Source organism: Enterobacter cloacae complex sp. I3, assembly GCF_014896175.1.
Lineage (GTDB): Bacteria > Pseudomonadota > Gammaproteobacteria > Enterobacterales > Enterobacteriaceae > Enterobacter > Enterobacter bugandensis.
In genome coordinates this window covers 1-57,671 of record NZ_JADBQZ010000022.1, presented here as the reverse complement: position 1 = coordinate 57,671, position 57,671 = coordinate 1, and the positions used below count along the sequence as shown (strand labels likewise).

General features: G+C 55.6%; 52 protein-coding genes and 2 tRNA genes (1 of these 54 running past the window's edge). 27 read left to right on the top strand and 27 right to left on the bottom strand.

The annotated features are described in order from the left end of the window. From IM271_RS17455 to IM271_RS17420, 8 genes are all read right to left on the bottom strand, one after another. Window positions 1–802, bottom strand: the 5' portion of a protein-coding gene (locus tag IM271_RS17455) for a gamma-glutamyltransferase family protein (RefSeq protein WP_193052948.1). 800 nt of this gene lie to the left of the window's left edge; the window shows 802 of its 1,602 coding nt (coding positions 1–802); the start codon lies at window positions 800–802; the stop codon falls past the left edge of the window. 9 nt (window positions 803–811) lie between these two features. Next, window positions 812–1,687, bottom strand: a complete 876-nt coding sequence (locus tag IM271_RS17450; RefSeq protein ID WP_028012069.1) for an ABC transporter permease — start codon at window positions 1,685–1,687, stop codon at window positions 812–814. Between the two features lie 2 nt (window positions 1,688–1,689). Beyond that, complete coding sequence (locus IM271_RS17445) at window positions 1,690–2,631, bottom strand: ABC transporter permease (protein WP_028012068.1); 942 nt, start codon at window positions 2,629–2,631, stop codon at window positions 1,690–1,692. An 18-nt stretch (window positions 2,632–2,649) separates the two neighbouring features. After that, complete coding sequence (locus tag IM271_RS17440; RefSeq protein ID WP_075206585.1) at window positions 2,650–4,164, bottom strand: ABC transporter substrate-binding protein; 1,515 nt, start codon at window positions 4,162–4,164, stop codon at window positions 2,650–2,652. A 2-nt stretch (window positions 4,165–4,166) separates the two neighbouring features. Continuing rightward, window positions 4,167–5,249: an ABC transporter ATP-binding protein gene (locus IM271_RS17435; protein WP_045259782.1), complete on the bottom strand. Its 1,083-nt coding sequence runs from the start codon at window positions 5,247–5,249 to the stop codon at window positions 4,167–4,169. Beyond that, window positions 5,246–6,259, bottom strand: coding sequence for an ABC transporter ATP-binding protein (locus IM271_RS17430; protein ID WP_193052943.1), 1,014 nt, complete (start codon window positions 6,257–6,259; stop codon window positions 5,246–5,248). Before IM271_RS17430 ends, IM271_RS17435 begins: the two co-directional genes overlap by 4 nt. Further along, complete coding sequence (locus IM271_RS17425) at window positions 6,256–6,975, bottom strand: FadR/GntR family transcriptional regulator (protein WP_028012064.1); 720 nt, start codon at window positions 6,973–6,975, stop codon at window positions 6,256–6,258. Before IM271_RS17425 ends, IM271_RS17430 begins: the two co-directional genes overlap by 4 nt. 365 nt (window positions 6,976–7,340) lie before the next feature. Then, window positions 7,341–9,170, bottom strand: a complete 1,830-nt coding sequence (locus tag IM271_RS17420) for a glycosyl hydrolase family 18 protein (protein ID WP_048960608.1) — start codon at window positions 9,168–9,170, stop codon at window positions 7,341–7,343. A 316-nt stretch (window positions 9,171–9,486) separates the two neighbouring features. Here IM271_RS17420 and gspG point away from each other — a divergent pair, with 316 nt between their 5' ends. From gspG to IM271_RS17360, 12 genes are all read left to right on the top strand, one after another. Next, window positions 9,487–9,906 (top strand): type II secretion system major pseudopilin GspG, encoded by a 420-nt coding sequence (gspG, locus tag IM271_RS17415; RefSeq protein ID WP_045630682.1) that lies wholly within the window; start codon window positions 9,487–9,489, stop codon window positions 9,904–9,906. Window positions 9,907–9,908: 2 nt separating this feature from the next. Beyond that, window positions 9,909–10,373: a lytic transglycosylase domain-containing protein gene (locus IM271_RS17410; protein ID WP_032644836.1), complete on the top strand. Its 465-nt coding sequence runs from the start codon at window positions 9,909–9,911 to the stop codon at window positions 10,371–10,373. Further along, window positions 10,370–11,539 carry a type II secretion system F family protein gene (locus IM271_RS17405; RefSeq protein ID WP_193052942.1) on the top strand — a complete coding sequence of 390 codons (1,170 nt, stop codon included), beginning with the start codon at window positions 10,370–10,372 and terminating at the stop codon, window positions 11,537–11,539. The genes IM271_RS17410 and IM271_RS17405 overlap by 4 nt, the downstream gene beginning before the upstream one ends. Next, a complete protein-coding gene (locus IM271_RS17400) occupies window positions 11,539–13,158 on the top strand; it encodes a GspE/PulE family protein (RefSeq protein ID WP_052954309.1) in 1,620 nt (539 codons plus the stop codon). Before IM271_RS17405 ends, IM271_RS17400 begins: the two co-directional genes overlap by 1 nt. Next, window positions 13,142–13,858: a hypothetical protein gene (locus tag IM271_RS17395; protein ID WP_193052941.1), complete on the top strand. Its 717-nt coding sequence runs from the start codon at window positions 13,142–13,144 to the stop codon at window positions 13,856–13,858. The genes IM271_RS17400 and IM271_RS17395 overlap by 17 nt, the downstream gene beginning before the upstream one ends. Beyond that, the gene (locus IM271_RS17390) at window positions 13,836–14,351 is read left to right on the top strand and encodes a hypothetical protein (protein WP_193052940.1); all 516 of its coding nucleotides are present in this window, start codon (window positions 13,836–13,838) and stop codon (window positions 14,349–14,351) included. The genes IM271_RS17395 and IM271_RS17390 overlap by 23 nt, the downstream gene beginning before the upstream one ends. Beyond that, entirely contained in the window at window positions 14,335–14,853 is a 519-nt protein-coding gene (locus tag IM271_RS17385) for a hypothetical protein (protein ID WP_182034038.1), read from the top strand. The genes IM271_RS17390 and IM271_RS17385 overlap by 17 nt, the downstream gene beginning before the upstream one ends. Then, window positions 14,850–15,362, top strand: coding sequence for a hypothetical protein (locus IM271_RS17380; protein ID WP_045630687.1), 513 nt, complete (start codon window positions 14,850–14,852; stop codon window positions 15,360–15,362). Before IM271_RS17385 ends, IM271_RS17380 begins: the two co-directional genes overlap by 4 nt. Before the next feature lie 92 nt (window positions 15,363–15,454). After that, a complete protein-coding gene (locus IM271_RS17375) occupies window positions 15,455–17,248 on the top strand; it encodes a secretin N-terminal domain-containing protein (protein WP_223824739.1) in 1,794 nt (597 codons plus the stop codon). After that, window positions 17,248–17,724 (top strand): type II secretion system protein, encoded by a 477-nt coding sequence (locus IM271_RS17370; protein ID WP_028012053.1) that lies wholly within the window; start codon window positions 17,248–17,250, stop codon window positions 17,722–17,724. The genes IM271_RS17375 and IM271_RS17370 overlap by 1 nt, the downstream gene beginning before the upstream one ends. Then, window positions 17,711–18,073, top strand: a complete 363-nt coding sequence (locus IM271_RS17365) for a type II secretion system protein (protein ID WP_080339181.1) — start codon at window positions 17,711–17,713, stop codon at window positions 18,071–18,073. Before IM271_RS17370 ends, IM271_RS17365 begins: the two co-directional genes overlap by 14 nt. Continuing rightward, entirely contained in the window at window positions 18,060–18,548 is a 489-nt protein-coding gene (locus IM271_RS17360) for a type II secretion system protein (RefSeq protein WP_100170723.1), read from the top strand. The genes IM271_RS17365 and IM271_RS17360 overlap by 14 nt, the downstream gene beginning before the upstream one ends. Before the next feature lie 127 nt (window positions 18,549–18,675). On the opposite strand, the gene IM271_RS17355 is transcribed toward IM271_RS17360, so the two are convergent. After that, entirely contained in the window at window positions 18,676–19,635 is a 960-nt protein-coding gene (locus tag IM271_RS17355) for a hypothetical protein (RefSeq protein ID WP_193052939.1), read from the bottom strand. A gap of 225 nt (window positions 19,636–19,860) precedes the next feature. Here IM271_RS17355 and IM271_RS17350 point away from each other — a divergent pair, with 225 nt between their 5' ends. Further along, a complete protein-coding gene (locus IM271_RS17350) occupies window positions 19,861–20,232 on the top strand; it encodes a hypothetical protein (protein WP_193052938.1) in 372 nt (123 codons plus the stop codon). A 69-nt stretch (window positions 20,233–20,301) separates the two neighbouring features. Then, entirely contained in the window at window positions 20,302–20,487 is a 186-nt protein-coding gene (locus IM271_RS17345; protein ID WP_045630703.1) for a hypothetical protein, read from the top strand. Between the two features lie 20 nt (window positions 20,488–20,507). On the opposite strand, the gene IM271_RS17340 is transcribed toward IM271_RS17345, so the two are convergent. Beyond that, entirely contained in the window at window positions 20,508–20,768 is a 261-nt protein-coding gene (locus IM271_RS17340; RefSeq protein ID WP_192986361.1) for a hypothetical protein, read from the bottom strand. Window positions 20,769–20,866: 98 nt separating this feature from the next. Then, window positions 20,867–27,589, bottom strand: coding sequence for an inverse autotransporter beta domain-containing protein (locus tag IM271_RS17335; protein WP_193052937.1), 6,723 nt, complete (start codon window positions 27,587–27,589; stop codon window positions 20,867–20,869). A gap of 715 nt (window positions 27,590–28,304) precedes the next feature. Here IM271_RS17335 and IM271_RS17330 point away from each other — a divergent pair. From IM271_RS17330 to IM271_RS17315, 4 genes are all read left to right on the top strand, one after another. Continuing rightward, the gene (locus IM271_RS17330) at window positions 28,305–30,050 is read left to right on the top strand and encodes a S8 family serine peptidase (protein ID WP_226859009.1); all 1,746 of its coding nucleotides are present in this window, start codon (window positions 28,305–28,307) and stop codon (window positions 30,048–30,050) included. Window positions 30,051–30,429: 379 nt separating this feature from the next. Then, window positions 30,430–30,867, top strand: coding sequence for a hypothetical protein (locus tag IM271_RS17325; RefSeq protein WP_193052935.1), 438 nt, complete (start codon window positions 30,430–30,432; stop codon window positions 30,865–30,867). Window positions 30,868–30,882: 15 nt separating this feature from the next. Then, window positions 30,883–32,268, top strand: a complete 1,386-nt coding sequence (locus tag IM271_RS17320) for a lytic polysaccharide monooxygenase auxiliary activity family 9 protein (RefSeq protein WP_193052934.1) — start codon at window positions 30,883–30,885, stop codon at window positions 32,266–32,268. An 83-nt stretch (window positions 32,269–32,351) separates the two neighbouring features. Beyond that, the gene (locus IM271_RS17315; RefSeq protein ID WP_193052933.1) at window positions 32,352–32,648 is read left to right on the top strand and encodes a hypothetical protein; all 297 of its coding nucleotides are present in this window, start codon (window positions 32,352–32,354) and stop codon (window positions 32,646–32,648) included. 117 nt (window positions 32,649–32,765) lie between these two features. Here IM271_RS17315 and IM271_RS17310 read toward each other — a convergent pair whose 3' ends face one another. Beyond that, the gene (locus IM271_RS17310) at window positions 32,766–33,515 is read right to left on the bottom strand and encodes an A24 family peptidase (RefSeq protein ID WP_193052932.1); all 750 of its coding nucleotides are present in this window, start codon (window positions 33,513–33,515) and stop codon (window positions 32,766–32,768) included. 45 nt (window positions 33,516–33,560) lie between these two features. Next, the gene (locus IM271_RS17305) at window positions 33,561–33,779 is read right to left on the bottom strand and encodes an ANR family transcriptional regulator (RefSeq protein ID WP_120279556.1); all 219 of its coding nucleotides are present in this window, start codon (window positions 33,777–33,779) and stop codon (window positions 33,561–33,563) included. A 167-nt stretch (window positions 33,780–33,946) separates the two neighbouring features. Here IM271_RS17305 and IM271_RS17300 point away from each other — a divergent pair, with 167 nt between their 5' ends. Beyond that, complete coding sequence (locus tag IM271_RS17300; protein ID WP_193052931.1) at window positions 33,947–35,143, top strand: hypothetical protein; 1,197 nt, start codon at window positions 33,947–33,949, stop codon at window positions 35,141–35,143. Here the strand turns inward: IM271_RS17300 and IM271_RS17295 are convergent. The 4 genes from IM271_RS17295 to IM271_RS17280 all read right to left on the bottom strand — a co-directional run bounded on the left by IM271_RS17295 (window position 35,106) and on the right by IM271_RS17280 (window position 38,637). Next, window positions 35,106–35,633, bottom strand: a complete 528-nt coding sequence (locus tag IM271_RS17295; RefSeq protein WP_028015621.1) for a cytochrome b — start codon at window positions 35,631–35,633, stop codon at window positions 35,106–35,108. The two genes, IM271_RS17300 and IM271_RS17295, sit on opposite strands and share 38 nt — an antisense overlap. Before the next feature lie 63 nt (window positions 35,634–35,696). Next, entirely contained in the window at window positions 35,697–37,298 is a 1,602-nt protein-coding gene (locus IM271_RS20285) for a glycosyl hydrolase family 18 protein (RefSeq protein ID WP_053087956.1), read from the bottom strand. Window positions 37,299–37,447: 149 nt separating this feature from the next. Then, window positions 37,448–37,927 carry a hypothetical protein gene (locus IM271_RS17285; RefSeq protein WP_126296587.1) on the bottom strand — a complete coding sequence of 160 codons (480 nt, stop codon included), beginning with the start codon at window positions 37,925–37,927 and terminating at the stop codon, window positions 37,448–37,450. Then, window positions 37,897–38,637, bottom strand: a complete 741-nt coding sequence (locus IM271_RS17280) for a helix-turn-helix domain-containing protein (RefSeq protein WP_028015618.1) — start codon at window positions 38,635–38,637, stop codon at window positions 37,897–37,899. The genes IM271_RS17285 and IM271_RS17280 overlap by 31 nt, the downstream gene beginning before the upstream one ends. A gap of 536 nt (window positions 38,638–39,173) precedes the next feature. Between IM271_RS17280 and IM271_RS17275 the strand changes: the two genes are divergently transcribed. The 3 genes from IM271_RS17275 (at window position 39,174) to IM271_RS17265 (ending at window position 43,876) form a co-directional block, all read left to right on the top strand. Then, window positions 39,174–39,770, top strand: coding sequence for a response regulator transcription factor (locus IM271_RS17275; RefSeq protein WP_192986370.1), 597 nt, complete (start codon window positions 39,174–39,176; stop codon window positions 39,768–39,770). A 2-nt stretch (window positions 39,771–39,772) separates the two neighbouring features. Then, window positions 39,773–43,105 (top strand): ATP-binding protein, encoded by a 3,333-nt coding sequence (locus tag IM271_RS17270; RefSeq protein WP_193052930.1) that lies wholly within the window; start codon window positions 39,773–39,775, stop codon window positions 43,103–43,105. 84 nt (window positions 43,106–43,189) lie between these two features. Beyond that, the gene (locus tag IM271_RS17265; RefSeq protein ID WP_041911170.1) at window positions 43,190–43,876 is read left to right on the top strand and encodes a response regulator transcription factor; all 687 of its coding nucleotides are present in this window, start codon (window positions 43,190–43,192) and stop codon (window positions 43,874–43,876) included. A gap of 78 nt (window positions 43,877–43,954) precedes the next feature. On the opposite strand, the gene IM271_RS17260 is transcribed toward IM271_RS17265, so the two are convergent. Both IM271_RS17260 and IM271_RS17255 read right to left on the bottom strand, forming a co-directional pair. After that, window positions 43,955–45,901 (bottom strand): TonB-dependent copper receptor, encoded by a 1,947-nt coding sequence (locus tag IM271_RS17260; RefSeq protein WP_193052929.1) that lies wholly within the window; start codon window positions 45,899–45,901, stop codon window positions 43,955–43,957. 144 nt (window positions 45,902–46,045) lie between these two features. Beyond that, entirely contained in the window at window positions 46,046–46,960 is a 915-nt protein-coding gene (locus IM271_RS17255) for a LysR family transcriptional regulator (RefSeq protein ID WP_041911171.1), read from the bottom strand. Window positions 46,961–47,061: 101 nt separating this feature from the next. On the opposite strand from IM271_RS17255, the gene IM271_RS17250 reads away from it, so the two are divergent. After that, a complete protein-coding gene (locus tag IM271_RS17250) occupies window positions 47,062–47,994 on the top strand; it encodes a DMT family transporter (protein ID WP_193052928.1) in 933 nt (310 codons plus the stop codon). A 37-nt stretch (window positions 47,995–48,031) separates the two neighbouring features. Here IM271_RS17250 and IM271_RS17245 read toward each other — a convergent pair. Beyond that, a tRNA-Asp gene (locus IM271_RS17245) sits at window positions 48,032–48,108 on the bottom strand. A gap of 132 nt (window positions 48,109–48,240) precedes the next feature. Beyond that, the gene (gene dnaQ, locus IM271_RS17240; protein ID WP_028015611.1) at window positions 48,241–48,972 is read right to left on the bottom strand and encodes a DNA polymerase III subunit epsilon; all 732 of its coding nucleotides are present in this window, start codon (window positions 48,970–48,972) and stop codon (window positions 48,241–48,243) included. Window positions 48,973–49,036: 64 nt separating this feature from the next. Between dnaQ and rnhA the strand changes: the two genes are divergently transcribed. Further along, window positions 49,037–49,504 (top strand): ribonuclease HI, encoded by a 468-nt coding sequence (gene rnhA / locus IM271_RS17235; RefSeq protein WP_193052927.1) that lies wholly within the window; start codon window positions 49,037–49,039, stop codon window positions 49,502–49,504. On the opposite strand, the gene IM271_RS17230 is transcribed toward rnhA, so the two are convergent. After that, on the bottom strand, window positions 49,505–50,221 hold the full coding sequence (locus tag IM271_RS17230; RefSeq protein ID WP_028015609.1) for a class I SAM-dependent methyltransferase: 717 nt from the start codon (window positions 50,219–50,221) through the stop codon (window positions 49,505–49,507). A 32-nt stretch (window positions 50,222–50,253) separates the two neighbouring features. Here IM271_RS17230 and gloB point away from each other — a divergent pair, with 32 nt between their 5' ends. Both gloB and mltD read left to right on the top strand, forming a co-directional pair. After that, on the top strand, window positions 50,254–51,012 hold the full coding sequence (gloB, locus tag IM271_RS17225) for a hydroxyacylglutathione hydrolase (RefSeq protein ID WP_059357725.1): 759 nt from the start codon (window positions 50,254–50,256) through the stop codon (window positions 51,010–51,012). Between the two features lie 68 nt (window positions 51,013–51,080). Continuing rightward, window positions 51,081–52,445, top strand: coding sequence for a murein transglycosylase D (mltD, locus tag IM271_RS17220; RefSeq protein ID WP_041911175.1), 1,365 nt, complete (start codon window positions 51,081–51,083; stop codon window positions 52,443–52,445). A 52-nt stretch (window positions 52,446–52,497) separates the two neighbouring features. Here mltD and IM271_RS17215 read toward each other — a convergent pair whose 3' ends face one another. The 3 genes from IM271_RS17215 to IM271_RS17205 form a co-directional block, all read right to left on the bottom strand. Beyond that, window positions 52,498–53,271, bottom strand: coding sequence for a class I SAM-dependent methyltransferase (locus IM271_RS17215; protein ID WP_192986375.1), 774 nt, complete (start codon window positions 53,269–53,271; stop codon window positions 52,498–52,500). Between the two features lie 75 nt (window positions 53,272–53,346). Continuing rightward, a complete protein-coding gene (locus IM271_RS17210; protein WP_028015605.1) occupies window positions 53,347–54,147 on the bottom strand; it encodes an endonuclease/exonuclease/phosphatase family protein in 801 nt (266 codons plus the stop codon). Between the two features lie 136 nt (window positions 54,148–54,283). Further along, on the bottom strand, window positions 54,284–55,459 hold the full coding sequence (locus IM271_RS17205) for an MFS transporter (protein ID WP_126327425.1): 1,176 nt from the start codon (window positions 55,457–55,459) through the stop codon (window positions 54,284–54,286). Window positions 55,460–55,563: 104 nt separating this feature from the next. Here IM271_RS17205 and yafC point away from each other — a divergent pair, with 104 nt between their 5' ends. After that, the gene (gene yafC / locus IM271_RS17200; protein WP_028015603.1) at window positions 55,564–56,469 is read left to right on the top strand and encodes a DNA-binding transcriptional regulator YafC; all 906 of its coding nucleotides are present in this window, start codon (window positions 55,564–55,566) and stop codon (window positions 56,467–56,469) included. A 28-nt stretch (window positions 56,470–56,497) separates the two neighbouring features. On the opposite strand, the gene dkgB is transcribed toward yafC, so the two are convergent. Further along, on the bottom strand, window positions 56,498–57,301 hold the full coding sequence (gene dkgB / locus IM271_RS17195) for a 2,5-didehydrogluconate reductase DkgB (RefSeq protein ID WP_028015602.1): 804 nt from the start codon (window positions 57,299–57,301) through the stop codon (window positions 56,498–56,500). Window positions 57,302–57,461: 160 nt separating this feature from the next. Continuing rightward, window positions 57,462–57,538: transfer RNA gene (locus IM271_RS17190), tRNA-Asp, on the bottom strand. Between the last annotated feature and the right edge of the window lie 133 nt (window positions 57,539–57,671).

The following is a 57,671-nucleotide window of genomic DNA, read 5'->3' as shown; positions in this document are numbered from 1 at the left end:
CAATCAGCGTGGCGATCCCCTGCCCGTTTGGCGGCAGCTCCTGTACCGAGCCGCCCGCGAAGTCGCGCGACAGCAGGTCAACCCAGTCCACGCGATGGTTTGCCAGATCTTCCGCTGACAGGTGCGCGCCGTGCTCCTGGGCGAAGGCGGCAATTTTCTGCGCCAGCTCACCGCGGTAAAAGGCTTCACCGTTGGTTTTGGCAATCAGCTCCAGCGAATGAGCCTGCGCCGGATTACGGAAGATCTCCCCCACGCGCGGGGCGCGGCCTTCCGGCGCAAAGCAGGCGCTAAAGCCCGGCTGATCTTTCAGCTTGTTATAGCCGCGCTGCCAGAGATGACCAATCAGCGGCGAGACCGGGAAGCCGTTGCGCGCGTAGTCAATCGCAGGCTGCGCCAGCGTGGTCAGCGGTAGCGTGCCGAAGCGTTCTGCCAGGGCCACCCAGCCCGACACCGCACCCGGCACCGTCACCGCGTCCCAGCCGATTTCCGGCACTGCGCTTTTACCGACAAACAGATCCGCATGCCAGCTGGCCGGCGAGCGCCCGGACGCGTTCAGGCCGTGAAGTTTTTCACCGTCCCAGACGATGGCAAAGGCGTCGCTGCCGATGCCGTTGCCGGTCGGCTCGACAACGGTCAGCGCCATGGCGGTGGCAATGGCCGCATCGACGGCATTACCACCCAGCTGCAGCATTTTCATTCCCGCCTGCGCCGCCAGCGGCTGCGAAGTGGCAACGGCGTTGTGGCCGATCATCGGCGGGCGGCGTGAAGCGTAACCGGACGTAAAATCAAGCGCTTTGGTCATCATGACTCCTTAGTCGTGGCGCGGATCGAGCGCATCGCGCAGCCCGTCGCCAAGTAAATTAAAGCCCTGCACGGCAAGGAAAATCGCCACGCCGGGGAAAACGGACATCCACGGCGCCTGCTCAAGGAAACCTTTCGCGGTATTGAGCATGGACCCCCAGGACGGATTGGGCGGCTGCTGCCCCAGCCCTAAAAACGACAGGCTGGCTTCGGCAATAATCGCCGAGGCAATGGCCAGCGTGGCCTGAACCAGGATCGGCGACATCACGTTTGGCAGAACGTATTTAATGATGATCCAGCGATCCGGCAGGCCTATCGCCCGCGCGCCGTCGATGTACTCTTCGTTGCGAATGGCGATCACCTGCCCGCGCGTCAGGCGGGCGAAGATCGGCATCGCCGAAAGACCGATGGCGATCATCGCGTTGGTCAGGCTCGGGCCTAAAAATGCCCCCAGCGCGATCGCCATGATCAGGAACGGACAGGCCAGCAGCGCCTCGATAAAGCGCGAGATGACGCCGTCCCACATCTTCTGGAAGTAGCCCGCCACCAGCCCCAGCGGCACGCCGATGACCACCGCGATAACCACCGACATACAGCCCGCCATCAGCGAGGTTCGCGCTCCCCAGATAATGCGGGACAAAATGTCGCGCCCCAGCTCGTCGGTGCCGAACCAGTACATCGCCGACGGCGCTTTGCGCACCGCGAGGAAGTTGGCTTTAACCGGGTCAAACGGGGCGATCCACGGCGCCAGCAGCGCCACCAGCACAAAGAAACCCACCACAAGCGCGCCAATCACCGCGCTTTTATTGGCGAGGAATTTCTTCAGCACCCGGTTCTGCGCGCGCGGCAGCGCGGGGGCTACGGTTTGCGTCGTCAGTTCCGCCATCATTAACCTCGCATTTTCGGGTTGATAAGGACATAAAGCACGTCGGCCAGCAGGTTGAGCAGCAGGAAGCCGATCGCCACAATCAGCACCACGCCCTGCACCACCGCGTAGTCACGGTTGAACACCGAGTCGACGATCATCTTGCCGAAGCCCGGAATGGTGAACACCTGCTCGGTCAGCACCGCGCCGCCCAGCAGCTCGCCGAACAGCAGCGTGGTGAGGGTGATCACCGGCACCAGCGCGTTGCGAAACGCGTGCTTTAGAATGACCGCCTTCGGCAGCAGCCCCTTGGCGCGTGCGGTACGGATATAATCCGCTTTCAGCACCGCAATCATCGACGCGCGGGTATGGCGCATCAGCGTCGCCGCCAGCCCGGTTCCGAGCACGGACGCGGGCAGCAGCAGCGTGCGCAGGTTCTGAAGCGGATCTTCACTGAACGGCACGTAGCCGGACGCGGGCAGCCACTGCAGGTTCACCGAGAAGACCAGAATCAGCAGGATCCCCAGCCAGAAGTGGGGAATAGAGATCCCTGAGATCGCCACGAAGTTCGCCCCGTGATCGACCCAGCTGTTTTTGTTCACCGCCGCAAGGATCCCCATGCTGATGCCAAACACCAGCGCAATAATCATCGCCAGCAGCGACAGCTCCAGCGTAACCGGCAGCTTGCTGGCGATAAGCTCGGTCACCGGCTCGTGCGTGCGCAAGGAGACGCCCAGATCGCCCTGCAGCGCCCGCGTCAGCCAGTGGAAATACTGAACCGGGATCGGCGCATCCAGGTTCAGCTCCGCGCGCAGCTGGGCGATCACCGCCGGATCGCGTTCCTCACCGGCCATCGCAATCAGCGGATCGCCGGGCAGCAGCTTTTGCAGCCCGAACACCATCATGCTCACCAGCAGTAGCGTCGGGACGGCCAGCAGCAGACGTTTGCAAATCAGTTCCAGCATGGGTTCTCCTCAGGACGTTTATTTCGCCAGCGTCAAACCCGCCAGACGCACGATGCCGTCCGGGTAAGGCTTAAAGCCCTGCACGCGCTTGTTCAGGCCAAAAATGCGCGGCTCGAAGTAGAGGTAGGCAATCGGCATATCGGTTTGCAGCTGCTTCACCACCTTGTCATACAGCGGCTGGCGGGCGGCCTGGTCGGTGCTCTGGCGCGCCTGCGTCAGCCACTCATCGACCTGCGCGTTGCTGTAACGGCCATCGTTAAGCGTGCCGTTGCTGTGGATAAAGCCGTAGATGCTGCCGTCCGGATCCGGGCGACCCGACCAGCCGGAGAAGCTCAGCTGATAATCACCGCTCTGCTGGCGATCCAGCAGCGTGGCAAATTCGGTCATCTGCAGGTTCAGCGTGAAGCCGGCCTCGGCGACCATCGCCTGCAATACCTGACCCACCTGCTGCGAGGTTGGGTTGTTCGGCACCAGCAGGTTGACGGTCAGCGGCGTGGTGACGCCTGCCGCTTTGAGCAGCGCTTTGGCTTTATCAACGTCGCGCGGCGGAACCGGCAGGTTGACGTGATACGGGCTGACCGTCGAAAACGCCTGGTTGGCTGGCGTATACAGCCCTTCAAAGACCACCTGGTTTAACGCATCACGGTCGATGGCCTGAGAAAACGCCTCGCGCACGCGGGCATCTTTGAACGGATCGTTCGCCGGGACCTTGCCGTTGTTAATATTGAAGGTGATCCCCTGATAGCCCAGGCCGGTGACCTTCGCCAGCGCCAGCTTGCTGTCGGCTTCGACGGTTTTGACGTCGCTGGCGGCGATGCCTTCGGTCAGATCCAGATCGCCCGCGCGCAGGTTCGCCAGACGCACGGAGGCATCCGGGATCGGCAGATAGATAATTTTGTCGAAGTGGTAGGCGCCTTTGTTCCAGTAGTTGTCGAAGCGGGTCAGAACGATGCGGTCCTGCGACACGCGGCTGTCGAACTTGTACGGGCCGGAACAGACCGGATGGGCGGCAAAGTCAGGCTTTTTCGCGGCCTCGGGTGCCATCATCGCGCCCGCGCGGTCGGTAAGCTGCATCAGCAGCGCGGCGTCCGGCGTTTTCAGGTGCAGCGCTATCTGCATCGGGCCGGTGACCTCTACCGATTCCACGGAGGAGATCTCGCTTTTCCGCAGGGAGCCTTTGAGGGTCAGGGCGCGGTCCAGGTTGTATTTCGCGGCGGCGGCATCGAATTTCTCTCCGTCATGGAAGGTCACGCCTTCGCGCAGATCCATGGTCAGCGTTTTGCCGTCGGCGCTCCAGGCCCACGATTTCGCGAGGCCTGGCACGACCTTCAGATGCTCGTCGACGTCCACCAGCCTGTCGCACAGGGAGGCAAACACGAAGCGGCCATAGTAGGTGCGCGCCAGGTGCGGGTCGAGCATGTCCGGGTCTGCCCCCAGGCCGATTCGCAGCACGCTTTCAGAATGGGCGGGCAGCGCCGCGCCAAGCAACATAACACTTCCCAGTACGGTCAAAAGAGAATTACGCATTGTCATTATCATGAGTTCCTTGAAGGAAGGGAGGAGTGAGTGGCCGCGTGTTCAAACAGCGCGCGGCGGCGCAGAAAGGCTGCGGATGGCGGTGCGATCTGGATAACGCTGCGATCGCGGTTAATTTCCTGCCAGCGGTGGCAGGCAACCTGACGCCCGCCGTCGAGCACCTGATTAATCGGCTCGACCTGGCGGCATTCGTCAGTGACGTACGGGCAGCGGGTGTGGAAGCGACAGCCCGACGGCGGGTTCGCCGGGTTCGGCAGATCCCCCTGCAGCAGCGGCGCGTCGCGCTCAATACCCGGCTGCATCTGCGGCGCCGAGGCGATCAGCGCCTGGGTGTAAGGGTGCAGCGGTGCGTCAAAGATCTCGTCGACGGTGGCAAGCTCAACGATCTGCCCAAGGTACATCACCGCCACGCGGTCGCTCATGTGGCGGATCACCGCCAGACCGTGGGCGACGATCACCATTGTCAGCCCCAACTGGTGCTTCAGGCTCTCCAGCAGATTAACCACCTGCGCCTGCACCGACACATCCAGCGCGGAAACCGGCTCGTCGCCCAGCAGCAGCTTTGGCCCGGAAGCCAGCGCGCGCGCAATGCCGATACGCTGGCGCTGCCCGCCGGAAAACTCGTGCGGATAGCGCCCGGCCCAGGCGGCAGGCAGGCCAACGGTCTTGAGCAGCTCCGCGACGCGGTACTGACGGTCCGCTTTCTTCATGTTCTGGTGCAGCCACAGCGGCTCACCGACGATCTGCTCCACCGTCATGCGCGGGTTCAACGAGGCAAAAGGATCCTGAAAAATAATCTGCAGTTCGCGCCGGAGCTGGTTCAGACGGGCGCCTGTGGCGTGGGTAATTTCCTCCCCCTGATAAAACACGCGTCCTTCGCTGGCGGCCAGCAGACGCAGCAGCAGACGGCCAAGGGTGGATTTCCCGGAACCGGACTCGCCGACAATCGCCAGCGTTTCGCCCGGCATCACGGCAAGCGAAACGCGATCGACCGCCGTGACAAACCGGGCCGGGGAAAAGAGTTTTTTCGGGCCGGGGAAAAGCTTGCTGAGGTCCCGAGCCTCTAGTATGGGCGTGGTCATGCGGTCTCTCCCAGGGCAATGTGGTGTTCGAGCGGCACGCGGAAGCAGGCGACCCGATGGCCCGCGCCGAGCGTGGTGAGCTGCGGTTTTTCATCATGACAGCGCGACTGCGCAAACGGGCAGCGCGTCGCGAAACGGCAGCCTTGCGGCATGGACTCCGGGAGCGGGACCGTTCCGGGAATGGTAGAGAGCTGGCCTTTGCGTGCGCCCAGCGAAGGGATCGAGCCCATCAGGCCGATGGTGTACGGGTGCTGCGGGTCAGCGAATATTGCCTCAACGCTTCCCTGCTCTACCACCTGTCCGGCATACATTACCGCCACCTGCTGGGCGACTTCGGCCACCACGCCCAAATCGTGGGTGATCATCAGCACCGCCGTGCCGGTTTCCTCTTTTAGGGTGTTCAGCAGGGTCAGGATTTGCGCCTGGATGGTGACGTCGAGCGCAGTGGTGGGTTCGTCGGCAATCAGCAGTTTAGGGTGGTTGATCAGCGCCATGGCAATCATCACGCGCTGGCGCATGCCGCCGGAAAGCTGGTGCGGATACGCCTTGAGGCGCATCTCCGCCGCCGGGATCTGCACCTTCTCAAGGATCTGCAGCGCGACCTTCATCGCCTCCGGGCGCGTAACGTTCTGGTGACGCATGACCGCTTCACTGAGCTGATCGCCTAACGTGAAGGCCGGATTGAGCGAGGTCATCGGCTCCTGGAAAATCATCGCCAGCTCACTCCCGCGCAGATCGGCATACTCCCGCGGCGAGAGCTTGCGCAGGTCGTGGCGGCGAAACTGCATCTCGCCGCTGACAATCTGCGCGCTGGCGGGCAGTAAACCCATCAGCGCCAGTGAGGTGATACTTTTCCCGCAGCCGGACTCCCCCACCAGCGCCAGCGTTTCGCCCGCTTTGACCGTCAGGGAAATGCCGTCCAGGACGCTGACCGGCGAGCCGGAAAACTTAACGTTGAGATTATTCAGCCGGAGTACAGGCGTGGAGTCCTTAAACGGGATCGTCGTCATAGCGTGAAATCGTCCTCAAGGTGGATCGCCTGAATCAGGGCGTTTTGCAGGCTGAGCAGGTGTTCGCGCATGGCGGCCGCTGCTTCATTAGGCTGGCGATGGATAATCGCGGACATGATCTTGTGATGGTGGTCGTTGTAGCTGTCGACACGTTCGGGCGTGCGGGCTAATTCACGCAGATGCTGCCAGCCGGGTTCGCGCCGCACGGCGTCAATGGCGTCAAACAGGCCGAGCATCAGGCGATTGCCCGCCGCCTCGGCAATGGCGCGGTGAAAGGCGCTATCCCAGAGTTCATTGAGATCGCGGTCATCCGGGCTGACCTTGTCGATGCGTTCCAGCATGCGCTGCATGAGCGCGAGGTTTTCCCTGGTGGCACGCAGTGCCGCAAGCCGGGCTAAGCCGGGTTCGATCTGTATACGAGCTTCCATCACTTCCAGCAGATTGGTCTGCTGAACCAATCCCTGAAGGGCCAGCGGTTCAACAGGGGCAGCCGGACCAATAAAGGTGCCTTTGCCCTGTTTACGCCAGATCCGCCCTTCTTCTTCCAGCACGTCCAGCGCGCGACGCACTTCGCGTCGTCCTACGCCGAGTGTTTCCGACAGCTCACGTTCCGTGGGCAGCGGAGTGCCTGGTGTTGACTCATGCTGGTTGATTAGCCCGCGCAGTTGCTCAAGCGCGGTGCTGGAATTGGCCAGAAACCGTGACGGTTTTTCCATATTGGTTCGCTCACTATCATCGTTATTTTCTTTTTATGAACGATAAGTTATTGATATGGCGTGCTACTTATCGTGCTAATGATTAAGCAATAAACGAACCAATTTTTTAATGGTTCAAAAGAGATTTAAAAAAGCGGTAGAAAATGAAGGGGTTACAGCAACGTATTGTTACAGATGCAAGCGGCATCCTGAGACGATAAAGGCCGGAAAAGAACATGAAACGCACAAAAACAGTGCAAATATTGCACTACAATAGTGCCATTGTTAATTTTTTGCACTATAAATGATAACAATAAGTTAACAAAAAGTAATAAATAAGGCGTGCTTACGCCTGAAAATGGCCCCCTTGCGAGGGCCGCGAAAGATTAAGGTACAGGCTGCCAAAGCGTCGCAGCCGCAGTCGGCGCCCAGTCGGACTGAGACGTGTGCCCCTGCACGCAGCGATACTGTGTGCCGTTATACGTGACAATTTCTCCAGTCTTATAGCGCGTACCGACTTTCCACTCGCCTTCCGGCTCAGGCGTCACAGACCCCTCTTTCGTCGTGGCTTTAAGCGGTGTACTGGCGAGAGACTGATGACCTTTGGCATTTTCGGCGATCACCTGGTAGCTGTAGGTTGTTCCCGCGCGCAGGCCGCTGTCGAAGATCTGCGTTCCGCTTACGGTGAGTAACTCCGCCCCATCGCGTAGTACGTGGTATTTCACCGCGTTGTCTACCGCATTCCATTTCACCGTCAGGCTGTTTTCCGTCGAAGAAACCAGGGCCAGGCCGCCTGGCGCGTCAGGACGTCCCTCTTCGACCTGTACGGTTTCTACCTTAACCACGTTGCTGCTTTCAGAGATATTGTTCGCTGCATCACGTGCTTTCACGCTGTAGTGGTACACCACACCGCCGGTCTCTACTGCATTATCGGTCCACTGGGTGTCCGTTGAAGACCCGACTTTGATGTCATTACGGTAGATGTCATATCCCACTACGCCACGGTCATCGGTGGAGGGCTGCCAGGCAAGGGTGATAGTCAAGCCATTGTTCAGCACCTTCAGTCCTGCTGGCGCAGTTGGCGCGACGGTATCCTGCGGGCGTTCAGGCGACATCAGGTCCGCGCGCTCTTTCATTTCATTGAAATAGTCAACCTGCTGCGGGATGGACAGCTGCTGATCGTTTGAACCCAACGTCCAGATAAAGAACCCACCATAGCCGTTTTCCGCCTGCCAGCCCGCACGGTTTACGTTGTTCTGTCGGTTCTCAACAAAGCGACCTTCTGGCCCCCACTGGGAGTTGATGGTCTGACCGAGAACGATTTTGCTCTTATCACCCACCGCCCGGGCGTAGTTAGCCATCGCCACGTCATACTTAAAGCGTGGGCCGGCGTCATAGGCCATGACGTTGAAGAAATCGAAAACGTTTTTCCCCTGCGTCAGCAGCGGCAGAACTTCGCCATGGTGTGAAGAGCGAGCCGCCTCAACGAAGGAACAATTCTCGGTTACCGCGCTGTTGGTGCAGTTCTCCGGGTCAGCACCAACGTGATAGGTGGTCAGGCTCAGCAGCTTTTTGCTGCCGGACGCATTGAGCTTGCTACGAACCCGTTCAGCCAGATCCAGCAGGTTTGCGTTTTCCTCTGGCGTGACGCGATCGGGCTTTTCAAAGTCAAAATCGATGCCGTCAAGCTGAACGGTACCCGCCTTCTGGTAGTTCGCCATATTACATTTGCCTTGCCAGTCGGCGCTCAGGCATTCGCCAACCATCTCTTCCGGCTTCAGGTTCTTTTTATATACCGGGAAGTTGGTATTCAGCAGATTCACCAGATTCTGCGCCAGCGTTTCTCGCGTTTGCGCGTTATTCAGATAAGACCACATCGCGGAATACGTCTCGCCGCCGAGCGCCAGCATCATTTTTTTCTCCGGGTGCGCCAGCTTCAGCTGACTCCACACGACATAGGCTGGCGCATTAATGTACCAGGGATCATATTGTGGTACTGCAACAATATTATCGGAACTGGACAGCTTACCGCTTGCATCCCAGCCACCAAATGAAAGCAGGAACGTATCCGCTTTCACCTCTTTCATATCCTCAACGGACTCGACCGGAACGCCCCAGGAGGTCAGATAGGTGACCGCTCGCGGTGCCTGCGCCGCGAAAGCCGACTGCGCCATTAGTGCGCTACCAATTAACAGAGATAATGTAAGTTTTTTCATCAAAGTTCCTTATTGCTTTGTGATGATAGTCCTGTGGATTACCTCGCAAATTGTCTTTTTTTTTAGCGCCGAGATCGTTGGGGATAATAGAGTGGTGAATCAGGAAACCCTCCGCGTTAAATAAGAAATATCTCTCGCATTTATAATAAATACTTCAACGACAGCGCGGGAGAATTCTCGCATCCTGTAAGACGCTTCTTTATTTAATTTTCCCATCTTCACCAATTAAAAAAGATGGCATACCTGTGTTCCCGCTCTTTTATCAGGGAAAATTCAGGAATTAATCACAACTATTATCCAACTAGGGACGCTCTCAATGAAATATGCAACAAACGTGATGCGAAAACAGGGTGGTTTCACCCTGCTTGAACTGCTGGTCGTGCTGATGATTATTGCGCTGCTGGCAGGATTTGTCGGGCCAAAAGTCTTCTCAAATGTCGACTCGGCTAAGGAGAAAACCGCCATGCGCCAGATGCGCTCGCTTGCTGAGGCACTCGGGCAATATCGCCTCGACACCGGCAGTTATCCAACTGAAACACAAGGTCTGAAAGCGCTGACTGAAAAGCCTTCCAACGCGCAAAACTGGAATGGCCCTTATCTTAGCCAGCATGTGCCGTTAGACCCCTGGGGCAATCCGTACCAGTGGCATAACCCCGCCCGGACAAAAGACGCCATTAATGAAGTCGAAATAACCTCCGGCGGTAAAGACGGTAAGCCAGTCACTTACGGGTTCTAACTATGCTGCGCCTGTCCATATATTCGCTGTTTATCTTCAGCGTATTTTCCTGCCGGGCCGATTGCTGGCAGCTGGCGGGAGAACGTTACGGCATTGAGCCAGAGCTATTACAGGCGATAGCGATAGTGGAATCCAACGGTAATACCCGGGCCATCAACAAAAATCGTGATGGCTCAATGGATGTCGGTCTGATGCAGATCAATAGCATTCACTTCGATGCGCTGCGTAAATTTCGTATTAGTCAAAAAGATCTGCTTACCGACCCTTGCCAAAGTGTCATGACCGGCGCCTGGATCCTGGCAGGTCAAATCCAGCGCTTTGGTTATACCTGGGACGCGGTGGGGGCGTATAACGCCGGAACGGCAAATACCCCCCAGCGCCGCGCGCTTCGTCAACAATACATAAAAAAAGTGGCTCCGCATTATGCCCGCCTTAAAAGGCAGAGCCATACACTGTCGCCAAAATGAAACCATATACCGTCACCATCCTCCAGGGGGGGAAACGCGCCAATCAGACCGTACTTGCCGCGTCGCCTGATGATGCCAGCGCCCGCATTATTGCCGGCGGCGGCATCGTTTTGCAGGTACAGGAACGCCCCGCCCGCAAGGAGAAACGCTTTCCACTGAATCTGTTCTTGCAGGAGCTTATCGCTCTGCTGGAAGCCGGGCTGGTCGTGGTCGAGGCCGTCGAAGCGCTGCGCGAAAGCAGCCGCGACGGTGGCACCTCGCTGGTTCTGGATACGCTGGTTAAAAAGCTCTACGAAGGAGCGCAACTCTCCCAGGCGATGATGGCGTTACCAGCACTGTTTCCGCCTCTGCTGATTAACACCGTTGCCTCTTCTGAGCAAACCGGACACTTACCCGAAGCGCTAAAGCGTTTTCAGTTTTACGAATCAAGAATGGAAATTCTGCGCAAGCGGATTAAATCAACCCTGCTCTATCCGACAATTGTCATTGCCGCCGGCGGGATAATTCTGTTCTTTCTGCTCGGCTTTATTATTCCACGTTTTTCCGTGGTGTTTGACGGGATGAAGAACCCGTCCGCCAGCGCACAGCTTATCCTCTGGTGGGGACGCCTGACGCAAACCCATGGCTCGCTGCTGCTGGCCGGTTGCGCGGCAGCGGTCGCAGGCATCGTGATGGCGGTACGTAGCCCGCGCCTGCGCCAGCGCGCGCTCGGTTTGTTGCTGCGCATTCCCGCCTTACGCCAGCAGCACCAGCTTTCTGTGCTGGTGCGTTTCTACCGCACGCTGGGCCTGCTGTTACAGGGCGGCCTTCCCGCGCCAGATGCGTTAATGCTGAGCCGGGAGATCCTGCCCGCCACGCATCGTCAGCAGGTTGAACAGGTTATCCGGTACGTCGCCGCCGGCGAGTCGCTCTCCCGCATGCTGGAAGCCCAGCAGATGACGACTCCTGTCGCCAGCCGCCTGCTGCAGGTCGGCGAGCGCAGTGGCGAACTGCCTGCCATGTGCGAGCGGATCGCCGCTTTTTATGACGAATCGCTGGAACGCGCGATTGAAACCTTTAGCAAAATTTTTGAACCGATTCTGATGATGGTCGTTGGCGGCATCGTTGGGCTCGTCGTGTTTTTACTGTACATGCCCATTTTTGAACTGGCAGGAGGATTGCAATAATGTCTCACTCACCGTCTGTAGAACCCCTTTTCGACCTGCCAGACGAGCAGCGCTGTCAGGCGCTGGCGGAACTGCTGGACAGTTTCCCCGGCGCGTTAGAAGAAGCCGCCGGTTCCCTGGGGCTCACGCCGCTCTCACCCACACAGCTCGCCGACAGCGAAGAGGATTTCGAAGCCGTGCCGCTGACCGAATCGCTCAGCCAGCGAGCATTGCCGCTGCGCGTTAACGGTCAGCTCCACGTTGCGCTGGGCGATCCGTTTTCACTGGCGCTGCGCCAGTGGGCTTATAACGTGAATGCGCTCCCCGCGCTCGCCCCGCTCTCTCAGCTTAATGCCCGCCTTGATGAACTGGCAAAACAGCAGCGCACGCTCGATCAGCTGGAGCAGCAGCAGAGTGAAGAGAATAAAGAGGCCCGGTGGCTGGAGATCACCCCAGCAGCCATCGCCAGTGAACCCCATGCCGTCATTAAGCTGGTTAACGCCACGCTGTTTGATGCCCTGCAGAGCCGCGCCAGCGATATTCATCTTTGCGCCGTCGCGGATGGGTTGATGGTGAAGTACCGCATCGATGGCGTTCTGCACAGCATTCGCCACTGCGCCGGACTTCAGCAGGCGGAACAGGTGATCTCCCGTCTCAAAGTATTAAGCTGCATGGACATTTCCGAACGACGCACGCCTCAGGACGGGCGCTTTAAGGCGTTGATTCTCCAGCGTCCTGTTGATTTTCGCGTGTCCATCATGCCGGGCGTCTATGGCGAGGATGCCGTACTGCGCGTGCTGGATAAATCTCACGATCAAAACCTGCGCCTGGAGACGCTCGGCTTTGATGAGCACACGCTGAGCGCGATTCGCCAGTTAACCCATCTGCCCCACGGTATGGTGCTCGTCACCGGGCCAACGGGGAGCGGGAAATCCACCACTCTCTATTCAGCACTCAGCGAACTCAACAGTGGTGAATGCAAAATTATCACCATTGAAGATCCCGTGGAGTACCAGCTCAACAGCGTGCTGCAAATTCCGGTCAACGATAAAAAAGGGCTCACCTTCGCCCGCGGCCTGCGCGCCATTTTGCGTCACGACCCGGACATCATCCTGGTGGGTGAGATCCGCGACGGTGAAACCGCCGGCATTGCCGTGCAGGCGGCGCTCACCGGCCACGTGGTGCTCTCCTCGGTTCACGCCAATGACGTCTTTAGCGTACTGGAACGTTTTTTATATATGCAGGTGGAGCCCGCCAGCCTGATCACCGCCCTTAACGGCGTCGTGGCACAGCGGCTGGTGCGCCAGATTTGCCCGGACTGTATTGATGACACCACGCCCACAGATGACCTTCTCGCGGCGTGGCAATCCGGACCGCTGCAGCAGCTCACGCCCCGCTGGCGTCGAGGGCGAGGCTGCGATACCTGCCGCGACAGCGGTTTTCGCGGCAGGCTGGCGCTGGCGGAAGTGCTGCATTTCAGCGATGCGATGAAAGAGGCAATGCTGGCGCGATCGCCCCGGCGCAAGCTAAAGGAAGTGGCGCTGAATGACGGTTTTGTTCCGCTCTCGACCATCGCGCTGCGCGCCGTGGTCGAAGGCAAAACCACCTGGGAGGAGGTGAACCGTGTTATCACTCACTAACACCTGGCAGTGCGACATCTGGCCTCATGCCGTGCGGTTGCGCCGCAACAACGTGGTTCTCGCCACCCATGAACGCCAGCCAGATGAGCCTCTTGAAGCCGCGCTCGAAACGCTGCTGCGCCTGCGCCCTTCCGTCTTACCGTGGCGTGACGCGGTGGAGTTTCACCTCGATACCGACGATCTGACGTTTTTAATTCAGCCCTGGCATGACGGCGTGACCACACCGCAGGAACTGCTCCAGCTCGCCCAACAGCAGGCGGTTCTTCGCGCGAGTCCGCCCGTCGACTGGCTGGTGCGCTTCGAGACCCTTAACTGGCAGCAGTCAGCGCTGGCCGCGTGCCTGAAGCAACCTTGCTGGCACCTGCTTGTCGCGCTGGCGCGTCGGGAGCGGCTGCGGTTTCGCGGTGTTGTCACGCCGTTTCAAAAGCTGTTTAGCCACTTCGCCGCCGCACTGCCGGAAAACGGCCTGTTTGTGGCGATGAGCCCCCACCATAGCCGGATTGCCAGCCGTCAACACCACAGCTGGCGCGACGTCTGGACACTCACCCTGCCACAGCAGGAGATGGACGCCCAGCTGCGGGTTATCGCCCGGCTAAGCGGAATGCAGGACTGTCCTGGCTACGTCATTCATACCGACGGTGAGCATCACCAGGAAGTCGCGCTACAGGAGAGTCCTCATGACGCCGCTGTTTACGCGTAGTTCCCCGTGGGCCGTACGCACGCTGCTGTTAACCGGACTCCTCTGTTTACCGCTCACCGGTGCCGTGATGTATGGCCTGTTTGAGCACCAGCGCCTTGAGCTGGAGACGTCGCAGATACAGCAGCAGCTCGCCCAACGGCAGCAGGTGCTGCGCCAGCTGCGTGAAGTGGAGCAGCGCCGGTTGCGCCAGGCTAAGCAACTGCAGGCCGTCCCACCGGCCATCAAGCTGCTGGACAACATCGGCAGCGTACTGACGCCTGATATTGCGCTCCTGAGTATTGACGTCATTGCCAGTAAAGGCGATGCGCGGCTTACGGTGAATGCAGGCAATCTTGACGCCCTGCTCGCCTTTAGCGAGCGGCTACAGCAGTTGCCGGCGCATGTGGTGCTTGAGAACCATCGCCAGTCGGCGCAGGGCGATCCTGCCTGGCCGATTAACGCGGTACTCGACGTCAAGGTGACGACGGAGGCGCACCATGCGGCTTCAGAATAAACCCGCCGTGCTGCGCTGGCAGGCGGCGTTATTTGCCGGGCGCATCGGAACGGTTCCGCTCGTGCTCGCCGGGCTGCCCGCAGGACTGCTGCTGTTATGGCTTGGCGGCGTGCGGCCGCACACCATCCATTTGCAGGAGAACCTTGCCCGGATCCAGGCGCAGCTACAAACCACGCTGCCGCTGGATAAACAGCAGCCGGAACTGCAAAGCCGCATCAGCCTCGGAGAATATCAGCAGGTCAGGCTCATTTTTGAGCAGTTCAGGAGCCGAGGGATGAAGGTCGACGCCAGCCGCTATCAGCTGGAAAACGACGACGGCAAAACCGCGCTACGGCTGGATATTCCGCTGCGCGGTGAATATCTGCCGCTGATGGACGCCCTGGAAACGCTAAGCCGCACTTTGCCGTTACGCATTGAGCAGCTAAGCCTGCGGCGCGCCGGGCCATCGGAAAGCCAGCTCAGCGCCACCGTGCAGCTTCGCCTGTTGAAGGAGTCGCCATGAAACTGCCGCGCTATTTACAGCTGGCGCTGGTGCTGACCGCCGGTGCTGTTTTCTGGAGCCAGTTTGCCGATGACGAGATATCGCAAGCGCCGCTTGAGGCGCAGCCGGTCTCACGCCCGCGCCCCGCGCCAGCAAAGCCGGAGACGGCTCACGCAACGCGCATCGATCTCTTTTCAACGCCACATAGCAGGGCGCAAGACGCAGCAGAACAGCCGCCGGAAAACGATCGGCCTGAAGAGGCGACACCAACCGCACCGCCGCTACCGCTTCAGCTCCTCGGTGCCTGGTGGGAAAACCGTCAGAGGATCGTTGTGCTGACGGATGGCAAAGAGACCTGGCCGGTCTGCGAGCGCTGCCGGGCGGACGGCAGGATCTGGATCGGCAGTTCGCCGGTTAACAACTGGATTTTAAAAGCGGTGGCGAACGACCACCTCCTGTTTGAATGGCAGCCCACCCATAGCCAGCAGCGGCTGGAACTGGATGAGCTGCAATCGGAACCGACACATTAATCATGAAAAAAACTATTGCTCTCACTTTTTTGTTGTCATGCGCGCTACTGAGCGGCTGTGCACAACGTGCGGCGCCTCCGGTCCGGGAATCAGTGACCGCCTCGCCGCAGGTGCTGGTTAAGCGGCTTAAGGAGATAGACCAACAGCGCATCGCCAGCCCACAGGATATTGCGCTTCGCGCCGAGCAGGCTGACATCAGCAAAAAGCTGGTAAATGACTACCTGAAAAACGCCGATCTCGCGGTGCGTCAGAACAATTACACCCTGGCGACGCAAATGTGGCGCGATGCGCTTACCTATGAGCCCGGTAACCTGCGCGCCCTGCAGGGCTTACGCAAACTCGATGCCCGTAGAGCGCTGGACGCATTGTATAAGGAGGCGGTGGCTAACAGCACCCGCGACCCGGCACGCGCGCTGCACAAAATCCAGCAGGTGCTGGAAGAAGATCCCAACTGGCCCCAGGCGCGCGCGCTGCGCGATCACCTGATGCGTGAGGTGTCGCGGATCAACCAGCCGGAGCAGCGTCTGAACCGGGAACTGCAAAAAACGATAGCGCTTAATTTTCGCGAGCACAGCCTGATGGCCATCTTTAACACCATCAGCCAGATGACCGGGGTCAATATCATTTTTGACAAAGATATTTCCTCCAGCACAACCGGCAGCCTGATAGCCAAACGCACCACTGCGGAAGATGCTATCAACGTGCTGCTGTTGTCGAATAACCTGCGGAAGAAGGTGCTGAACAGCAATACGTTGCTGATCTACCCCGCCACCGCGCAAAAAGAGAAGATCTACCGCGACGTGGTCGTCAAAACCATCTTCCTGGGTTATGCGAAAGCAAAAGAGGTCAACGTCGCCCTGCGCAATATGGTCAAGCTGAAGGATGTGCACGTTGATGAGCGAACCAACTCCGTCACCCTGCGCGGGCCAAAAGAGAACGTGGAAAAAGCGGAGCGCCTGTTAGTGACGCTCGACCGGCCTGAAGCGGAGGTCACGCTGGCCGTTGAAGTGCTGGAAGTAAACACCAACGATCTCGAAGCGCTTGGCGTGAAGCTGCCGCAAACCATTAGTGCGGGTTTTGCGAAAAGTAAAGAAGGTGATTTAAAGGGAAGCGGGATCCCGCTGGGCGACCTGAGCGCCAAAAATATCATGGTCGATATCGACAATATGACCATTGACATGAAAAAAGTGTTGAGCAACGCCAGAGTGCTGGCCAACCCGCGGATCCGGGTGAAAAACAATAAAAAAGCGCTGGTTGATATTGGTCAAACGATCCCGGTACTGACCACAACCGTCAATGACGGGATTTCGCAACAGAAAGTGGATTATCAGGACGTTGGCCTGAAGCTGGAAGTCACCCCGGAAGTCAGTATGGATGACAATATCTCAATGGAGGTGAAGTTCACGCTCAGTGCCCTGGGCGCCGAAGAACCCGGTGAGAACGGAGCAAAGTATTACCGCACCACGAAACGCGAAGCCAATACCACGCTCAGCAGTATGAACGGCGAGACCCAGATGCTGGCAGGGCTGATCAAGCAGGATGAAACCACGACCCAAAAAGGAACGCCATTATTAAGTGACATCCCGGGGCTGGGCCGCCTGTTTAGCAGCAATTCCGACAACAAAGAGCGCACGGAGGTGGTGCTGTTAATTACGCCGACCATTGAGCGCAACCTCGATTTACCGGGAAGCCACGTCAGTACCATTGAGATGGGCAGCGACGATTTAACGGGCGACAGCATTCAACTGCGCGACCTGCAGCACGACGAGCCGGGGAGCGGGTTTACCGCACCGGCGCTTGCGCCGCCAGCCCATTTCCCTGACCGGGCGGCCACGCTGCCGCCACCGATCCTCGATGAGTCAGAGACGGAAAACGGAGCATCGTAATGCAGCGCCAGCGCGGTTTTACCTTGATTGAGATGATCGTCACGCTGGCGCTACTCGCCACGCTTGCCGCTGCCGCTGCGCCGCTGATGCGTAACTACCATCAGCGGCAGCAGGAGACGCAGCTACGTGAGTCGCTGCGCACGCTACGCGATGCCATTGACCGTTATCACCAGGCAAGCGTGGACGGCATCATTGAGAAAAAAACCAGCGAATCGGGATATCCGCCGACACTAAAAAGCCTGGTGGAAGGCGTCCGGGATAAGACATCGCCCACTGGCGCGATGATCTACTTCCTGCGCCATATTCCGCGCGATCCGATGTGCGATTGCGAGGGAAAAAATGATGAAGAGACCTGGCGGTTACGCGCATCCACGCAGCCACCCGGCGATTTCAGCGGCGGCGGGAAAGACGTGTTTGATGTCAGTAGTACCAGTACGGCCAGCGGTCTGAATGGAGTGCCCTATGCGCAATGGTGAAAAAGGTTTTACGCTCATCGAGCTGCTGGTGGTGATGGCGATCATCGCGACATTGATGACCCTTGTCGCTCCACGTTTTTTCCAGCACGCGGACAGAGCCAAAGAGGTGGTGCGCGAGCATAATCTGCATGCGCTGCGCAGCGCGATCGATCACTACCGCCGCGATCGCCTGGCGGGGCCATACAGCCTGGAGGATCTGATCGAGGCCGGTTATCTGCGCCAGATGCCGCTGGATCCCATCACCAACCGCCGCGATATCTGGGAGGCGAAGACCGATGACGAAGGGCAAATTATTGACGTCGAGACGCCGCCTAAACCCGGTCAGGATCATCGCGATGCGTTCGATTAAACGACAGGGAGGTTTTACCTATCTGCTGCTGCTGATTGCGCTCTCCACGCTGGCGTTGTCGCTGCTGAAAAGCCGCGATGAGGTGCAGATGCGTTATCAGGCACAACAGGAGGCTGAGCTTTTATTTCGCGGCGATCAAATCCGCGCGGCGATACAGGCCTACCGCGGCAACGGTGATGGCTGTTTTCCCGTGCGTTTCGAACAGCTGCTTATTGATAAACGCGGGCGAAAACCGCTTTATCACCTGCGCCAGCACTACGCCGACCCGCTAACCGGGAGTAAAAACTGGGGGATGATCCTCGATCCTCAGGGGCGCTGGATTGGCGTGCGCAGTCTCGGAAAGGGTACGCCACGGAAAAAAGTCGGCTTTCGTCACGATCCAAAACAGTTTGCCAAAGCGAAAACGTATTACGACTGGAAATTTCAGGTAGAGAGCGATCCGCAGGCCCCGCTGCCTGCGGCTTGTGGTCGCTAATGCAATGATGTGGCGAGACCTGATGTCCCTGTCACGCAGTCTGGTCTGCCCGGCGTAACGGCACGAATAGGGCAGGCAACAGGCTCTGTAAGATGTTGCCTGCCCGCTTCGCTAATAGATGGCCTTTTTACTGCGCGACGGGAATAGTCACTTTGCTAACCACTAAGGTAATGGTCGCCTTTGCGTCCCCTGCTTTCAGCGGGATTTTATATTCATCCGGCTGGGTAAAGAGCGCCATGTATTTGTCATCTGGCATATCTATGATGACGTCATCGTCTGCGGCGGTGGCTTCGATCCGTCGCAGCAGCTCTGCTTTAGTCAGAGGTTTGTTCCATCCGGCAACAATACGATCGTTTTTAATGTGAATCTCATTACTCTCAAGGACGCAGAGCGCATTTTGCTCACCGCCCTGAAGGCGATAAAGTCGGTTTTCCGTTAAGGTGTCAAGAGACGGGCAGACGACCTCTTTTTGCGAACCCGACTCTGCCAGCGTGTAGCTAAACTTCACTTTCAGGTTATCCCCGTGACGAACGCCCTGTTTTTTCCAGTCGCCACTGTCCCCGGTGAACATGCGGATCCCGTTGGGGATGATCGTGCTGGCGGCAGCAAAAAAGTCATTCCCGTTAACGGAAAAATAGGGCCGAAGCGTTAAAGATGAATCATTAATAATGGTGATCACTGGAGAGTTAATGGAACGGTAACTCTTTTTCTTATAACGACAGTTTTTCCCGTTTGCCTGTAAGTTGACGCCGTTGTCTTTACTGACAATCATGGCATAGTTGCAGTTAAGGCCGTTTTCAATAGATTCGTTCAGCACCGCACCATTATCGACAATGATATTCATCACGCCGTTATCTTCGTTACCAAACCAGACATGAGGAATAAAATCGCTATCGTAACCCTCTTCATAAATAGCATTCTGAACCCTGATTTTCAGATGGTCAGGGTTTTCAATATTAATCATACGCGCATAATCACTGGCAAATACTGATGCCGTTGAAAAAGCGCTAAGCATGGCTAATGCTACGACGGTCTTTGTCATGAAAATGTCCTCTTTGAGAAAAATAAAAACAACAAGTTTACGCAACAGTGACCATATCTTAATGCGTCAGGCCGTAAAACATATCACCAGATAAAATCATCGTTTATTTATTTTTAACTCATAGATACAGAGAAGATTCTTATTAATCAGAAGACCAGCACCGTCTTATTTTATTCTGAGGAATGAATATAATGCCTTGCTACTATTCAGGCTGGAATAGTAGGCTTAATAGCCATCTCATATATTATACCCTGACGAGCGAGACATAAGATGGAACCATCAATTAAACAGACTCATGAAAAAATTCGGGTTTGCGTGCGAACAAACTCTTTTTTATTCGAAAAAGGGCTTGAAGAAATAGCGCAATTTTATTTTATCGCCAGAGATAAAATACTGTGCATTATCGATGCTGACACGTTTGGCACGAAGACGCATCTGGTGAAGTATCTGGAGTTCATCAGAAGAATTAAACCCGACATGCTTGTTTTGATCACGGGTCATCACACCCGAAGCGAGCAGCATGCATGGTATGTAAAAGCAAATGAATCCCTGTCGGGCTGGTGCGAAACCATTGATGCCATGAACTTTATGCGACCCAATCTCGACAGCGTTATCGATTTTTACAGAAGGCAACATGACTGAAAATCTTTTGCAAACGGAGGACTAGACGTGAAGTTAAGTTTTTGTATCAGGACGAATGTTTTGGCGAAAATGGCCGATGTCACCGAGGCTGAATTAGTGTATGCGCTCATGACGACGGGTGAGCTGTTCGGGGTGAAAATACCGGCACCGTTACCGGGCAGGCATAATGCCAAAACGCGTAGCTTTGATTACAAAGAAGCACTGGATTTTGCTGAAGAAGTGAAAATCGCCCGAGACAGTAAAAGGCAGATCTGAAAACGTAATAAGCCCATCCCTTAATCAAGTGATACCTCAATCCATTCCTTATATTTACAGCAGCACTGCCCGGATGACTTAGTGTTTTCCTTCAACATTGATAGCGCAATACATATGACTTCAGCGTACAAGCAATCATTAATACTCCGGGCATACTCAAGTTTTTTACCCAGATAATAACTAAGCGAAACATGATCAATATTAATCCCCTGCAAGGATAATTGCGTGGCGGCATCGCCAATGAGTATTGATGCTTGCTTTTCAGGATAGACATTATTCATGAATTTTAGCCCTGCACTTTGTAAAATATTCGACAGGTAGAGTTCAGGGGGCTTATGCCCCCTTGTTTACAAAAACACCTCAGAATGAATTAACGTGTTTACCAATCACAGCTACTTAAGCCCGTATTTTTAAACGTTTTTGATTCCGTCTTTCCTCTGATACCGTCCTTATTAACTGGCGTCACATAAAGCGTGACTTCCCCCCAATAGCCTAAAGTAACGCTTTTTATGTTGGAAACGACGGTGCTTCCCCACTTCCACTGAAATATCGTGTTGCCTTCAGATGCACCGCCATTAGCGTTGTAGGTGTAGGTTGCCGTTATTCTGTTACAGGCTCCGGTACTGCCGCTGTAACCCAGGTTTGTAACGAAAGGCGCAGGCTTAGATCTTATGGTAACAGCTCCACTAAAGGCCTGAGTGCCAGATAACGGCTGCCCTGAACCTTTAGGCGTCACGGCCACCCGCACGTCATAGCCCGCATAGCTGTCCGGCAGCGTGAACGTTTTTGCCGTGCCGCCTGCGACATTCCTCCACGTCTGGCCATCCTTCCACTGCCACTGGAAGCTGGAGACGTCCGTACCGGCCCCGTTTGCCGTGAAGGTATATTCCGCCCTCAGGGTCTGCCCCACCTCCGGCGTGCCGGAGATCCTTAGCCCCGTCACAGACGGCATACCATACACCGCTACCGCCGGGCTGTTCTGTACCGTACCGGTCAGCGACGGCTGGCTGCTGCCCTTCGGCGTTACCATTACCCGCACGTTGTAACCCGCATAGCTGTCTGGAAGCGTAAACGTTCTTGCCGTGCCGCCTGCAGCTTTCTTCCATGTTGCACCATCCTGCCATTGCCACTGGAAGCTGGAGAAGTCCGTACCGGCCCCGTTTGCCGTGAAGGTGTATTCCGCCCTCAGGGTCTGCCCCACCTTCGGCGTGCCGGAGATCCTCAGGCCCGTTACCGACGGCGCGTCATAGGCTGCCATCGTCGGACTATCCTGTACCGCCCCGGTCAGCGACGGCTGGCTGCTGCCTTTCGGCGTTACCACCACCCGCACGCTGTAGCCCGCATAGCTGTCTGGAAGCGTAAACGTTCTTGCCGTGCCGCCTGCAGCTTTCTTCCATGTTGCACCATCCTGCCATTGCCACTGGAAGCTGGAGATGTCCGTACCGGCCCCGTTTGCCGTGAAGGTGTATTCCGCACTCAGGGTCTGCCCCACCTTCGGCGTGCCGGAGATATGCAGATTGGTTATTGACGGCGCACCATAGACATCCACCGCCGGGCTGTGCTGTGTATCGCCCTGCAGCTGAGGCTGGCTGCTGCCCTCCGGAATTACCGTCACTTTAATGCTGTAACCCGCATCCTCGGCCCGGAGGGTGTATTCCCGACCCGTGGCCCCCTCGATCGGCATCCAGCTGGTTTTCTCATACCTCCCCCAGATAAAGGTGGATTTATCCGTACCGCTTCCATTTGACGTGAAGGTGTATTCTGCCCTCAGCGTCTGCCCTACCCTCGGCGTGCCGGAGATGTGCAGATTGGTTACCGACGGCGCCCCATAAGCGTCTACCGACGGGCTGCTCTGTACCGCTCCGGCCAGTGCTGGCTGGCTGCTGCCCGTCGGCGTCACCACCGCCTTAATGCTGTAACCCGCATCTCCGGCCTGGAGGGTATATTCCCGGCCGGTGGCTCCTTCGATCGGCATCCAGCTGGTTCTCTCATACCTCGCCCAGATATAGGTTGAAGCATCCGCACCGGTTCCGTTCGCCTTGAAGGTGTATTCCGCCCTCAGGGTCTGCCCTACCTTCGGCGTGCCGGAAATCTTCAGGCCCGACACCGCCGGCGCGCCATATACCTCGACCGCTGAACTTTCCTGCGCCACTCCGGCCAGAGCCGGGTTACTGCTGCCCTTCGGCGTCACCACCACCCGCACGCTGTAGCCCGCATAGCTGTCCGGCAACGTGAACGTGCGTGCCGTATTGCCAGCGGCGGCCGCATTCTTCCAGGTCTCACCGTCCTTCCACTGCCACTGGTAGGTGGACGCATCCGCACCGCTCCCGTTTGCCGTTAAGGTGTATTCCGCATTCAGGGTCTGCCCCACCCTCGGCGTGCCGGAGATGTGAAGATTGGTTACCGACGGCGCCCCATAAGCGTCTACCGACGGGCTGCTCTGTACCGCTCCGGCCAGTGCTGGCTGGCTGCTGCCCGTCGGCGTCACCACCGCCTTAATGCTGTAACCCGCATCTCCGGCCTGGAGGGTATATTCCCGGCCGGTGGCTCCTTCGATCGGCATCCAGCTGGTTCTCTCATACCTCGCCCAGATATAGGTTGAGGCATCCGCACCGCTCCCGTTTGCCGTGAAGGTATATTCCGCCCTCAATGTCTGCCCCACCTCCGGCGTGCCGGAAATGTGCAGATCTGCCACCGATGGCGCACCGTAAACATCTAATGCCGGGCTGTGCTGCACCGCACCGACCAGCGACGGCTGACTGCTGCCCTCCGGTATTATCGTTACTTTAATGCTGTAACCCGCGTCTCCCGCCTGGAGGGTGTATTCCCGGCCGTTGGCCCCCTCGATCGGCATCCAGCTGGTTTTCTCATACCTCGCCCAGATATAGGTTGAAGCATCCGCACCGGTTCCGTTCGCCTTGAAGGTGTATTCCGCCCTCAGGGTCTGTCCTACCTCCGGCGTGCCGGATGTACGCACGTCCTCCACCGCTGGCGTGCCGTAAGCCGTAACCGCCTGGCTCTCCTGGAGCGTTCCGGTCAGCGACGGGTGACTGCTGCCCTTCGGCGTCACCACCACCCGCACGCAGTAGCCCGCATAGCTGTCCGGCAGCGTGAACGTTCGTGCCGTATTGCCAGCGGCTGCCGCATTCTTCCATGTCTCTCCGTCCTTCCACTGCCACTGGTAGGTGGACGCATCCGCACCGCTCCCGTTTGCCGAGAAGGTGTATTCCGCACTCAGGGTCTGCCCCACCTTCGGCGTGCCGGAGATATGCAGGTCTGTCACCAACGGCGCGCCGTAAATCTCCACGCCGGATTCGCCTTTTTTGCCGTTGACCGTGGCGCTCACCGTGATGGTTCCACCGGTATTTTTCGTGGTGACAGTCATTGTCCCCACGCCTCCGGTTCCGGTGATGGTGCTGGTCTCCCCCCGAGCCACCAGCTCCGGTTTGTCGATATCCCAGACAATCGCCTCGCCCACTACCGCACGGCCAAAGCGGTCCTTCACCGTGGCGGTGTAGGTAATGGTGTTCAGCCCGTTAGCTTCCACGCTGGCCGCACTGGCAGTGACCGTCACGGCTGACGCTTTCCCGGTGACCGGCTCCGTTTTTGATGACGCCTTATAGCCCTCATTTTTGGCCGCGTTGGTAGCGGTTACCGCGACAAACAGCGTTGCCCCTGTGTCCTGCTCTGTCAGGTGATAACTGTCCGACGTGGCGCCGTCGATCGCGCCACCGTCACGGTGCCACTGGTAGCTCAGCTTCACCTCACCGCCGCCGTTCTGTTCCACGTCCACCTTCTCAACGCTTACCGTGTCACCCACCTTCAGCCCGGCGGTTTGGTTCAGCGTGATGCTTTTGATCGTCGGAATCCCCTGCAGCGCCACGCCGGACTCGCCCTTTTTGCCGTTGACCGTGGCGCTCACCGTGATGTTTCCGCCGGTATTTTTCGCGGTGACGATCATCGTTCCCGTGCCTTCTGTACCGGTGACGGCGCTTGCCTCTCCCCGGCTCACCAGCTCGGGCTTGTCGATGTCCCAGACAATCGCCTCGCCCACAACCGCACGGCCGAAGCGATCCTTCGCCGTGGCGGTATAAGTAATGGTGTTGAGACCGTTCGCATCCACGCTGTCCGCGCTGGCGGTTACCGTAACATCTGACGCCTTCCCGACCACCGGCTCCGTTTTCAACGACGCCTTATCGCCTTCATTTTTGGCATCGTTGGTCGCGGTCACCACCACAAAGAGAGTCGCACCCGTATCCTGCTCCGTCAGGTGATAACTGTCTGACGTGGCGGCATCGATCGCGCCACCGTCACGGTGCCACTGGTAGCTCAGCGTCACCTCGCCGCCGCCGTTCTGCTCCACGTCCACCTTTTCCACGCTTACCGTATCGCCCACCTTCAGCCCGGCGGTTTGGTTCAGCGTGATGCTGCGGATAATCGGGTAACCGTTGAGCGTCAGCTGCGTCGCTTGTTTTTTGCCGCCAATATCGACCTCTATTTGCGCATTGCCCCCCGCGGATGCGGTCGTAAACGTGGCCGTCGCTTTGCCTTCTGCATCGGTTTTTTCGATCGCGTTGCTTAGCGCGCCAAACTGCTGCGTGATTAACGACCACGTTACGGGTGCGTCCGGTACGCTATTGTTGTGCTCATCCAGCGCGATGGCGGTCAGCGTCGAAGTGCTGCTCCCATTGGCATTCAGCGTATCTGGGGTACCTTTAAGCTCAACATGATTCACTTTCCCGACAGTCACATTGACGATCTTCTGCTCATCACCGGCGGAGACTTTCACCTGCGTTGGCGCTTTTTCAGGTACTACGATGGTTGCACTGGCAATACCGTGCTCATCGCTGTCTCCGGTAGGCGCTTCCCGGAACTGACTCCCTTCTATCCGCCAGGTGATGGCCTGCTTACGGCTGATAACCGCGTTATCAAACCGGTCATACAGCTGCGCGCTGACGGTTTTATCCTCACTGCCTGCGACCGCGTTTTCCGGGACGTCGAGCACCACTTTTTCCACCGGCCCTGGCTCAAGGCTTACGGGCGCTGACGGGCTACTCACGGTATCTACCGTGGCGTTCACCACCCACTTCTCTGCTGCTTTTTGCGGCGCGATAAGCGCGATGGATGCTCTTCCCTCGCTATCCGTTTTGCCGCTCAGGGTTTCACCGTTACTGCTCCACGTGACGTTCTTCTCAACCGTCAGAGGCTTACCATCCTGATCGGTAACTTCAATAGTGAACGTCTTTTCCGTGGCAACTTCTGCGCGCTCGGGAGAAGCCACGAAGCGGATGGCAAGCGGGTGGGCAAAATCGACCACCAGCGCCATCTTCTCCTGCTGAACATTGTTATCACTGGCGGTGCTCTGGGTCTGGATCCCGCCTGGCGGGATCAGCGAGGCCGTAATTTCATCTTCACCATCCGCCATGATGTTTTCTATTTTTACCAGCGCCTGACCGTGCTCATCGGTGCGTACGCTGTTTTGCGACAACGAGCCAAGCGAGTTCCTGCTCTGCCAGTACACCATCTGATCGGTCAGAGGGGAGCCCTGACCGTCTTTCACCTCGGCTAACACCAGCAACGCACCGTGACTCTCTTCGAAGAACTTCACGCTGCCGTCACGGCGGATCTCACCGGGTGAAAGCAGATGATCGATACGCAGGGTGGTTATCGTTGCGCTCCCGGTAATTTTCGCCGTTCCGCTCTCCCCTGGTATCCCTTTTTTGTTGAACGGTGTGACTTCAAAGACCACGCTTCGGGCCATGTCGCGCGTTTGTACTTCATACGTGGCACTGCCTTCCTTGAGCAGTTCGCCTGAATCTGCGTCATACCAACGCATCCGGGTTTGCTCGGGGTCTTCATCCTCCCCTTCATTGCTTTTATAGAGGTAACTCCCCTCCAGGATCTGGCCCGGGGACATGTCCCCCTTAATGGCAACGCCCTCGACGGAAGGGGCAAAATCGCCCGGCGTCACGGTCAGGTGATAGCTGGCGGAACTTAATACGTGCTCCGGATCAACAGGTGACGTTTCCGTCGCGGTGATGGTGACATCGCCCCGATGCGTTGGGTTCACCAGACCGCTGCCCGGCTCCACGGTCGCGATCGCCGTGCTGGAGGAGGTGTAGCGAATGACGCCCCCCTGCCCACCTTTCACCGCGTGCAGCAAAGGCACGCCAGCCTGCGTGGTTTTTTCCGTCGGGCTGAAATAGAGACGTCTGTCTTTTTCTTCCTGCTTATAGGCGAGAACGATGTTGTTATTACGGGTAACGAACTCCGTGCGGGACTGCATGAGCGATGGCAAAGCCGCCGCATTTTCACTTGCCAGCATCTCGGAAAGTTTTCGGCCAAACTCCCAGTGGAAATTCAGCCCCACAGAGAAGTTATCCCGCTGCCCGCTAATCATGCTCTGCTCCGCGCTGACCCCTACCAGCGGCACAGGTTGCCACTTAAGCCCGAGGTTAAGCCCGTGAGGATTGTGGCTGGCTTCGCTGCGGCTGCCGTTAACGTCCACTTTGTCGCCATACCACTGGAACCAGCCCAATTTAAGCGCGACGTGCTGTGAAAGGGCCGTCTCCAGATTGAGATCCCAGCCGCGGGCGGCACGTTCATACAGTTCATAGCGGTCGGGATCGTCATTAAACATGCTGTCGTCAGAATGACGCCAGCCGCTCAGGGGCAGGTAGTAGTTCGCGGACGCACGAATCCCATCGCTCCACAGCTCGGCGCCTGCCCCCATTCGGTTATGGTGGCGCGTGACATCCTGATCGAAAAAGAGGTTTCCACCCGCCATCAGATGCGGGTTAAAGGTATGCCGCCAGCCCAGGCCAACGTTAAGGATATCGCGCTCGTTCCAGCGGTGTGCGCTCATCTGAGTGAACAGAATGTCGTGTTGCCAGATTTTAACCGGCCACAGATAGTCCAGCCCGAAATCGCGGCTATCGCTCCCGCCAATACCGACATCTGCCTTAACGCGAGCTTTCCCGCCGATATTGTTTAACCACGCTTCCACTTCCTGGGTTAACGCGGCATTCACCTCACTATTTGCCGCACCGCGCAGGGCATCACCCGCGCCGTTTTGTTGGGCGCTTCCCCACATGCCGGCCATTTTATCCCGCAGGGGCTGATTGATTTCGCTTTCAATGGTTGCGTGAGTTTCAGTTTGCGCCCGCGCGACGGGGGGAACCGTGAGCAAAAAGATGGAAAATAAATAATGTAAAAGGATTATCCACACGGATAATTTTTGACGTAAAGAACAGTACGAAACACTGGGCATTGTGACGCATCCCTAATTAATTAAACTCCCTGGTTAGCGATATTAAGATCCAGATAATTCCTAAACTCCATACAGTAATCAGGAGATGATCATGAGATTTTCCGTCCCTCATTAAATTCAATGCTTAGGTGTTGATGTTTAACAACTCTTTCAGCCTGCTTCATAAATTTCTCAGCCCAATTTCAGCCGTATATTTTCCGGAGCAGGTAATTCTTAACATGGAACAGACACCTCGCAATTTTATTGCTAACCGTCTTCTTATGCAGGTTTTCCCCTAATGGCAGGATGATCCCAGCAATACTCTGGATGTCATTTAATAAGGAAGATCGTTGACATGAATAAAACTGGACTGGCCCTGCTTATTTGTGCACTATTGAGTGCCCCCGCTTTTGCGCAAAATTCCGTCACGCACGAGCAAGCCTGGGAAGGCACTTCGTATCTCTCCGTTATCGTGAAATTAAAACCCGGTACAACGCTTAATAAGTCTTCACCCTTTTCATTACGCGACAGTACCCTCGCCGTGAGTCCGTTATTTACGGCAAATCATTTGCGCAGCAGTGAATTAAGCGAGATGGATGCGCTTAATGAACGCTACGGCTTTAACCGTTATTTACGTATAGCCCTGCCAGCCGATAAGCAACATGACGCGGCATATATCAATGACGTAATTAATGAACTGGCGGCGCGACAAGATATTGAGCTGGCTTACCCGGAATCCATGCCGGTGTCGCTGGAAAAGGGGGTCACTGTTCCCGACCTGCCGCCCTATTCCGGGCTGAGCTATGCCCTGAACAGTACCAGCCAGGCCACCGTCCCGGATTTTCGTGGATTGCAGGATTACACCAAATCGCCAGATGAAAAACGGCCCGGCTACTATATGGGTGGCGTTAATCGCGACAGCGTAAGTCAGTATTCAGGGCACGATGGTAGCGGCATTTCGCTGGTCTCGATGGAAAACAACGCATGGAATACCAGCCATGTGAATTTGCCGCCGATCGATTTCCATGAAGGTGATAAGCGCTATACGCCAGGCGAAGATCACGACACCAGCTCCGTCGGGATTATGGCGGCGAAAGATATCAATGCGGGCATCAAAGGCCTGACGTGGAACGCCCGCATGGGGTACGTCAAATGGCAGGCCAATAATCTCTACAATATGATCCCCAAACTTAAGGCGGGAGACGTGGTGCAAATTGGAATGCAGACTGGCGGAGGAGATGTGACGGGTTGTACTTCTTCCTGCTATGTTCCGCAGGAAAACGCCCCGGCCTACTACGACGTGATTAAAGCCCTGACGGATAAAGGCGTGCACGTTATCCAGGCGGCAGGCAATGGCAATATCAACCTCGATCACGCAGGATTTAATGGAAAATTTGACGTTAAAAAGCGGGATTCCGGCGCGATCATTGCGGGCGCGTTTTGTGCAAACAATGGCAAAAAAGCCTCTTTCAGCACCTATGGCTCACGTGTGACCAGCGCCAGCTGGGGCTGCTGGGATGTGGTTACTACGGGTTACGGCGGTTTGCATAGCATAAAAAATGCGGAATACACCTCAAGTTTCTCCGGCACGTCCTCCGCGAACCCGATTATCGCAGGCGTGGTCGCCAGCCTGTCGGCCATTGCAAAAGCGCACAATATCACCGTCACGCCTCAACAGATGCGCTCCATTCTCCAGGAAACCGGTACACCTTTAGCTGCGGGGGATTCAGCGAAAGTAGGTACTCACCCCAATATGGCAAAAGCGGTAGCCAGGATTCTGGAACTCAAAGAGGAAGAGCAGGAGGAGGTAAAGGCAGTGCCGGGAGAAAGCTTTACCGTTACCGGCACGACCGATTCTTCCCGTGCGTACCAGTTAGACGGGAGCGCCAGCAAGAATGCCGTCTCCTGGAAATGGACTATCGACAAAAACAGTACTGGCACATTCTGGCTACAGGAGAAACATGCCGGAGGCTGGGTACGTGAAGTTTCAGGGCCTACCGCCCGGGCACTCATTCCTGCCAATACAGACGGAGAAGCAACCTACTGGTTAACCGTCACGGGCAAAGACGGAAGCGTGAGCGCTGAGAAGATCACCGTAACGGTGAAAAAACCACAGTTACCTGATATTCCTGATGACAGCTCAGAAGCGTATAACCCGCGGATCGCCTACCCGGTGAAATGTACCCGCGTATCGCATAACGGCAAAATCTGGCTGAATCAGTGGTATGTCAACGCAGGACAAGAAGAGCCAGGAAGCGGCGGTGAGTGGGGGGCATGGCGAACGTCGGATGCAGCTAATAATAGCTGCCCTTAAAAACCCTTTTGGTTAACATAATAGTAAAGCCTGGATATAAGCCAGGCTTTACTTTATTAATTCAACACTCAGGAAAAGCGTAAAAACGTCATTTCTTAAACTCCGTCCTCGCTCAGATTTTATTAATACGCGTCAAGGACTGAAATTGGCAGTACTATTTCATACTCTGTCGCGCTCCGCCCTCTTTACAGCACGAACGGTCGCTCTTCTCTGCCGAAACTCCCCGACTCTTAATGGCGCAGAGAAGTCTCTTATTCAAGCCAGTTGTCTCCTCCCGGTACTATTTGTCCCTGTTATCACACGGTAATAACGCCTTTTTTACCTGCGCCGCAGGTGAGATTTACCTTTGGTTATTATTTAGTCATCAATAAGGGAACTTATGAAATTAACAGGATCTGCTTTTGTCCTTGCCTCGTTACTGGCAGGGGCGGGCGTCAGCGTTTCAGCCAACGCCGCCACGACCTCGCCAGCAGCAAACTGCGAACAGGGTCACCAAAACTGCATGAAAGAACTTGGCTCACTGGAACGCGCCGTCAACGGTGCAAAAGTGAAGGTGGTTGAGGGGCAAACGATTCGTGCGCGCTTCTTTAACGACGCAACCGAACTGCCCGCCCTGGAAACCCGCGTCACCATCCTTGCTGGCGAAGAGAACCACTGGTCCTATGTCCTCGCCCAGGCGATCAACCAGCAGCACCCCGAACTGCATGCCGGTTTCAAGCACAGCAACGGCGAGATCACGCCCGATGAAACGCAGTCGAATAAGGTGTATGCCAAAGGGAACAATCCCCTCACTCACGTAGAAGTGTCCTTCAATTAATTAGGGAAGATTATTTTGAAACTCCTCAAGATGAATAAGCTTACGTCGGCTCTGGCCGTGGCCTTGATTGGCATGTACTCCGGGAGCGCACTGTCGCACGGCTATCTTTTTGAACCAAAATCCCGTTCGGTGATTCATTTCCCGCCGATGAATGATAAGGGTGAACACAGTAACGTCTGGCCTGCTGACGCCGTGGAGGCACCGAAGCTCCCGGCAGGCAACGATATGAGCCCAACCCCGATCGCTAACGAACAGCTGTTCCAGTTCCCGCCGGATGGAAAACTGGCAAGCGGTGGTTCAACGGCAACTCCCGCCTTCAGCAAGCTTGATGACGAAAAGCAGAATACCTACAACAACGCGATGTCTGCGGGTCCGCACCAGTTTAAATGGCATTTACCGGCTAAGCACCGCACCACCTATTTTACCTACTACATCACCAAGCCGGACTGGCAGTCAGTTCCGGGAGCGGATACGCGCCTGACCAGAGCGATGTTTGAAGATACGCCTTTCTGCCACAAGGTGTATACCTACGCGCCAGGCAACCCATCAGCCGATATTTCGATCCCGACAGGCTTCGAAACCCACACCTGCAACGTACCGGAGCGTGAAGGTAAGCAGAAAATTTATGCCGTGTGGCGCGTGCGTGATACCGATAACGCATTTTATCAGATGGTCGACGTCGATTTCGGCGGTGAAGTCATTACCAAACCGGTAGCCAGCGTCACGCCTTCCAGTCATAACCTGTCAACCAGCACGCTGTCGCTGGACGGTAGCGCCTCAACGGGGAAAGAGCTGAAGTACAGCTGGGCCGTCACCAGCAATGCCGATAAGGTCATTCTGGAAAACAGTACCAGTGCTAAAGCCAGCATTCGCCTGAAGGCTAAACCTGAGAGCGATTTTACCGTTAACGTGAAGCTGACCGTCACCAATGATAAAAACGTGAGTGATTCAAAAACCGTCACCCTGAATGCCAAAGCTGAAGCGGATAGCACGGCACCGGAGGCGAAGCCGGGAAAAGACTTCACCGTGACCAGCAACAGCGGTTCCCGTGGTTATGACCTTAACGGTTCCGCAAGCGTGAATGCTGAAAAATATCAATGGACTATCGTCTCTGGTCAGGATATCGGTGCTTTGCAGGTCGCCGATGGCGGTGAATGGGTTTCAACTGTCCATGCGGCGAAAGCCCGTGCGCTGATTAAACCCGGCAAAATCGGTAAAGTGACCTATCGCCTGACGGTGACGGCCAAAAATGGCAAAGTCGACTCTGAAGTTATCACGGTGACCGTGAAGGAAGCGCAGCAGGCTTCAGATGTGCAGATCAATACGGGCAACAACAGGACACTATCGTTGGCAGTGACATTATTGCTGCCGCCGTCGTGTCCAAAAACAACGATTCCTTAAAGGGGTCAAAAGTTGAATGGTCCGCACTGAATCACGCCGATAAGATTCAGATCTCGTCACCAAATAACTTCAGCACCAACCTCATGGGTAAACATCCGTATACCGACAATGTGGACGTGACGCTGCAGGTGAAAGTGACGGCGCCTGATACCGGTAAAGTCTCCACGGCAACGAAGGTGATCAAGCTGCGCCCGGCGCAAACCAATGTAAAAGCCTGGGATCACAGCAAGACTTACAAGACACCTTGTGAAAAAGTGAGCTATGAGGGCAACATCTGGCTGAACAGCTGGGAAACCCGAGGCGTTAAGCCTGGTTCCGATGGTGAGTGGGGCGTCTGGAAAAAAGAAGGTGCCGCCAACATGCCTAAAGAGTGCAAATAATACTGTGAGTTAACTCTGGCCGGGTCTTAACTGACCCGCGCCAGACATTATTATTCCCCGCCTACATTTTCGTTATCATTTTTGCGCCGGAAATCGCCCCTTCGTTCCGGCGCTTTTTTATCGGTATAAGATCACCCACCCTATTGCGGCAATAATCGGATACGGGCCGAAAGGAAACGGTTGACCGGGCTTGATCCGCAACAGAATCAGCGCCGCGATCAGCGCCAGCAGGGTCGAGGCAACAAAAACATCCAGCAGCGCCAGCGGGCCAAGCCACGCCCCGATCGCCGCCAGCAGTTTCATATCCCCCATCCCCATCCCTTCATGGCCGCGCAACAAACGGAACAGCAAAGAGAGGGTCCAGGGCACGCCAAATCCCAGCAGAGCGGCGATTAGTGCCTGCGTTGGCTCCACCCGGCTATAGCCGCTGACGGCAAACGTCAGAGACATCGCCAGCAGCGGGAGCGTCAGACGGTCGGGCAGGAGCATGGTGCGCAGGTCAATAAACAGCAGCGGCAGCAAAAACGTCACCGCCAGCAGGTCGAACAGGCTCTGCGGCGTGACGCCCTGCTGCCAGATAATCACCCCGTACAGCAGCGCCATAAGCCCTTCAACCAGCGGATAGCGCCACGATATCGCCTGACCACAGCTGGCGCAGCGCCCGCGCAGCAGCAGCCAGCCCATCAGAGGAACATTGTGGCGAAATTTAATGGGGTGTTTACAGCGTGGGCAGTGGGAAGCAGGCCACGATAAAGAGAGTGCTTCACCGTGGAGAATCAAGGGGAGCCGATAAATGATGACATTGCAAAAACTGCCGATAATGGCACCCAGAAAAACGCTAAAAACGAGTATTACACTCTCAACCATGGTTCCACACTCTAAGGGACATGCAATCTCCGATAATAGCAGAGACTACTCGTTATATTTAGGCAGCCTGTTTGCACGTAAAGTACAAAAGTCTCCGCGCAAGTTCGCCCATTCAATATTCAGATGCGTTTTTGCATACTGTGCCGCTTCTTTCCACAATAATGCCGCGATATGCCACTCCTTTCCCTGTTCATGTTCTGCCGCTCGTGAAGAAAGTGAAAACCACAGGGTAGCAGGATCGCGTTTGTCGCTTTGCCAGTCCATCGTTAAGCCCTTTAGAAAAAATCCCAGCGTATCAATAGCGACGATAAAATAATTGAGCTTAAAATGATAAATACCTGAATAACGCTGAATGCCTCAGTGGGAGAACAACGCTGATTACCAATATTATCCGCTGGCTGGCCTTTTCGGGTCTCTATATCCTGCTGGCATTGCTGAGCTTTCATACGCGGGATAGCTGGAGCCTCTCCACCACGCTCTGGCTCCCGGCGCCGTTGCTTTTCGCCGCGTTATGGCTGACGGCCCCGCGAGAGTGGCCGCTGTGGCTGGCTACCGCGGGCTTGCTGCATGTGTTTGCTGGCGTCTGGATAGGCCGCCCGCTCACGCTGGCGTGCCTGTTCGCCCTCTTCGACGTCGCGATATTTCCACTGTGCGTCGCCGTCTTTCGTCTGAATGCGCAACTGCCTGCGCTGCGTTTTGCGCGCAGGCCGATTATTGGTGAACTGATCTACCCCCTGCAGTTAATCTTCAGCATTTTTTGCGGCAGCCTGCTGCTTAATCTGGCGCTGTTACTCTCAGGGTATCCGATTGCGCCTCTGCATTTTTTTTCCTGGGTGCTGGCGGCATTAACCGGCATTCTCGCCATTCTGCCGCTGCTGCGTGAGAGCAAAATGCCGTCGCACCCGCGGTTTAACGGGCGGGAAGCTCTGCTCCTTGCCGCGAATACCCTGGTGCTGATGACGGGGTACTTTTTCCTGCCACCGCTCTGGCAGGGGCTAAACCTGCTGCTGGTGCAAACGACGGTGGTTTTACTGAGCGTGTTTGCGCTCTCCGGGCGCGGCGTTGGCGCTCTGCTGCTTATTCAATACCTGATTGTGGTGCTGGCGACCCAGCAGCGGGAAGGGATTTTTTACACGCTAACGCCCGATCTCATCCCCGCAATCTGGCAGGCGCAGTGGTACCTGGTATTTTCGGCGATTTTTGCCAACTGCTTATATCAGTACCGCCGCTGGATCCAACAGCAACAGGCGCTCGCGGCCAGCACCAGTGCCATCATTATTCGCCTGTCGCAGACGGGTTCTTGCGTCGTGTTTCGCCTCTCGATGCCAGAGGAGGAGATCTACTGGCAAGGCAGTACGGAAGCGCTGTTCCCTGATGAGGAAAAGACGCTGAGCACCCTGACGCTACTGGACGCACACTGCGATACGCCGTTCCTGCCCGGTTTTCGCGCCTGGTACTCACAGCAACGTGAAAGCAGCTTTGCCCGGGAAGTTGTTCTGCAAACGCTGCACGGAAGGCAGATGCGCGGGATAGTGCTGTTTCACAGGATCGGCAACACCGCGCATCTGATGGGGGGAGTGAGCCTCTTTCTCACAGCATCCGCTGCAGAATCTCCCGCTGCCCGCTAAAGGTGTACTTCAACACCGCCGCGACATGCCCAAGCAGAATTACACCCAGCAGAATGCAGCTATAGCGATGCACCTGGAAGAAAAACGCATTCACTTCGGCGATGGCAATCGGGCGGGAAACCGGCACCAGACCAAACAGGTTGTAGTCTTTTTGCAGCATCAGAAAACCGCTAACCAGCACCACCATAATGGTCAGATAAAACAGCTCATGAATAAATACCACCAGCTGTTTTTTACGTCCGGCTACCGTTGCCGGATAGGGCACCGAAGGGCGGAAGAAACGCCAGACGAAGCGCACCATCATGATGGGCGTGGCGATGGTACCCAGCGACATATTCAGCACGGAGAAGAAGGTAAACCAGCGGGTTCCTTCCAGCGCGTGCAGAATATAGCCCATGCACATCGCGTAGATAATGACGGCTGCGACCACCCAGTGCAGAAGGCGAGAAAACCGATCGTAACGTTTGGCAATAACCAGAGAAGTTTGCATAGTCGTTGTCCTGTAAAACAAAAAGCACGGCTCCCTGCGAAGCCATGCTGTTTAAAAAAGAGGTTATTCAGCTACCCACAAGTTGCGGGCCCGATCCGGCGACCAATGGCTGGCACCTGTATGGCCAATCTGACAGCGGTAAACGTTGCCCTCATAGAGCACTTTATCCCCTACGGCATAGAGTTTGCCCGGCGTGAATGGGGTAACGTCGCCGCCCTGGCCGCCCTCTTCGCCTCCGCCATCGTCATTATCGGGCACGGTAACGTTGACCGGCTGGCTCGGCGTAGCGAAGTTGTTGGCTGCATCATAGGCGATGACCGTATAGCGATAGCTCATGCCAGGCTGGGTTTGGGTGTCGGTAAAGTTGAGTTCATGGGTATCACCGATCTTTTCCAGACCGCGCCAGATGGCATACCCCGCCACGCCCGTATTATCCTTAGCTGGCAGCCAGCTGAGCGAAACATCCTGCCCCTTCAGCGTGGCCTGCACGCCCTGCACCTGTGTTGGCGCCTGAGTATCCGTTTCGTCGCCCCCATCCGGCAGACTGCCGTCAAGGATGCTCTGGTAGCGGTTCAGAAATTCATAGCCGTAATGTTGACCATTTTTAGTGTTGCCATTGTCCCAGTTCACTGACCAGGTCATGAGCCCTTTTACCGCTTCATTTTTCGCTTCCAGTCGCGAAAGTGCGTTAAAGACACTCTGCGCGTCTCGCACATAGCCGGTTCCTGCCGCATCCGCATTGGCCGGGAGACCAATCACCAGCTTGTTCGCCGGGATCTTCACATAACCGCGCGTCCCGTTTGCCAGGCTGTCGGTGAGATAGTAAAGGAAAAGCTCTTTTTGACGGTCGCTATAGCCCTTCCCCCATTCCTGCGGCAGCCACCATTCACCGACTTCGTCCTTCTCCTCCTGCGTCATCATATTCACGCCGTCGCCCGCCTGGTTGTAATACTGTGGAGCGATAAAGTCATACACGCCCTCAAGATTTTGCAGGTAGGCTTTGTAGTTCACCCCGCGATCGGCCTGGAGATAGGGGAACTCTGGCGCCATGCTGATGATGAAGTGTTTGCCCTGCTGCTGATAATGGTCGCGCACCATTTTCAGTGCCGCCGGGATCACCGTACTGTTTTCAGCAGCGGTAATGGCCGTCTGCTCCAGATCGATATCAAGACCATCAAAACCATAGCGATCGGTCAGGCGAATAATCTCCGCCGCGAACGCCTCAGTCTGGTCTTTGTTCAGTGCAATGTGCGCGTCAGCGCCGCCCAGTGAAATCAACACCGCGCGCCCCTGCTCGTTCAGCTCTGCAACCTGAGCGCGGAACTCCTCATCGCTCGCGTTGTAGGGTTTGAAGGTGGGAATATTCCCGCTCTGGCCGTCCATAACTTTCATGAAGGAGACGTTGACGACGTTGTAGCCTCTCGGCACTTCACGCAGCGACATATCAGAAGGTAAACCTCCCTGATAGCCGCGCGCTTTGTCTATCTCTTCCGGGTTAATTCCCCAGTTGTGCCAATAACCTACGAGAATTTTTTTCTGACTGATATCCGGCATCTGTGAGGCGGCGTCGGTTGCGGCCGCATGGCTAAACGTGCTGACCAGCATTCCGCTTAACGCCAGGCCTGCGGCGATAGCGCTCAGAGATATTTTATTTTTCTTTAACATGGGAGATATCCTGCTCCAGGTTTAATAATGAAATCCTGTCCCGCAAGATAGGATATTCATCTTCCTGAAAACAGGAGAACAGCTCACTGCAGCAGCAGATTTAAAAACTCGTCAGCCTGGATATGTCTTATAATAAAATTATCGTGGGATTATTTATACTCACACATTGCTACCCAGTTATCATTAATTTTCATCAGCCAGCTATCTTTATTAATCGGCTTGAATAACAGGTTAATATACTGACCATCTTCACTTATCAGAAAGGTCTTCTCCGGCAGCTGATCGCCAACGGCAATTTTTAATTCTGCCACCCGGCCATTGATGACATTTCCCTTCTGTGTCACCGATTTTAACTGCAGGGTTCGGTTGAATACCCGGTTACCGGCCTCATCGGTTTTTACACCAAATAGCGTTAGCCTGTGGAGTTTAGGCCACCAGGTGATCACACCATTAAACTGGTAATGCTGCAGGCTTTCATCAATAAATTTACCATTACGTATGACGCTGCTGCAGGGCTCGGCGGGCACTTTTCTGCTCTCCAGGTAGTTGCTGGTCAGGTAAGCCAGCGCGCCACCCAGCGAAACGCTGATGCAAACCATCAATATGACGAATAGTATTCGTAACCGCATTTTCCCTCCTGAGATAGTTCGCCTTCACATTGCGCAACGAACACTTTTGGACCGTTCGACGCGATGTACACGTTATTGATGCCCGCCGGCAGGGCATGCCGCTTTCTCGCCAGCGCCTGCCGATCGACACTGCGCAGCGAAGAGAGATGAAACATGACGCCATCTACGTAGATATTTTCCTGAAACGCCTGCGGCGTGTCCGCCGTGCAGACCACCACCAGCGTTGGAAGGATAATCAACAAGCTGCACAGCGCCGCCAGCAGAGCCCCGTATTGACGTGGGGGAGTTTTCATTGGCTCCGCCGTGATAGCAGGCAACGACGGGCAATCGACGGGAGTGGGACAAGACGCGTTATCAGGCTCTTCTGGCGGCGGGCAAGCGACCTCACTGTCCTGCGTTTCGCAGGGTGCCAGTACTACACCATAACGGGGAATGGTTTTAATGATCGAGCCCGGCAGGCCGGCATTTTGCAGCTTGCGGCGGAGCATTTTTATAAGCTGGTGATAGCTGGATTCACTAACAATCATGCCCTGGTTAAGCCAGATCTCTTCAAATATGGTCTCTTTTTTACATTTGCCGCTGAGGATCAACTCCAGCAAACGACGCTCGTTGGGCGTCAGATGTATATCACCATGATCCACGGTTGCCAGAGATGATTTTTCCGGTACGAACGTTACTGACGCTGAAAGAGAGATTTCTTCGTTATTCACGGGTAGGTCCTGGATAATAAAATTACAGCGTTTACATTGTTATGACGAAAAAGCGCAGGGATTAACAGTTACATGTCTGTTATCTAATTCAGGCACAAATTAACAACATATCCTTATAAATGATAGTACCTTCGCTCTTTGCGCTATTTCCCGTCCTGATTTTTCCACAACCAATTCATGATTTCAGAAAGTTTATTCTGAGTAACGCCTGAGTAATACCTGATATTCAACCTGAACAATAAGGAATTCCTTTCCGTACCTGAGAAATATCGTCCGCCATGCCGCTATTTCGCGATAAATAACAAACCATTCAGCTGCTCCGGAAAAAATCTCTATCATAGAATGTGAAAACGTCGTTACTTTACCTTTCGGTTTTCCATCAGGATCGGCTGATGCCCCCCAGCAACTATACAGCCCACCACTTTTTAGCTACTCTTTTTCACCTCACTCTGCTCTACACTGTAAGAGTGATGCTAAAGCGCCATTCGCTAAGATGTGCGGTGAACACCTGTCTTTTCCTTGCCGGACCGGATGTCATGCTAAAAACAGTTCTGATTGCCGACGACCACCCTGTCTATTTATTAGGCTTGCGCACATTGCTGCAGACGCGCCCGGACCTTTATCGGGTCGTTCACGAAGCGCTCAGTGCTGATGAACTCATGAATAAACTGGCGAGCGAGCCTGTCGATATCATCATCACCGACCTGAGTATGCCCGGCACGCGCAGCCCGGACGGATTAACCATGATCCGCTCGCTGATTCGCCATTATCCGCAGAGCATGATTGTGGTGGTCACCATGATCACTAATCCTGAGCTTCTGGACTCGCTGCGGCGCTGCGGGGTGCATGCCGTTCTCAACAAAGCCAGTTTGTCCAACAATCTGCTGCAGACGCTGCGCAGCACCCTGCGGGGGCAAATCGAACCGGTGAAGCCTCAGGCACAGTTGACCGAACGGGAAACAGAAGTGCTTCGCCTGCTGGTGCGCGGTTTCACCGTGAACGAGATCAGCGCCCAGCTTAACCGGACGAAGCAGACCATCAGTACGCAAAAAAAGAGTGCCATGAGCAAACTCAACGCCAGGAATGATTTCGAGCTGCTCCAGTGCGCGCAAAGTCTGGGGCTGGTTAGCTGAGCATGCGCAGAGGCTGGCTGGCGACATTATTTATCCTCATGCTGATAAGCGGGCACGCGGCGGCTGGCACGCTGCGCGTGGGCCTGCTGAGCGCCGCGCCGCCTTTTCTCGCTATCGATCGGCCGCCGGGCATTCTGGATGATGAACTCAGCATATTGTTTAGCAATACGACGCTGCCGGAGGTCCAGCGTTTTAGCGACCCGGCAACGGCGCTGGATGCGTTGAAGCGAAAGCGCATCGATGTGTTAATTGCCGCCCAGCGTCCTGCAGCCGATCTGGTCGCCAGCGAGCCAATGTTCGCTTTCCCGCTGGCGTCCCTGAGCATAAAAGAGGGCCGCGGCGGTACACTGTGCTTTCCGGAATTACCGTCAGAGGTCGCGACCCGCTGCTCTGCGACGGGTTCAGCCTCACCGGGAGAAAACGTCAGGCAGCTGGCAGCAGGGAAAGCGCGGGAATTCATCGCCCCGGAGTTTGTTTTACGTAACTGGCTGACCCACTCCCCCGCCACCACGCTGACCCTGACGCCGCTGGACGATACTCCCCCGCTACATTTTCGTGCCTGGGCTCTGCCTGAGCAGGCAAATACGCTGGAAATCTTCAACGAGCGTATTCACACCCTTAACCCGGAAGACGCTGAATGGCTGGAACAAAAGTGGCTTTTGCCGGACGGCAGCGTCTTTGACGCCCGCCATTCCCCCGTGAAGGAAAATGCGCCCAAAATCACGCTGCACGTTTTGCTTCCCGCTATTTCGCCGCCAATGGTCACGCTCACGCCTGACGGGCATATTCAGGGGGTATGGCGCGATCTGCTGCTCAATCTGTTTCCGTCCAACCTGTATAGCCTGACCTTCAACCTTGATGCGCCCCCGCTTCAGTATGCGGAGAACACGTTGCGCATAGTCGCCAGCGCGACGCCACCGTCAAAGAGTGCCATCACGTTTGACTCACTGAGCTGGGCCCTGCTCAGTGAGGACAGCAACCCGCTTTCCGGCTCCTTGTCCGCATTACAGCATAAGCGGATTGCCGTCATACGCATCTCTCCGCTCGTCACGTTACTGCGTCAGGCGTTACCTGCGGATAACCTGGTGCTGGTTAACTCGCTCGATCAGGGTTTTGAATTGCTCAAAGCCGGAGGCGCGGACGGGCTTGCGGGCGATGCGTTTATACTCCATCACCTGCTGCGCCAGCATAACGCCAGCAATCTGTCGCTGACGCCGCTGGCGCTGCCGGAAGTGCCGCTATGGTTTGTACCAAATATTTCTGACCCGGCGGATGCCAAAAGGGTGAATGCGGTCATGGCGTCCGTAACGCAGGCTGATATCTACGCGAGCCTTAACCTGTCGCAGGCCGTACAGACTACACCCACCGCCCCGGTGCAATCGCTATGGCTGGTCATGCTCGCCGTGGTGGCGATTTGCGCGGCATTCGTCGCCCTGATGACCTTTAGCGCCGCGCAGAGCCAGCGACGCCAGCGCGAGCGGGACACCGCAGAGCTGCACAACGCGCTCTCACTCTGGCAAACTCTGATGAACAATGTCCCGGTGCCGCTGTTTGTCTGCGATCCGACCGGGCGGCTGACGCGCTATAACGACTCCTTTATTCACTCACCGTTACTCACGGCACTGCCCGAAGAGGGCGCCCCCTTTTTCAGCCTGCCTTTGGGCGAGCTTGCCCAACAGTTTACGTTGCCGCATCGCCTCTCGCTGCTCCATGCCGCGTCGCCGTTAACGGGTGAAACCACTCAGAACAATTCCACCCTTTACTGGTGGCTTTGCCGCTATACCGATACGCGGGGGCGGCCTCAGGGCGTGGTCGGAGGCTGGATCGATATCACTGAAAAAGCCGCGCTGACCGCTGCGCTCAATCAGGCGCTGGCGCAGGCGGAGCAGGCCAGCACTGAAAAATCGAACTTCCTCGCCCGCATGAGCCATGACATTCGTACCCCGCTCAACGCCATGCTGGGCCTGCTTGAGATGGAGCGCGACAAAAGCGAGTCCCTCAACATCGCCTGGCAGGCAGCCGGGTCATTGCGCGACGTAATTGGCGGCGTACTGGATTTGTCGCGCATTGAAGCAGGCGAGTTAAGGCTGGAGCCACAGGCCTGGCCCCTGTGGCAGACGCTTAACGCCAGCGCGGAGATTTTTGCCAGCAGCGCCAACGCTAAAGGTCTCCACTGGCGCAGCGAGTTGAACGTGCCGCACGATGGCTGGTTCCTGTTCGATAAAGCACGGCTGAATCAGGTCATCGCCAATCTGTTGGGCAACGCCATTAAATATACGCCGCAGGGAGAAATTGTTTTTCACGCCGAGCTCAACGGTGAACATTTGCAGCTGTTGATTCGCGACACTGGCATCGGTATCCCGGCCGATGCCCTTCCACACCTCGGCCAGCCGTGGTTTCAGACTGACAGCAGCACGCCGCAAAGCAGCGGGCTGGGGCTGGCGATCTGTTACCAGTTAGTCGAGCTGATGGGAGGCGTGCTGACGATAGCCAGCGAAGCGGGGAGCGGTACGCAGGTGACGGTGAGCATACCGCTTCATGTCGCCAGCCCGGCGGCAACGGCCGATGAGACACCTGTAATAACCCCGCTGCCACCGCATCGCATTATGATCGTTGACGATTTTCCGGCAAACCTGACGGTGTTAGCGCTCCAGCTGCAGGAACTGGGTCAGGAGGTTATTCCTTGCGCCAGCGCTGGCGAAGCGCTTGCGCGCCTGGAAAACGAGCCGGTGGATATCCTGATAACCGACTGCCAGATGGCCCTCATGGACGGCTATCAACTCACATCGTTAATACTCCTGCGCGATATTGCCGGCAGCATCACCGCGCCGGCCGCTATTCTCGGTTACACCGCCAGCGCGCTGCAGAGTGAGGACGATCGGGCAAAACATGCCGGAATGGACGCGTTATTGCGAAAACCGCTCTCCCTCAATGCCCTGCATCAGGCGCTGGCGCAGCAATACAGCCTGCGCAATCAGGGGCCTGACCTCAGCGAACTCCGGCGTCTGGCCAACGGTCAACCGGAGATCATGACCCTGATGCGCCAGCAAATGCGCGAAGCCATTACCCTTGATATTCGACAGCTACGGGAAAACACCCCGTCACCGCAAACGCTAAGCCAGCTCGCGCATCGTCTGAAGGCCTCCTGGAGCCTTTTTGCCATGCGCAACGCCACCCGCACCTGTCAGACAATTGAAGTGTTGCCGGAGATGCTGGCGGCAGGGGTCATAACGACTGAAGCCCTGCCTGCGCTGACATCGCGTTTCTGCGCGCGCATGGAAGCCAATCTGCAGCAACTTGATACCGCACTGAAGGAATTATCTGACAAGTACTAAAGAATGCTCTGCACAGGATCTGTATCTTTCTGGTCATCCGGCGGCGTTATCCCTACCGTCGCCCACATTTTCGAAGGAGAAACCATGAAAGTCCGTATCGCTATTGCCGATGAGCACACCATTATCCGTCGTGGCGTCTTATCCATGATCACTAATATGCCCTCTCTTTTCAGCGACGGCTCACCCCGCCCGGAGTTTTGCATTCAGGGCGATACCGCAACGCCATCTGAGCTGCTTTCACTGCTATCCCAACAGCCTGTCGACATTCTGTTCCTTGGCTTTTCTCTTGCCACCAGCCAAACCGTTAACCCGCTCAACGGAATGGACGGCGTATTACTGATTAAATGGCTCAGCCGTAAATATCCGCAGCTTAAAATCATTGTGCTTTCGCCCTACAAAAACACGCAGCTTATCCGCATGTCGCTGGAGGCAGGCGCCAAAGCCTATATTAGTCGGGACACCTGTGAGAAAACCCTGAGCAGAACGCTGACGTCGGTGATCAATGGGGAAGTCTATATTGAGCGCGAGCTGATGCATTCCCTGTTCCAGACCGGTGCACAAACGGAGCAAGAGCTCTCGCCCCGTGAAATTGATGTGTTGCGTATGCTCTGCAAAGGGATGAGTCTGACAGAGATCGCCAGACAGCTGCATTTGAGTAATAAAACCGTCAGCGCCCATAAACTGCGCGCGATGGAAAAACTGGGGGTAAACAGCGACTGTCAGCTCTATTGCCTGCTGGCGAAAACGCAAATGTTCGATATTGCTATCTGACATAAAAAAACCGCCTGTAAACAGGCGGTAGAGGCAAACGTACGCCTCAACGGTCGCTCTCAGCAATGACGCTCAGGATCAGAAATGGTATGTCATCGCCAGCCACCACACGCGCCCCGGTTCAGGGATTTGCTGATTTGCGGCGTATCCGAACTGGCTGGCGCCCGCCAGGTTGAGGTGCTCGCTGTAGTATTTATTGAACAGATTCTCAATACCCACGCGGGACTCAAAATGGTCGTTAAATGTGTAGCCCGCGCTCCACGAAAGCACGCCAAACCCCGCGCTCGGGCCGAGATCCTGGCCGGTGACGTTACCTTTGTTTTGCGCCACGCGATGCTGCGGCGCAACCACACGCCACAGTAATCCGGTGCGCCACTGTTGCCCGGTATAGTCCAGCGCCAGCCGCCCTTCGAGCGGCGGCATCTGCGGCAGCGGCTGTTTATCGCTACGATTCTCGCCCCAGGCGTAGCTCAGGCTTCCCGTCAGTGCCCAGTTGGGCGTCAGGCTCCAGCTTGCGCCCGTCTCCGCGCCCATTACGGCGGCATTGATGTTGCTGGCCTGCGACGGCGTGCGGCTATAATCAAACAAAATGTAATCGGTAGTTCGCCCGACATAGGCCGATGCCCAGGCGCTAACCTTGTCGCCGTGTAACTGCACGCCGCTATCCCATTGCAGGGTCTTTTCTGTTTTCAGCTGACGAAAGCTTTGTTCTCCAGCCCTGCCGGAAAATAGCTCCCAGTAATCAGGAAAACGTTCGGTATAACCGATGCCGCTATAAAGCATGACGGGTGCGTCAGGTACGCGATACTCATAGCGCGTGAATGCGCCGGGCAGGTGGTCGTGCCGGGAGCTATTTTGCGCGCTGCGCCGATCGTCCGCGCGAATGCTATCCAGTCTCGCCCCCACGATGACCGTATCGTCCGCCGTGACGGACTGGCGCCATTCGCTAAACAAACCCGCCTGAGTAAAACGGGCATCGTCACGCCACGATCCCGCGCTTTTTTTACGGTGACTTTTACGCATTACGTCCGCGCCGGCGGTAAGCGTAGTGGTTTCATCTTCCCACACGCCGGCAAGGCGGCTGCCCATCACCACGCCGCCAACTTCAGACTTACGCTTCGGTCCAACGGGCTGACGCAGGCTGTAGTTATCCATGATGTGGTCAGTATCATTGGCATAGAGCTGCCAGCTAAGTTTGCTGACGTGCTCGCTCAGGTGATATTTCTCCAGTTTTAGCGCCGCGCTTTTACGGGCAAAGCGGCTACCATCCATCATCCGACCCGCATAGCGGGCTTTACCGTCGCTGGCTCCCACGCTTAGCTCCGCCAGCGTGTCCTCATCAGGCGTGAGCCCAACCGTGACGCCGCTGTTCCATCTGCGCCACAGGCCCGGCACGCGATTGCCATGACCATCCCGGTAGTCATCCGCCTCCGAATGATTACCGTCCAGGCGGACGTAGCCGCGCGGGTCGCCAAACGCGAGATTAAGGTTTTGATCCGCGCGTCCGTTAGCGCCCCGCAGCAGCTCAGCGCTGCCTTTTAGCTCAGGTACGCTGAAATAGTCCGGCTGGCGTTCAAAAAGCAATGTTCCGGCGGACCCCATTGGCCCCCAGAGCACGCTTTGTGGGCCTTTGATGACGGTTATCGTGTCGTAACTTTGCGGAGTGATATAGGCCGTTGGGGTATCCATGCGCGAGCCGCAGCCCCCCTGAGTGCTGACGCCGTCTGCAAGCAGCGTCAGCCGGGAACCGAACATTCCGCGCAACACCGGATCGCCGTTACTCCCGCCGCTGCGCAGTACGGAAAAACCCGGGATGTTTTTTAGCGCGCCCGCACCGTCGCTGGCAGGCAATTGTTGTGCTGGAGTATGAGCCGGAGCAATAAATGACGCGGGATCGCGATAATACCCCTCAACGGTCATCGACTCTTCAGCGTATGCCGGCAAAGCGGTGGCACAGCAGAGAACCAACAAGAGTGGACGGGAGGCGAGCAGGGAACGAATACCGCTCGCGGTGATACCAGACATAGCACAATTCCGTTTCGGTAAAGAAAATAAGCAAGGCGCTTATTGTCTTCATCCCCAGCAGCGGAATACACGACCTGCGGGCAAGAAGGCCCTCAGGGAAATCAGGAAATATCTGGCGGATAACGGAAATCTCAGGGACGCAGTTCAGCGCGCTTCGCCCAGGCGTGCCGTTTGCTGTCGTAAAAAATCCATCAACCGCAAACAGGCCGGCGAAAGCGGCTGCCCGACGTTTTTGACGATGCCCACATCCATATAGGTAATGCAGTCGTCAATGGTGCGCCGGATCACGCGCTGACCGCCGAGCGCCCACGGGCGATAGACCAGATCGGATAAAATCGTCACCCCCTTTCCCTGCGCGACCAGACTTCGAATCGCCTCAAAGGAGTTGGTGCGAAAATGAATGTCAGGATGACAGCCCCTGCTTTGCCAGTAGTCGGATATCACATCGGGATAGTCGTCCGTCACCAGCAACAGGAATGGTGCCTTTTCCACATCCTTTAACCGAAGCTCCGGCACGCTGAGAAGAGGATGGCCAATGGCGGTCCATAACCGGCGCGGCGAACGGATCCACGTTTCGACCTCAAGCGTACTATCGTGGCTGATATTGGAGGTCAGCAAAAGACAAAAATCGAGATCTCCCTGACGCAAGGCCTGAAGCAGCTGCGATGCGGGCGCCTCATGAAATGCCGTCTCCAGCAGCGGAAAACGCTGCGCGATATCGCCCCAGAGATTGGGCAGCAGATAAGCGGAAAGGGTTTCGGCAATGCCGATGCGCACGACGCCGTTAATCGCCTCAGGCTGCTGATGGAGATCCTCCACCGCCGCGCGGCTATCGTGGAGGATCTTGCGGGCATGATTGAGAAATCGCTCGCCGACGGGAGTTAACTGGATCCCTTTTGCATGACGGATAAAGAGAGGGGCATTCACCGCCTCCTCCAGGTTGCGCATAGAGACCGTCATGGAAGATTGCGATATATGACAACGGCTGGCCGCTTTGGAAATTTGTAATGTTTCCGCTAACGCAATGTAGAACTCAAGTTGCCTGAGAGTAAACTTCATAGTTTCAGCCAATACCGTGAGATGAAAATATTATATTAGCATTTAATTCTGCACCGGCAGTACTCTAAAGGCAGACAAAATGTTTATTATCAGGAGCCTCTATGCCCTATTTTTTACTCAGTCTCGCGGCCTGTTTTTGGGGGGGTAATTATGTCGTCGGTCATTTACTGGTGGCGCATGCAGACCCGATTATATTATCCGCCGCACGCTGGATAATTACGGCTCTTCTTTTATCGATGCTTTATATCAGACAGATTCGCGTCCAGTGGCCGATGATGAAAAAGGCGAAAGGTACGATCATATTTCTTGCGCTGTGCGGACAGGTTATGTTCCCACTCACGCTGTATATCGGCCTGCAATATACTTCATCTCTTAATGCAGCTATTTATTTATCTACGACGCCTGCCCTGGTTTTATTGATAAATAAGCTGGTCTTTAAAGAGAAAATATCAGTACAGAATATTGCTGGCGTTGTTCTCAGTTCATTGGGCGTCGTCTGGCTGGTCATGCAGGGCGATCTGCTGCATCTGGATACGCTTAAAAATCTGAATCGCGGCGATATCTGGACCATGGGCTCTGCCGCCAGCTGGGCCGTTTATTGTGCTTTCTTGCGGATGAAGCCGAAAAGCGTCGGTGGGAATGCCTTTGTGGCCGTGAGCGCGGTCCTCGGTGCCCTGGTGTTGTTACCGGTACTGGCGATATCGTTGATAAAGACCGGCTTACCTGACTGGACGGCCTATACCGCACCGGGCTTTTTAAGCGGGCTGATATACCTGGTGGTCTTTCCTTCCTGGCTCTCTTACCTGCTGTGGAATAAAGGCATTGCGGCTATCGGTGCAACCCGCGGGGAGATTTATTCCCACCTTATTCCGCTGAGCGGCGGTCTGTTCAGCGTGATGTTCCTGCACGTTACGTTGCATTCGTATCATCTGGTCAGCACGGTACTGATTCTGTTTGGCATTGCCCTCTGCTCTCGCGCCTCGCAAAGGAAAGTCGCGAAGATCGAACGCGCAGACGAAAAAGTACAGATATGAAAAAGGCCCACGTTATAAATAACGTGGGCCTGAATAGTGGCGGAACGGACGGGACTCGAACCCGCGACCCCCTGCGTGACAGGCAGGTATTCTAACCGACTGAACTACCGCTCCACTGTTCCCGCTTGGGGAACGAGGCGCATATTACGGTGTGCCTCCGATCTCGTCAACGCTTTTTCTCACGTTTTGAATCGTTTGCTGCAAAATTCACCCAACCGATGATTTTACAGGCATTGTGGCGTTTTTTCAGGCGCGCCACATACAGCTTCCGCCCTTCTTCTGAACCAGGTCGAGACGGGATTCATGGTTAAGTAGCTCTTCATCACTGGCTAAAACAACCCGCAAGCGGCTTGCCTGACGGACAACGCGCTGAATGCCCGCTTCGCCCTGCGTCTGCTGTGACTCATTTTCCATGCTGAACTTCATCGACGTCTGTCCGCCGGTCATTGCCAGATAGACGTCGGCCAGGATCTGGGCATCGAGCAATGCCCCGTGCAGCGTTCGCTTGGTGTTGTCTATTTCGTAACGTGAACAGAGCGCATCGAGGCTGTTACGCTTGCCGGGAAACATCTTCCTCGCCAGCGCCAGGCTATCGGTCACTTTGCAAAAGGTGTTTGTTTTCGGAATATCGCGATGGAGCTTACTAAACTCATAGTCCATAAAGCCGATATCGAACGAGGCGTTATGGATGATGAGTTCGGCGCCTTTGATGTACTCCAGAAACTCGTCTGCCACCTCTCCAAAGGTCGGTTTATCCAGCAAGAACTCATCGGCAATACCGTGAACGCCGAACGCCTCTGGATCCACCAGCCGATCGGGTTTGAGATACACATGGAAGTTGTTCCCCGTGAGACGACGGTTCACCACTTCAACGGCACCGATCTCAATGATCTTATGCCCTTCGTAGTGCGCGCCGATCTGGTTCATACCGGTGGTTTCGGTATCGAGGACAATCTGGCGAGTAATTGCAGTGCTCATAGCGGTCATTTATGTCAGACTTATCGTTTAACTGAACGTTTCAAATACAGGAAGTCTACCAGAGATGCGTAAACAGGTAGAAATTTTCACCGATGGATCTTGTCTCGGCAACCCAGGGCCCGGCGGCTACGGCGCGATTATGCGCTATCGCCAGCATGAAAAAACTTTTAGCGAAGGCTATTTCCTGACCACCAACAACCGTATGGAGTTGATGGCGGCCATTGTGGCGCTGGAAGCCTTAAAAGAACACTGCGACGTGGTGCTCAGTACCGACAGCCAGTACGTGCGCCAGGGTATCACCCAGTGGATCCACAACTGGAAAAAACGCGGCTGGAAAACTGCGGATAAAAAGCCGGTTAAAAATGTCGATCTCTGGAAGCGGCTGGATGCGGCATTAGGTCAGCACCAAATAAAATGGGAATGGGTAAAAGGGCATGCTGGTCACCCTGAGAACGAACGCTGCGACGAACTGGCGCGCGCGGCGGCTTTAAACCCGGCCCATGAGGATACAGGCTACCAGCCTGAATCCTGATCAGGGCTTTCTGTACTGCCGCGTTGCGCCAACGGTCTGCCGGATAGGCGTTTTCGATTTGCTCTGCTTCATCGGGTTAAGCGTAAGGGGGATGGTTCGCTTACGCGCGACGATAAACTGCATGCAGCCTAAGGCGGGCAAATGCGTGCTTAACAACACTCCCCCCTTCCGCGCCCACGGCAGTACCTGAAAACCGCCGTAGCAGAGCACTTCAAAGTTCAGCAGTGAAAGCCAGTCGAGCTGGCGCATCATGGTGAACATTCGGCTGTTATAGGGTGGCGTTCGGCGCAGCACGGGTACCAGCTTGCGCAGCCCCATCAGGCTCAGCGGATTGAATCCGCTGAGGATCAGCCAGCCGTCATCAATCAGAACGCGATCGGCTTCACGCAGCATACGGTGAGGATCGCTGCACCAGGGCAACGCGTGTGCAAGAAGGCATGCATCAACGGATTTCTCTGCAAATGGCAGATGCAACGGGTCTGCCTTCACCTGAACCGGCGATCCGCCGAGAGAGACGTTAACCTGATGTGAGATAGCGCAGCTTTCGGTATTGATTTCCGCGCTGAGATTGCCAATCTTAAGCAGGTGAAAGCCATACATTTTCGCGAGCCAGGGCTTCAGCTGCTGCTCCAGTGCTTCGCGATAGTATTCACCCCAGGGCAATTCCGCCCAACGTTCCGGTGCTGCGACAGTCTGAGGTATCCTTGCCGGTTTCATCAAAACACCCGCCACGCTATAAGAGGTAATGTATGAATCTTATCAGTATTCCCGCTTTTGAGGACAATTACATCTGGGTTTTGGTCGATGACGATCGTCGATGCGTCATTGTCGATCCCGGCGAATCCGCCCCTGTACTGCGCGCCATAAATGATAACGGCTGGCAGCCTGACGCCATTCTGTTGACGCATCATCATAACGATCATACTGGCGGCGTGCAGGAACTGCGCGCCCAATTTCCGCATCTTGTGGTGTACGGACCGGCTGAGACACAAAATAAGGGAACGACGCAAGTAGTCGAAGAAGGCGAAAATATCCTCATCCACGAGTGGGAGTTTTCCGTATTTGCTACACCGGGTCACACTTTGGGACATCTGTGTTTCTACAGCAAACCTTATCTTTTTTGTGGCGACACTTTGTTCTCTGGCGGCTGCGGAAGACTGTTTGAAGGCACGCCGGAACAGATGTATCAGTCTTTACAAAAGATAAGTGCGTTACCGGATGACACCCTTATTTGTTGCGCCCATGAGTATACATTAGGAAATATGAAGTTTGCTGCAAGCCTCTTACCTGAGGATCGGGCGATTCAGGATTATTATCACAAAGTGAAGGAGTTACGTGCAAAAAACCAAAATACACTGCCCGTAATTCTGAAAAATGAGCGCCAGATTAATTTATTTTTACGAACAGATGATATTGATTTAATTAATAAAATTAACCAAGAAACAAATTTGCAACAACCTGAACAGCGATTTGCATGGTTAAGGTCAAAGAAAGATAACTTCAGATAAATGCGGGTTGCCTTTTCAAAATTTCGCCGTTATCATCGCTCGTCTTTTAAGCAACTATTGACACACACATGAAGGCAAAAGCGATATTACTCGCCTCTGTCCTGCTTGTAGGTTGCCAGTCGCAGAACGGCAGCAACGTACAACAGCACGCACAGAGCCTTTCTGCAGCTGGTCAAGGGGAAGCAGGGAAGTTTACAAGTTCGGCGCGCTGGATGGACGATGGGACATCTTTCGCGCAGGAGCAAGACTTGTGGACCTCTATTGGCGACGAGCTAAAGATGGGAATTCCGGAAAACAGCCGGATTCGCGAACAGAAACAGAAGTATTTAAGAAATAAGAGCTATCTCCACGATGTAACGTTACGGGCAGAGCCGTATATGTACTGGATAGCCGGGCAAGTTAAAAAACGTAACATGCCTATGGAGCTGGTACTCCTACCCATAGTGGAGAGCGCTTTTGACCCACACGCGACGTCTGGCGCCAATGCCGCAGGCATTTGGCAGATCATTCCGAGCACCGGGCGAAACTATGGTCTGAAACAGACCCGCAACTATGATGCGCGTCGCGATGTTGTCGCTTCAACGACAGCCGCTCTCGACATGATGCAACGTCTGAACAAGATGTTTGACGGCGACTGGCTGTTAACGGTCGCAGCGTATAATAGTGGCGAAGGTCGTGTACTGAAGGCAATGAAAGCGAATAAAGCACGGGGTAAATCCACCGATTTTTGGTCGCTCTCACTGCCACAGGAAACGAAGATTTACGTACCGAAGATGCTGGCCTTGAGCGATATTCTCAAGAACAGCAAGCGTTACGGCGTACAACTGCCAACACCAGACGAAAGTCGTGCACTGGCGCGCGTTCGCCTCAGCAATCCGGTTGATATTCAACAAGTTGCTGATATGACGGGTATGTCGGTAAGTAAATTGAAAACCTTTAATGCAGGCGTTAAAGGCTCGACGCTGGGGGCAAGCGGCCCGCAGTATGTGATGGTTCCGCAGAAACATGCGGCGCAGTTACGTGAGTCTTTAGCATCGGGTGAAATTGCCGCCGTTCAGTCAACGCTGATCGCCGATGCTTCATCCGTTAGCAGCCGCAGCTATAAGGTGCGTTCAGGGGATACCCTTTCAGGCATTGCCTCACGTCTTGGCGTGACGGCGAAAGATCTGCAGCAGTGGAATAATCTGCGCAGCTCTGGGCTGAAGGTGGGTCAGACACTGACGGTGGGTGCAGGTAACAGCGCACAGCGTCTCGCCAGCAACAGCGATAGCATCACCTATCGCGTGCGCAAAGGCGATTCACTGTCCAGTATCGCAAAACGACACGGCGTGAACATCAAAGATGTGATGCGCTGGAATAATGATACTGACAATCTGAAACCGGGCGACCAGCTGACGCTGTTTGTAAAGAACAGCGCCACGCCAGACTCCTGATAACACGATCGAAAGATAAAAAGGCACCGATTCCCCTCGGTGCCTTTTTTGTTTATCCCGCTTTTTGCGCTTCCGCCATGATGGTATCGCTGGTAAATGAGCCATCCGCCTGCAGTTCAAAGTACGCCTTCACCTCTGCGGACGCACTCTCCTGGTAAAGCCTAATTGCCTGGCTTAACGCCTCCGGGGTACGCATACGGGCTATCCAGGAGCTGAACTCCAGCGGTAAACGGTCTGTTATTAACGAACGCGCTATCAGCCCGGCTTCAGTGATAAACGATAACCACTCTCCGCTGGCGTAGTTTTGCACGTGCGAGGTGTCGCGCAGCGCTTCGACCGTTTGCAGCCAGATATTACGCACCGGATGTCCGGGAGACATCACGTCCATAATGATGAAGGTGCCCCCCGGCTTCAGAACACGTCTGACTTCGCGCAATGCCTGGCCGACGTCATGCCAGTGGTGTGCGGAATACCGGCTGATCGCGACATCAAACGACGCGTCATCAAACGGTAAAGACTCCGCATAGCCCTGCCGCGTATCAATATTGTTCAGCCCTTTCGCTTTCGCCGCCTCAGCAACGACGTCCAGCATCTGGCTCGATAAATCATATGCGATAACGTGGGCTACCTGCTGCGCAGCCGTAAAGCTGGCGTGCCCTGCCCCACATCCCAGGTCCAGCACGTGCGCCTGCGGGAATGCCGCCAGACGTTCACCGAGACGCACCAGATCGCGACCTGAAGCATGCACGGCGCTGCTCAGATAAGCACTTGCCTGAGAACCAAACTGTTTTTCTACGTTGTCATGATGGGAGTGTGTTGTTGTCATCGTACTGTCCTTTGTTGGTTAAAAATAAAAGGGCAGCACCCGCGCGGCCTGCCCCACGGCAGACCTGACACACCATTATTTATCAGGTTTGCCGGGACTGAATTCAACGAGTAGAGGGTTGTGATCCGAAGCGCGCGTCACCAGTACAGAGGCGTCGTGCACGCTCAAACCGCGATAGAAGACAAAGTCGAGAGGACGACCAAAAGCTTTTTTACGCTGGTCATCACTGAAGCGAACTTCACGCAGCGACATTTCGCGCGCAAAGCGATACAGCGCATTCATGCGCGGACGGCTCCAGGCATTAAAATCGCCTGCCATGATGATGGGCCCGCTGTGATGCGCAATCTGATCGCCAATAGGAAGTAACTGCTTACTATACACATCCACGCCGAGGCTAAAGTTTACCGCGTGGATATTGACGACCATCAGCATACGGGTATCCGGCAGAGGATAGACCGTCACCAGCGCTGATTTCGCCAGACGCAGGATAGGTTCGCGCTCGCGGAGCGGGCAACAGTAGACCGGATGGGCAGCAGAAAGCGTCATTACGCCAGAGGGATGCTGCGGCAGAACAAATGCCGGCACCTGGTCGGCAGCAAGGTAATTCGTGGTGGCAAACCGTACCAGTTCAGGGGTAGTTTGCGCCTCCTGGAGCAGAACCAGGTGGGCATCTTTTCCAAAATTTTTGAGTACCGATAACCACTCCGCGCGCTGCTGCTTGAAGATATTCCAGACCAGAACCCGGATTTTATCATCGCTGCTTAACGGTGTGCCGGCGGGTAATGCCTGGCTTATGCTCGCAAACGACCCCGGAGGTAAGATCCTCTCCGCGGGCATTCCGGCAACATAACGCATGGCATAGGTATTTTTTCGCACTTTTGGAAACAGCCCCTGTAACATGAACCAGCCCTGAAAACGGACTGGTTCTAATGTTATAGGGACTTTAGGTCACACTTTCAACGCAATTTCTGAGAAACCGCTTTCCAGTTTTGTAAGCAAGCACTTACTGATGTTATCCCAGCGCTACGCGGGCTGGCTTATCGAGGCGTCCACTCAGGCCAATCAGCAGGAAGGCGACCAGGACAATCACCGCGCCAATCCATGGGGTCTGGGTTAATCCGAAGTGTTCGACGGTTTGTCCGCCAATAATGGAGCCCAGCGCGATACCAATATTAAAAGCGGCAATATTCAGACCGGATGCCACATCCACCGCATTCGGCGTATAGAGCTCGGCTTTCTGGACAACGTAAACCTGAAGCCCTGGCACATTACCGAAGGCGAAGATCCCCATCACCAGTACCGTGACCAGCGCGGCGTATTGCATTGAAGCCGTGAACTGGAAAATTATCAGCAGAACCACCAGGGCGGCGAAGATAAATTTCAGCGCCGGTACCGCACCATGCTTATCCGCAAGCTTACCGCCCCAGATATTGCCAATGGCCACAGAAATACCGTATCCCAGCAAAATCCAGCTCACGGCATTCGGGGAGAAGCCCGCCAGGTCCTGCATCATCGGTGCCAGGAAGGTGAAGGCAGTGAATACGCCGCCATAGCCCAGAGCCGTAACCGCATAGATGATAAGCAAACGCGGATGAGTAAGCACTTTCAGCTGATCGCGCAGGCTGGCGCTCGCCCGGCCCGGGATATTCGATGGTACCAGCAGCAGGCTAGTCACCAGAGCGATAACGCCCAGTAAGGAGACGGCCAGGAACGTTTCACGCCAGCCGAAATGCTGTCCGATAAACGTTCCCAACGGTACGCCTGTGACCAGTGCGACGGTCAACCCACCGAACATGATCGCGATCGCTGAAGCCGCTTTCTCTTTGGGGACCAGGCTGGTTGCAATGGTGGAACCAATCGAGAAGAACACGCCGTGTGCCAGACCGGTCAGCAGGCGGGCAATCACCAGCGTTGTGTAGTCCGGTGCCTGCCAGGCCAGAACGTTCCCGGCGGTAAACAGCACCATCAGCGCGACTAACAGCTGCTTACGCGGAAAACGTCCGGTCAGGGCCGTCAGCACCGGCGCGCCGACGGCAACGCCCAGGGCGTAGATAGACACCAGTAACCCGGCTGAGGGCAGCGAGATGGCAAGCTGGTTAGCGATGGTGGGAACCAGTCCCACGATAACAAATTCGGTCGTGCCAATTGCAAAGGCACTGATCGTCAGGGCAAGTAGCGCCAGTGGCATAAAATACTCCGTATCATCAGGATTAAGATGACAGGCAGTATGCGCCAGTGCTTAAATAACAAAAATGGTCAAAATATCAATAGAATTTTGCAGGTGGTGCAACAATGAAAGCAACGTCTGAAGAGCTGACAATCTTTGTCGCCGTCGTCGAAAGCGGCAGCTTTAGCCGCGCAGCCGAGCAGCTGGGACAGGCTAACTCGGCCATTAGCCGTTCGGTGAAAAAGCTGGAGATGAAGCTTGGGGTGAGTCTGCTCAACCGAACGACGCGGCAGCTCAGCCTGACGGAAGAAGGGGAACGTTATTTCCGTCGCGTGCAGTCGGTGCTGCAGGAGATGGCCGCAGCGGAGACGGAGATTATGGAAACCCGCAGCACGCCGCGCGGGTTGCTGCGCATTGATGCTGCCACGCCGGTTGTGCTTCATTTTCTGATGCCGTTAATCAAACCTTTCCGTGAACGCTATCCGGAGATGACGCTCTCTCTGGTCTCGTCCGAGACGTTTATTAACCTCATCGAGCGGAAAGTGGATGTGGCTATTCGGGCGGGAACCCTGACGGATTCCAGCCTGCGGGCCCGCCCGCTGTTTGCCAGCTATCGTAAAATTATCGCGTCGCCACAGTATATTGCTGAACATGGTAAACCGGAGACGGTTGAAGAACTGAAGCAGCATCTGTGCCTGGGCTTTACGGAGCCGGTGTCGCTGAACACCTGGCCTGTTGCCTGTCATGATGGCCAGCTTCATGAAATTACCTGCGGATTATCGTCTAACAGCGGAGAAACGCTGAAGCAGCTTTGCCTGGAAGGGAATGGGATCGCCTGCTTGTCAGACTATATGATTGATAAAGAGATAGCGCGGGGTGAACTGGTAGAGCTAATGGCCGATAAACGTTTGCCGGTAGAGATGCCTTTCAGCGCGGTGTATTACAGCGACAGAGCGGTAAGCACCCGCATACGCGCCTTTATCGACTTCCTGAGCGAGCATATAAAAACAGCTCCCGGAGGAGCTGTGTGAGGGTTCAGGTTACAGAGGGAGGGTCTTATTAATCCCAGTCAGGGGCTAAACCTTCCGGGCTCACCAGGCGGTCGTTGCACTCCAGTGCTGCGATCGCTTTTTTATCATCGTCATCCAGATGAAGATCCAGCGCTAGCAGGTTACTGGCCAGGTTTTCGCGCTTGGTTGATGATGGGATCACGGCATAGCCTTCACCCATTGCCCATGCCAGAATAACCTGCGCAGCAGTCGCGTTATGTTTCTCTGCGATACGGATAATTACCTCGTCTTTCAGAGCCTTACCGTAGGCCAGCGTCATGTAAGAGGTAATATGGATCCCGTGCTGTTTTGCCCAGTCCACGACTTTGCGGTTTTGCAGGTATGGAGACAGCTCGATCTGGTTTGTCGCAATATTTTCTGCGCCAACTGCGGCAATGGCTTTTTCCATCAGCGGGATCGTGAAGTTGGAGATCCCAATTTCACGGGTTAAGCCCTGCTTTTTCGCTTCCAACAGCGCCTGCATGAACTCTTCCACAGAAACGGCATCGTTCGGTGACGGCCAGTGGATCAGCGTCAGATCGACATAGTCGGTACGCAGTTTCTTCAGGCTCTCTTTCAGGCTTGGAATGAGCTTGTCTTTGCTGAGGTTTTCGATCCAGATTTTGGTGGTGATGAACAGTTCATTACGCGGTACACCGCTCTCTTCAAGAGCCTGTCCAACGGCAGCTTCGTTTTCATAGATCTGTGCCGTATCAATTGCGCGATAGCCAAGTTCAAGAGCGGTTTTAACTGATGCGATAACAACGTCGTCTTTCAGGCGGAAAGTGCCCAGACCAAATGCAGGGAGAGTCATAATATTCCTCAATCGTTATGTTCGTTAACTGAGGACGATTATCGCTTGCGCTGTTATAGAGAAAAAGATCGTAAAACGCAGAGGATTTTTGCTAATTTCGCAATAATTAATCAACAGATATGAAAAAAGCCCTGAGCGTTAACTCAGGGCTTTTAATAAGTGGCGGAACGGACGGGACTCGAACCCGCGACCCCCTGCGTGACAGGCAGGTATTCTAACCGACTGAACTACCGCTCCACCGAAGACTGCTTGTAACCACCGGATTTATGCACCGGCTTACTACTTAATTTGATGCCTGGCAGTTCCCTACTCTCACATGGGGAGACCCCACACTACCATCGGCGCTACGGCGTTTCACTTCTGAGTTCGG

Excerpts from the sequence above, each read along its gene's own strand:
- IM271_RS17350 (WP_193052938.1), top strand. The coding sequence starts at position 19,861 with ATGGAACCATCAATTAAACAGACTCATGAAAAAATTCGGGTTTGCGTG.
- IM271_RS17325 (WP_193052935.1), top strand. The coding sequence starts at position 30,430 with ATGAAATTAACAGGATCTGCTTTTGTCCTTGCCTCGTTACTGGCAGGG.
- IM271_RS17385 (WP_182034038.1), top strand. The coding sequence starts at position 14,335 with ATGCGGCTTCAGAATAAACCCGCCGTGCTGCGCTGGCAGGCGGCGTTA.
- rnhA (WP_193052927.1), top strand. The coding sequence starts at position 49,037 with ATGCGTAAACAGGTAGAAATTTTCACCGATGGATCTTGTCTCGGCAAC.
- yafC (WP_028015603.1), top strand. The coding sequence starts at position 55,564 with ATGAAAGCAACGTCTGAAGAGCTGACAATCTTTGTCGCCGTCGTCGAA.
- IM271_RS17435 (WP_045259782.1), bottom strand. The coding sequence starts at position 5,249 with ATGACCACGCCCATACTAGAGGCTCGGGACCTCAGCAAGCTTTTCCCC.
- IM271_RS17285 (WP_126296587.1), bottom strand. The coding sequence starts at position 37,927 with ATGCGGTTACGAATACTATTCGTCATATTGATGGTTTGCATCAGCGTT.
- IM271_RS17260 (WP_193052929.1), bottom strand. The coding sequence starts at position 45,901 with ATGTCTGGTATCACCGCGAGCGGTATTCGTTCCCTGCTCGCCTCCCGT.
- IM271_RS20285 (WP_053087956.1), bottom strand. The coding sequence starts at position 37,298 with ATGTTAAAGAAAAATAAAATATCTCTGAGCGCTATCGCCGCAGGCCTG.
- IM271_RS17215 (WP_192986375.1), bottom strand. The coding sequence starts at position 53,271 with ATGACAACAACACACTCCCATCATGACAACGTAGAAAAACAGTTTGGT.
- IM271_RS17410 (WP_032644836.1), top strand. The coding sequence starts at position 9,909 with ATGCTGCGCCTGTCCATATATTCGCTGTTTATCTTCAGCGTATTTTCC.
- IM271_RS17250 (WP_193052928.1), top strand. The coding sequence starts at position 47,062 with ATGCCCTATTTTTTACTCAGTCTCGCGGCCTGTTTTTGGGGGGGTAAT.
- IM271_RS17365 (WP_080339181.1), top strand. The coding sequence starts at position 17,711 with ATGCGCAATGGTGAAAAAGGTTTTACGCTCATCGAGCTGCTGGTGGTG.
- IM271_RS17305 (WP_120279556.1), bottom strand. The coding sequence starts at position 33,779 with ATGGACTGGCAAAGCGACAAACGCGATCCTGCTACCCTGTGGTTTTCA.
- IM271_RS17390 (WP_193052940.1), top strand. The coding sequence starts at position 13,836 with ATGACGCCGCTGTTTACGCGTAGTTCCCCGTGGGCCGTACGCACGCTG.
- gloB (WP_059357725.1), top strand. The coding sequence starts at position 50,254 with ATGAATCTTATCAGTATTCCCGCTTTTGAGGACAATTACATCTGGGTT.
- IM271_RS17420 (WP_048960608.1), bottom strand. The coding sequence starts at position 9,170 with ATGAAAAAACTTACATTATCTCTGTTAATTGGTAGCGCACTAATGGCG.
- IM271_RS17205 (WP_126327425.1), bottom strand. The coding sequence starts at position 55,459 with ATGCCACTGGCGCTACTTGCCCTGACGATCAGTGCCTTTGCAATTGGC.
- IM271_RS17360 (WP_100170723.1), top strand. The coding sequence starts at position 18,060 with ATGCGTTCGATTAAACGACAGGGAGGTTTTACCTATCTGCTGCTGCTG.
- IM271_RS17430 (WP_193052943.1), bottom strand. The coding sequence starts at position 6,259 with ATGACGACGATCCCGTTTAAGGACTCCACGCCTGTACTCCGGCTGAAT.
- dnaQ (WP_028015611.1), bottom strand. The coding sequence starts at position 48,972 with ATGAGCACTGCAATTACTCGCCAGATTGTCCTCGATACCGAAACCACC.
- IM271_RS17275 (WP_192986370.1), top strand. The coding sequence starts at position 39,174 with ATGCTAAAAACAGTTCTGATTGCCGACGACCACCCTGTCTATTTATTA.
- gspG (WP_045630682.1), top strand. The coding sequence starts at position 9,487 with ATGAAATATGCAACAAACGTGATGCGAAAACAGGGTGGTTTCACCCTG.
- IM271_RS17440 (WP_075206585.1), bottom strand. The coding sequence starts at position 4,164 with ATGACAATGCGTAATTCTCTTTTGACCGTACTGGGAAGTGTTATGTTG.
- dkgB (WP_028015602.1), bottom strand. The coding sequence starts at position 57,301 with ATGACTCTCCCTGCATTTGGTCTGGGCACTTTCCGCCTGAAAGACGAC.
- IM271_RS17310 (WP_193052932.1), bottom strand. The coding sequence starts at position 33,515 with ATGGTTGAGAGTGTAATACTCGTTTTTAGCGTTTTTCTGGGTGCCATT.
- IM271_RS17230 (WP_028015609.1), bottom strand. The coding sequence starts at position 50,221 with ATGAAACCGGCAAGGATACCTCAGACTGTCGCAGCACCGGAACGTTGG.
- IM271_RS17340 (WP_192986361.1), bottom strand. The coding sequence starts at position 20,768 with ATGAATAATGTCTATCCTGAAAAGCAAGCATCAATACTCATTGGCGAT.
- IM271_RS17270 (WP_193052930.1), top strand. The coding sequence starts at position 39,773 with ATGCGCAGAGGCTGGCTGGCGACATTATTTATCCTCATGCTGATAAGC.
- IM271_RS17255 (WP_041911171.1), bottom strand. The coding sequence starts at position 46,960 with ATGAAGTTTACTCTCAGGCAACTTGAGTTCTACATTGCGTTAGCGGAA.
- IM271_RS17370 (WP_028012053.1), top strand. The coding sequence starts at position 17,248 with ATGCAGCGCCAGCGCGGTTTTACCTTGATTGAGATGATCGTCACGCTG.
- IM271_RS17295 (WP_028015621.1), bottom strand. The coding sequence starts at position 35,633 with ATGCAAACTTCTCTGGTTATTGCCAAACGTTACGATCGGTTTTCTCGC.
- IM271_RS17405 (WP_193052942.1), top strand. The coding sequence starts at position 10,370 with ATGAAACCATATACCGTCACCATCCTCCAGGGGGGGAAACGCGCCAAT.
- IM271_RS17445 (WP_028012068.1), bottom strand. The coding sequence starts at position 2,631 with ATGCTGGAACTGATTTGCAAACGTCTGCTGCTGGCCGTCCCGACGCTA.
- IM271_RS17265 (WP_041911170.1), top strand. The coding sequence starts at position 43,190 with ATGAAAGTCCGTATCGCTATTGCCGATGAGCACACCATTATCCGTCGT.
- IM271_RS17380 (WP_045630687.1), top strand. The coding sequence starts at position 14,850 with ATGAAACTGCCGCGCTATTTACAGCTGGCGCTGGTGCTGACCGCCGGT.
- IM271_RS17400 (WP_052954309.1), top strand. The coding sequence starts at position 11,539 with ATGTCTCACTCACCGTCTGTAGAACCCCTTTTCGACCTGCCAGACGAG.
- IM271_RS17450 (WP_028012069.1), bottom strand. The coding sequence starts at position 1,687 with ATGGCGGAACTGACGACGCAAACCGTAGCCCCCGCGCTGCCGCGCGCG.
- mltD (WP_041911175.1), top strand. The coding sequence starts at position 51,081 with ATGAAGGCAAAAGCGATATTACTCGCCTCTGTCCTGCTTGTAGGTTGC.
- IM271_RS17345 (WP_045630703.1), top strand. The coding sequence starts at position 20,302 with ATGGCCGATGTCACCGAGGCTGAATTAGTGTATGCGCTCATGACGACG.
- IM271_RS17315 (WP_193052933.1), top strand. The coding sequence starts at position 32,352 with ATGGGTAAACATCCGTATACCGACAATGTGGACGTGACGCTGCAGGTG.
- IM271_RS17335 (WP_193052937.1), bottom strand. The coding sequence starts at position 27,589 with ATGGCCGGCATGTGGGGAAGCGCCCAACAAAACGGCGCGGGTGATGCC.
- IM271_RS17425 (WP_028012064.1), bottom strand. The coding sequence starts at position 6,975 with ATGGAAAAACCGTCACGGTTTCTGGCCAATTCCAGCACCGCGCTTGAG.